The 57,671-nt window shown below is 40.6% G+C and carries 55 protein-coding genes (2 of these 55 running past the window's edge); 18 read left to right on the top strand and 37 right to left on the bottom strand.

The window, feature by feature from the left end; genetic code table 11:
* The 5 genes in view from GFH30_RS02640 to ppx are tightly spaced (at most 19 nt apart) and all read right to left on the bottom strand, a layout consistent with a single transcriptional unit that may run on beyond the window.
* Positions 1-49, bottom strand: partial view of a YggT family protein gene (locus GFH30_RS02640; RefSeq protein WP_153370773.1) — the beginning only. 521 nt of this gene lie to the left of the window's left edge; only the first 49 of its 570 coding nucleotides appear in the window; it begins with the start codon at positions 47-49; its stop codon lies beyond the left edge, outside the window.
* A gap of 19 nt (positions 50-68) precedes the next feature.
* The gene (gene proC / locus GFH30_RS02635; RefSeq protein ID WP_153370772.1) at positions 69-908 is read right to left on the bottom strand and encodes a pyrroline-5-carboxylate reductase; all 840 of its coding nucleotides are present in this window, start codon (positions 906-908) and stop codon (positions 69-71) included.
* The gene (gene tilS, locus GFH30_RS02630) at positions 886-2,283 is read right to left on the bottom strand and encodes a tRNA lysidine(34) synthetase TilS (RefSeq protein ID WP_153370771.1); all 1,398 of its coding nucleotides are present in this window, start codon (positions 2,281-2,283) and stop codon (positions 886-888) included. Before tilS ends, proC begins: the two co-directional genes overlap by 23 nt.
* Complete coding sequence (locus GFH30_RS02625; protein WP_153370770.1) at positions 2,220-3,044, bottom strand: acetyl-CoA carboxylase carboxyltransferase subunit alpha; 825 nt, start codon at positions 3,042-3,044, stop codon at positions 2,220-2,222. The genes tilS and GFH30_RS02625 overlap by 64 nt, the downstream gene beginning before the upstream one ends.
* Positions 3,045-3,047: 3 nt before the next feature.
* The gene (gene ppx, locus GFH30_RS02620) at positions 3,048-4,595 is read right to left on the bottom strand and encodes an exopolyphosphatase (RefSeq protein ID WP_153370769.1); all 1,548 of its coding nucleotides are present in this window, start codon (positions 4,593-4,595) and stop codon (positions 3,048-3,050) included.
* A gap of 265 nt (positions 4,596-4,860) precedes the next feature.
* Here ppx and trxA point away from each other — a divergent pair, with 265 nt between their 5' ends.
* The 3 genes from trxA (at position 4,861) to GFH30_RS02605 (ending at position 7,446) form a co-directional block, all read left to right on the top strand.
* Entirely contained in the window at positions 4,861-5,187 is a 327-nt protein-coding gene (trxA, locus tag GFH30_RS02615; protein ID WP_153370768.1) for a thioredoxin, read from the top strand.
* Between the two features lie 323 nt (positions 5,188-5,510).
* Entirely contained in the window at positions 5,511-6,779 is a 1,269-nt protein-coding gene (rho, locus tag GFH30_RS02610) for a transcription termination factor Rho (RefSeq protein WP_005095808.1), read from the top strand.
* A 418-nt stretch (positions 6,780-7,197) separates the two neighbouring features.
* On the top strand, positions 7,198-7,446 hold the full coding sequence (locus GFH30_RS02605; protein ID WP_153370767.1) for a hypothetical protein: 249 nt from the start codon (positions 7,198-7,200) through the stop codon (positions 7,444-7,446).
* A 108-nt stretch (positions 7,447-7,554) separates the two neighbouring features.
* Here GFH30_RS02605 and GFH30_RS02600 read toward each other — a convergent pair whose 3' ends face one another.
* From GFH30_RS02600 to pheS, 3 genes are all read right to left on the bottom strand, one after another.
* Positions 7,555-7,851, bottom strand: coding sequence for an integration host factor subunit alpha (locus tag GFH30_RS02600; RefSeq protein ID WP_067731076.1), 297 nt, complete (start codon positions 7,849-7,851; stop codon positions 7,555-7,557).
* On the bottom strand, positions 7,848-10,229 hold the full coding sequence (gene pheT, locus GFH30_RS02595; protein WP_153370766.1) for a phenylalanine--tRNA ligase subunit beta: 2,382 nt from the start codon (positions 10,227-10,229) through the stop codon (positions 7,848-7,850). The genes GFH30_RS02600 and pheT overlap by 4 nt, the downstream gene beginning before the upstream one ends.
* A 177-nt stretch (positions 10,230-10,406) precedes the next feature.
* Positions 10,407-11,387 carry a phenylalanine--tRNA ligase subunit alpha gene (gene pheS, locus GFH30_RS02590; protein WP_153370765.1) on the bottom strand — a complete coding sequence of 327 codons (981 nt, stop codon included), beginning with the start codon at positions 11,385-11,387 and terminating at the stop codon, positions 10,407-10,409.
* A gap of 159 nt (positions 11,388-11,546) precedes the next feature.
* Here pheS and GFH30_RS02585 point away from each other — a divergent pair, with 159 nt between their 5' ends.
* Entirely contained in the window at positions 11,547-12,563 is a 1,017-nt protein-coding gene (locus GFH30_RS02585) for a hypothetical protein (protein ID WP_153370764.1), read from the top strand.
* Here GFH30_RS02585 and GFH30_RS02580 read toward each other — a convergent pair.
* The 3 genes from GFH30_RS02580 to rpmI form a co-directional block, all read right to left on the bottom strand.
* Positions 12,560-13,090, bottom strand: coding sequence for a P-loop NTPase family protein (locus GFH30_RS02580; protein WP_153370763.1), 531 nt, complete (start codon positions 13,088-13,090; stop codon positions 12,560-12,562). The two genes, GFH30_RS02585 and GFH30_RS02580, sit on opposite strands and share 4 nt — an antisense overlap.
* Before the next feature lie 343 nt (positions 13,091-13,433).
* Positions 13,434-13,793, bottom strand: coding sequence for a 50S ribosomal protein L20 (rplT, locus tag GFH30_RS02575; protein WP_153370762.1), 360 nt, complete (start codon positions 13,791-13,793; stop codon positions 13,434-13,436).
* A gap of 11 nt (positions 13,794-13,804) precedes the next feature.
* Positions 13,805-13,999, bottom strand: coding sequence for a 50S ribosomal protein L35 (gene rpmI / locus GFH30_RS02570; RefSeq protein WP_004278281.1), 195 nt, complete (start codon positions 13,997-13,999; stop codon positions 13,805-13,807).
* Positions 14,000-14,229: 230 nt separating this feature from the next.
* Between rpmI and GFH30_RS02565 the strand changes: the two genes are divergently transcribed.
* Both GFH30_RS02565 and GFH30_RS02560 read left to right on the top strand, forming a co-directional pair.
* Positions 14,230-15,486 (top strand): MFS transporter, encoded by a 1,257-nt coding sequence (locus tag GFH30_RS02565; protein ID WP_153370761.1) that lies wholly within the window; start codon positions 14,230-14,232, stop codon positions 15,484-15,486.
* Positions 15,487-15,575: 89 nt separating this feature from the next.
* A complete protein-coding gene (locus GFH30_RS02560) occupies positions 15,576-16,316 on the top strand; it encodes an energy transducer TonB family protein (protein WP_153370760.1) in 741 nt (246 codons plus the stop codon).
* Between the two features lie 72 nt (positions 16,317-16,388).
* Here GFH30_RS02560 and GFH30_RS02555 read toward each other — a convergent pair whose 3' ends face one another.
* The 3 genes from GFH30_RS02555 to GFH30_RS02545 form a co-directional block, all read right to left on the bottom strand.
* Positions 16,389-16,814, bottom strand: a complete 426-nt coding sequence (locus tag GFH30_RS02555) for a YqaA family protein (protein WP_153370759.1) — start codon at positions 16,812-16,814, stop codon at positions 16,389-16,391.
* Positions 16,815-16,824: 10 nt separating this feature from the next.
* Entirely contained in the window at positions 16,825-17,112 is a 288-nt protein-coding gene (locus GFH30_RS02550; RefSeq protein WP_153370758.1) for a hypothetical protein, read from the bottom strand.
* 69 nt (positions 17,113-17,181) lie between these two features.
* Positions 17,182-17,805 carry a glutathione S-transferase family protein gene (locus tag GFH30_RS02545; RefSeq protein ID WP_153370757.1) on the bottom strand — a complete coding sequence of 208 codons (624 nt, stop codon included), beginning with the start codon at positions 17,803-17,805 and terminating at the stop codon, positions 17,182-17,184.
* Between the two features lie 284 nt (positions 17,806-18,089).
* On the opposite strand from GFH30_RS02545, the gene GFH30_RS02540 reads away from it, so the two are divergent.
* Positions 18,090-18,560: an Hsp20 family protein gene (locus GFH30_RS02540; RefSeq protein ID WP_153370756.1), complete on the top strand. Its 471-nt coding sequence runs from the start codon at positions 18,090-18,092 to the stop codon at positions 18,558-18,560.
* A gap of 122 nt (positions 18,561-18,682) precedes the next feature.
* Here GFH30_RS02540 and infC read toward each other — a convergent pair whose 3' ends face one another.
* The gene (infC, locus tag GFH30_RS02535) at positions 18,683-19,234 is read right to left on the bottom strand and encodes a translation initiation factor IF-3 (RefSeq protein ID WP_153370755.1); all 552 of its coding nucleotides are present in this window, start codon (positions 19,232-19,234) and stop codon (positions 18,683-18,685) included.
* A 5-nt stretch (positions 19,235-19,239) separates the two neighbouring features.
* Entirely contained in the window at positions 19,240-21,162 is a 1,923-nt protein-coding gene (gene thrS, locus GFH30_RS02530; RefSeq protein WP_153370754.1) for a threonine--tRNA ligase, read from the bottom strand.
* Positions 21,163-21,470: 308 nt separating this feature from the next.
* Here thrS and GFH30_RS02525 point away from each other — a divergent pair, with 308 nt between their 5' ends.
* Both GFH30_RS02525 and GFH30_RS02520 read left to right on the top strand, forming a co-directional pair.
* Positions 21,471-23,090 carry a glutamate synthase-related protein gene (locus GFH30_RS02525; protein ID WP_153370753.1) on the top strand — a complete coding sequence of 540 codons (1,620 nt, stop codon included), beginning with the start codon at positions 21,471-21,473 and terminating at the stop codon, positions 23,088-23,090.
* A gap of 238 nt (positions 23,091-23,328) precedes the next feature.
* On the top strand, positions 23,329-24,969 hold the full coding sequence (locus tag GFH30_RS02520; RefSeq protein ID WP_153370752.1) for an acyl-CoA synthetase: 1,641 nt from the start codon (positions 23,329-23,331) through the stop codon (positions 24,967-24,969).
* 104 nt (positions 24,970-25,073) lie between these two features.
* Here GFH30_RS02520 and GFH30_RS02515 read toward each other — a convergent pair whose 3' ends face one another.
* Together GFH30_RS02515 and baeS are read right to left on the bottom strand one after the other, a co-directional pair.
* Positions 25,074-25,760, bottom strand: a complete 687-nt coding sequence (locus GFH30_RS02515; protein ID WP_153370751.1) for a response regulator — start codon at positions 25,758-25,760, stop codon at positions 25,074-25,076.
* Positions 25,761-25,772: 12 nt separating this feature from the next.
* On the bottom strand, positions 25,773-27,440 hold the full coding sequence (gene baeS, locus GFH30_RS02510; RefSeq protein WP_153370750.1) for a sensor histidine kinase efflux regulator BaeS: 1,668 nt from the start codon (positions 27,438-27,440) through the stop codon (positions 25,773-25,775).
* Positions 27,441-27,572: 132 nt separating this feature from the next.
* Here baeS and GFH30_RS02505 point away from each other — a divergent pair, with 132 nt between their 5' ends.
* The 3 genes from GFH30_RS02505 (at position 27,573) to GFH30_RS02495 (ending at position 32,280) form a co-directional block, all read left to right on the top strand.
* Positions 27,573-28,214 (top strand): hypothetical protein, encoded by a 642-nt coding sequence (locus GFH30_RS02505; RefSeq protein ID WP_153370749.1) that lies wholly within the window; start codon positions 27,573-27,575, stop codon positions 28,212-28,214.
* Between the two features lie 301 nt (positions 28,215-28,515).
* Positions 28,516-30,318: an acyl-CoA dehydrogenase C-terminal domain-containing protein gene (locus GFH30_RS02500; protein ID WP_153370748.1), complete on the top strand. Its 1,803-nt coding sequence runs from the start codon at positions 28,516-28,518 to the stop codon at positions 30,316-30,318.
* A gap of 180 nt (positions 30,319-30,498) precedes the next feature.
* Positions 30,499-32,280 carry an acyl-CoA dehydrogenase C-terminal domain-containing protein gene (locus GFH30_RS02495; protein ID WP_153370747.1) on the top strand — a complete coding sequence of 594 codons (1,782 nt, stop codon included), beginning with the start codon at positions 30,499-30,501 and terminating at the stop codon, positions 32,278-32,280.
* A gap of 64 nt (positions 32,281-32,344) precedes the next feature.
* Here GFH30_RS02495 and GFH30_RS02490 read toward each other — a convergent pair whose 3' ends face one another.
* On the bottom strand, positions 32,345-32,551 hold the full coding sequence (locus tag GFH30_RS02490; protein WP_153370746.1) for a hypothetical protein: 207 nt from the start codon (positions 32,549-32,551) through the stop codon (positions 32,345-32,347).
* Positions 32,552-32,722: 171 nt separating this feature from the next.
* Between GFH30_RS02490 and GFH30_RS02485 the strand changes: the two genes are divergently transcribed.
* Positions 32,723-33,220 carry a phosphate-starvation-inducible protein PsiE gene (locus GFH30_RS02485; RefSeq protein WP_153370745.1) on the top strand — a complete coding sequence of 166 codons (498 nt, stop codon included), beginning with the start codon at positions 32,723-32,725 and terminating at the stop codon, positions 33,218-33,220.
* 124 nt (positions 33,221-33,344) lie between these two features.
* Here the strand turns inward: GFH30_RS02485 and GFH30_RS02480 are convergent, their stop codons facing one another.
* On the bottom strand, positions 33,345-33,785 hold the full coding sequence (locus tag GFH30_RS02480) for an RcnB family protein (protein WP_153370744.1): 441 nt from the start codon (positions 33,783-33,785) through the stop codon (positions 33,345-33,347).
* 177 nt (positions 33,786-33,962) lie between these two features.
* On the opposite strand from GFH30_RS02480, the gene GFH30_RS02475 reads away from it, so the two are divergent.
* The gene (locus tag GFH30_RS02475; RefSeq protein WP_153370743.1) at positions 33,963-34,427 is read left to right on the top strand and encodes a hypothetical protein; all 465 of its coding nucleotides are present in this window, start codon (positions 33,963-33,965) and stop codon (positions 34,425-34,427) included.
* 94 nt (positions 34,428-34,521) lie between these two features.
* Here the strand turns inward: GFH30_RS02475 and GFH30_RS02470 are convergent, their stop codons facing one another.
* Complete coding sequence (locus GFH30_RS02470) at positions 34,522-35,982, bottom strand: phospholipase D-like domain-containing protein (RefSeq protein WP_153370742.1); 1,461 nt, start codon at positions 35,980-35,982, stop codon at positions 34,522-34,524.
* A 114-nt stretch (positions 35,983-36,096) separates the two neighbouring features.
* Entirely contained in the window at positions 36,097-38,154 is a 2,058-nt protein-coding gene (gene znuD, locus GFH30_RS02465; RefSeq protein WP_153370741.1) for a zinc piracy TonB-dependent receptor ZnuD, read from the bottom strand.
* Positions 38,155-38,297: 143 nt separating this feature from the next.
* Here znuD and GFH30_RS02460 point away from each other — a divergent pair, with 143 nt between their 5' ends.
* The 4 genes from GFH30_RS02460 (at position 38,298) to GFH30_RS02445 (ending at position 42,265) form a co-directional block, all read left to right on the top strand.
* Positions 38,298-39,077, top strand: coding sequence for a DUF4184 family protein (locus tag GFH30_RS02460; protein ID WP_153370740.1), 780 nt, complete (start codon positions 38,298-38,300; stop codon positions 39,075-39,077).
* A 159-nt stretch (positions 39,078-39,236) separates the two neighbouring features.
* Positions 39,237-41,021: an aspartate--tRNA ligase gene (gene aspS, locus GFH30_RS02455; protein WP_153370739.1), complete on the top strand. Its 1,785-nt coding sequence runs from the start codon at positions 39,237-39,239 to the stop codon at positions 41,019-41,021.
* Between the two features lie 149 nt (positions 41,022-41,170).
* A complete protein-coding gene (locus tag GFH30_RS02450) occupies positions 41,171-41,389 on the top strand; it encodes a hypothetical protein (RefSeq protein ID WP_153370738.1) in 219 nt (72 codons plus the stop codon).
* Positions 41,390-41,404: 15 nt separating this feature from the next.
* Positions 41,405-42,265 (top strand): lysophospholipid acyltransferase family protein, encoded by an 861-nt coding sequence (locus GFH30_RS02445; RefSeq protein WP_153370737.1) that lies wholly within the window; start codon positions 41,405-41,407, stop codon positions 42,263-42,265.
* 14 nt (positions 42,266-42,279) lie between these two features.
* Here GFH30_RS02445 and GFH30_RS02440 read toward each other — a convergent pair whose 3' ends face one another.
* The 15 genes from GFH30_RS02440 to folK all read right to left on the bottom strand — a co-directional run.
* A complete protein-coding gene (locus tag GFH30_RS02440) occupies positions 42,280-43,722 on the bottom strand; it encodes a phosphoethanolamine transferase (protein ID WP_171500978.1) in 1,443 nt (480 codons plus the stop codon).
* A gap of 206 nt (positions 43,723-43,928) precedes the next feature.
* A complete protein-coding gene (locus GFH30_RS02435) occupies positions 43,929-44,897 on the bottom strand; it encodes a polysaccharide pyruvyl transferase family protein (protein ID WP_153370735.1) in 969 nt (322 codons plus the stop codon).
* Positions 44,894-45,955, bottom strand: coding sequence for a glycosyltransferase (locus GFH30_RS02430; protein ID WP_153370734.1), 1,062 nt, complete (start codon positions 45,953-45,955; stop codon positions 44,894-44,896). The genes GFH30_RS02435 and GFH30_RS02430 overlap by 4 nt, the downstream gene beginning before the upstream one ends.
* 12 nt (positions 45,956-45,967) lie before the next feature.
* Entirely contained in the window at positions 45,968-46,774 is an 807-nt protein-coding gene (locus GFH30_RS02425) for a glycosyltransferase family 25 protein (protein WP_153370733.1), read from the bottom strand.
* 3 nt (positions 46,775-46,777) lie between these two features.
* Positions 46,778-47,521, bottom strand: coding sequence for a hypothetical protein (locus tag GFH30_RS02420; protein WP_153370732.1), 744 nt, complete (start codon positions 47,519-47,521; stop codon positions 46,778-46,780).
* 25 nt (positions 47,522-47,546) lie between these two features.
* A complete protein-coding gene (locus GFH30_RS02415; RefSeq protein WP_153370731.1) occupies positions 47,547-48,269 on the bottom strand; it encodes a glycosyltransferase in 723 nt (240 codons plus the stop codon).
* A gap of 138 nt (positions 48,270-48,407) precedes the next feature.
* Entirely contained in the window at positions 48,408-49,334 is a 927-nt protein-coding gene (locus GFH30_RS02410) for a branched-chain amino acid transaminase (protein WP_153370730.1), read from the bottom strand.
* A gap of 24 nt (positions 49,335-49,358) precedes the next feature.
* Entirely contained in the window at positions 49,359-52,112 is a 2,754-nt protein-coding gene (gene glnE, locus GFH30_RS02405) for a bifunctional [glutamate--ammonia ligase]-adenylyl-L-tyrosine phosphorylase/[glutamate--ammonia-ligase] adenylyltransferase (RefSeq protein WP_153370729.1), read from the bottom strand.
* A gap of 82 nt (positions 52,113-52,194) precedes the next feature.
* On the bottom strand, positions 52,195-53,460 hold the full coding sequence (locus tag GFH30_RS02400) for a sensor histidine kinase (protein WP_153370728.1): 1,266 nt from the start codon (positions 53,458-53,460) through the stop codon (positions 52,195-52,197).
* 550 nt (positions 53,461-54,010) lie between these two features.
* Positions 54,011-54,547, bottom strand: coding sequence for a ribosome biogenesis factor YjgA (yjgA, locus tag GFH30_RS02395; protein WP_153370727.1), 537 nt, complete (start codon positions 54,545-54,547; stop codon positions 54,011-54,013).
* A gap of 2 nt (positions 54,548-54,549) precedes the next feature.
* On the bottom strand, positions 54,550-54,819 hold the full coding sequence (locus tag GFH30_RS02390) for an HPr family phosphocarrier protein (protein WP_153370726.1): 270 nt from the start codon (positions 54,817-54,819) through the stop codon (positions 54,550-54,552).
* Positions 54,816-55,667, bottom strand: a complete 852-nt coding sequence (rapZ, locus tag GFH30_RS02385) for an RNase adapter RapZ (protein ID WP_153370725.1) — start codon at positions 55,665-55,667, stop codon at positions 54,816-54,818. The genes GFH30_RS02390 and rapZ overlap by 4 nt, the downstream gene beginning before the upstream one ends.
* 24 nt (positions 55,668-55,691) lie before the next feature.
* Complete coding sequence (gene panC / locus GFH30_RS02380; protein ID WP_153370724.1) at positions 55,692-56,537, bottom strand: pantoate--beta-alanine ligase; 846 nt, start codon at positions 56,535-56,537, stop codon at positions 55,692-55,694.
* Position 56,538: 1 nt separating this feature from the next.
* Positions 56,539-57,348: a 3-methyl-2-oxobutanoate hydroxymethyltransferase gene (gene panB, locus GFH30_RS02375; RefSeq protein ID WP_153370723.1), complete on the bottom strand. Its 810-nt coding sequence runs from the start codon at positions 57,346-57,348 to the stop codon at positions 56,539-56,541.
* Between the two features lie 54 nt (positions 57,349-57,402).
* Positions 57,403-57,671: the 3' portion of a 2-amino-4-hydroxy-6-hydroxymethyldihydropteridine diphosphokinase gene (gene folK, locus GFH30_RS02370; RefSeq protein ID WP_153370722.1), read on the bottom strand. Its footprint extends 217 nt past the window's final position; 269 of the gene's 486 nt are visible here — the last part of the coding sequence; its start codon lies beyond the right edge, outside the window; it ends in the stop codon at positions 57,403-57,405.

Raw genomic sequence — 57,671 nt, 5'->3', positions numbered from 1 at the left:
TCGCAACGTTAATGATAATGCCAAAAATTAGCGCAGAATTTGCACCCATAATGGAACGTTCCTAAAAATTAAACTGATGATTTGCTACTGTCGCTAAGCTCTTGAGCAAGTTCTTGACTGCGTTTTTGTGCTGCGGCCAATGCGGCTTGAATATTTTGTGAAATCTGTGCGCGATCAAAGACTTCAAGTGCAGCTTGAGTCGTGCCATTTGGCGAGGTAACATTTTTACGTAATTCTGCAGGCGAATTTGAACTGGTAATCGCCATTTGTGCAGCACCTAAAGCTGTTTGTAAAGTCAGCTCTGTTGCCGTTTTTTCATCTAAACCTAAGTTTTTACCTGCACGAATCATGCTTTCCATCATATAGAAGAAATAAGCAGGTCCTGAACCCGATACCGCGGTCACCGCGTCGATTTGTGCCTCATTATTCACCCAAATGGTTAAGCCTGTAGAGGCAAGCACTTGGCTAGCTAAATCACGGTCAGCTGTATCAACATTCGAATGAGCATATAAACCATGTGCACCTGTTTGAACCAAAGCCGGTGTATTTGGCATCACACGTACAATGCGATCTGTACCTAACAACGCAGCGAGCGTCGAAATTTCTGCGCCTGCCACAATTGAAATTACCAATTTGTCATGAAGCAAGCCTTTCAACGGCTCAAGGACTTTTGCCAAAACTTGAGGTTTTACGGCAAATAAAACGATGTCCGCATCTTTGACTGCAGCAATATTATCATCTGTGACTTGTACATCTTTTTCTTGAAGAAGTTGACGTACTTTTTCAACAGGATCTGAAACTGTAATACGTGTCGAGGGTAAACCACGGGAAATCAAGCCACCAATTAAGGCTTGAGCCATGTTACCACCACCAATAAAACTAATATTACAATTTAAAGCTGCACTCATGTTTAATGCTCGTCGTTGAGTTCTCAGGTTGAAAAGACCGAAGGGGTAGCCAACCATCTGCCACGCAATAGGCGGATGCGGCTAACCAAAATCCATTGGGCGTAAACACCCCTAGGATAACATTATCTTTGCTCAATATTTGAATTGTATGACGTTGCCATGGAAATATTTGCGCTTCTTGAATAGCTTTTTTCAGCGGCCATGTCCCGACACGCCCCTGTAAATGAATCTTCTCTCCACCTTCACGGGGGGTCAGTTTTAAATCGGTATTGAGCAATTCTGCTGAGAGCCCCATCGCTGAGCTTGCAATCAAAAATGTGCCTGAAGGTAAAGTGAGTCTAGCGTTGAGGTGTAATTTAATGCTTTGAGCAATATTTTTTTGCTGCTGTTCAGCTAAGTAATCCGCAGCTTTAAGACGATATAATTGCTGTTGATAACGCACATAATAATACCCTTGGCAATGCAACGCAGCTTGTGCATCAGCTTTGGCATGAATCACTTCGCGCTGAATCCGCTCCACCATGTCAAAGGAAGGACGATATTGACTGTCACCTTTCATCCAATAGGAAAGCAATTGACGTTGGCGTGCTACAGATAAAGACATCAGCTGAGCAAGTGACAAAACATCTGCTGTGCCACACGCTGCTAAATCTTGATGCAATACGTCTTGCAAAATACTTTGCGCATCTTGCATTAAATCCGAGGTACGTACCAAGGCGGATTGCATTTTTGGAAATCGTTCCGTCAATAATGGCCATACGCTTTGACGCGCCCAAGCACGATCATAATGTGTGTCGAGATTGGTTGGATCTTCAATATGTGAAATATTTAAATCATGTGCCCATTGGCAAATCTGCTCACGGGAAATATCTAATAAAGGTCGCCAAATGCTGAATTCTTCACGTACATCGACACGTTTCATTGCAGATAAGCCATCGACCCCTGCGCCTGAAAGTAAACGCAGCATCAGGGTTTCTGCTTGATCTTGCTGATGATGCGCAAGTACAAGAATTTCATTATCTTGAAGATGCTGCTGATAAGCTTGGTAACGAGATTGGCGCGCTTGCTGTTCTAAATTACCTTCAGCCACATGCACCGCTTGAACGATACACGGAATATTTAATGTCGCACATTCTGCTCTTACAAATTCACCCCAACTTGAACTGAGGCTTTGCAATTGATGATCAACATAAATAGCGCGAATTTTTTCAGGGCACAAAAAAAACATCAGATGCAACAGCAGCATAGAATCTATGCCGCCACTACATCCAATGAGAAATTTTGTCTCTGCAGGAAAGTCCTGCAGTTGTTTTAAGACACGAGACCTGAGTTGTCGCTGCCAAACTTCATTAAACGTTGGTAACGTGCTTCGCATCGTTGTTGTGCTTCCATCGGTTGCAATTCGCTTAATGCTTCTTTAAGCACAGCTTTAAGACTGTCCATCACCTGTTGTGTATTTAGGTGAGCACCTTCACCTTCATCGACAACATATTCCACAATACCCATATGCTTGAGTTTATCGGCAGTCAATGCCAAAGCTTCACTGGCTTGCTCTGCTTTATCTGCTGTTTTCCATAAAATAGACGCACAGCCTTCAGGTGAAATCACCGAATAAATACTATGTGACAGCATAATCACACGGTCAGCCACACCAATACCGAGTGCACCACCTGAACCACCTTCACCAAGTACTGTCGCAATCACAGGGACTTTTAAGTTTGAAAGTTGCGCAAGAGAGGTTGCAATGGCTTCTGCCTGACCGCGTTCTTCTGCACCGACACCCGGATATGCACCCATGGTGTCAATAAAGGTAAATACAGGCAGATTAAAGCGTTCTGCCATATCTAAAAGACGCTGCGCTTTACGATAACCTTCAGGATTACTCATCCCAAAGTTATGTTGTAATTTTTCACGTGTGCTACGACCACGATGCTGACCCACAATCATGACAGGTTGACCATCTAAGCGAGCCAAACCACCAATCATTGCGCCATCATCGCCATACAGACGGTCACCATGTAAAGCATCAAATTCAGTGAATATTTCACCCACATAGTCCAAAAATTGTGGACGTTCAGGATGACGTGCTATTTGCACTGTCGCCCATGCTTTTGATGGAGTCGCTTTATTCTTCATAGCTCAACCGTTTTCATCCTTACCGAGGTATTCATCAACAAATTGTTCAGATTGAATGGAGAGCTCAATCTCCCAATTCTTAAATTGCACTTGTTCGTCGTGCAATTCAGCAACCAGCAATGGCCATTGTTTGGCATCACCAACCACACTGAGCTGCCATTGTTGCGCATTCTTGACCTTAAGTTCAATGGCAGGAAGCATCTCATCGCTACGACTGTGATTGACCAAAATCGCCAGACGAAGCAGTAAACAGAGCTGTAAAAGTTTCGTTCCACCCACTTTCATCACATCATGCTTGGCATCTGAGCGCAATTTGCGACGATGATGCGCGACCAAATGTGACAAATAGTTTTGATCGACTTGCGAGAAACCCGCAATATCTGAATGCTGTAACAAATAAGCGCCATGACGATGATAGCCACTGTGACTGATCGCTAAACCAATCTCATGCAAATAAGCTGAACGACGTAATAAATCACCATCATCACTGTTTAAATGTAAATCTTTAGCGACGTTATCAAATAAATGCTGTGCGGTTTGTACCACACGCTCTGCTTGCTTAGCATCGGCATTATAACGCCCCATGAGCGCATGTACCGAACGATCACGGATATCTTCATGTTGGAAACGACCTAATAGGTCATACATGACGCCTTCACGTAGCGCACCATCTGAATACACCAAGGATTTAATATTTAGAACTTCAAATACTGCATATAAAATGGCAATGCCCGCAGGTAGAACTGCGCGGCGGTCTTCTTTAAGACCTTCAAATTCCATTTCTGATACATGCTTATATTTCAGTAATTTATCTTTGAGTTTATCTAAGCCTTCACGGGTGAGCTGTTCTTTGTCATTGCTCCACCCCATATGAATACAGATTTGACGACAAGCTTTAATCGTACCGCTTGAACCCACCACTGCATCCCAACCCGCAGCTTTATAGGTGTTCACAATGCCTGAGATTTCTTTACGTGCCGCAGTCATGGCTTTTTCAAAGGCTTTGTGGCTAATTTCACCTTCTGGGAAATATGCTTTGGTAAATGCCACACAGCCCATTTGCACCGATTCAGTATGAATGGGCTCAAATTCTTCACCAATAATCAGCTCGGTTGAACCACCGCCAATATCGACCACCAAACGACGACCCGAATTTGCCATAGTATGCGAAACACCCAAATAAATCAGGCGGGCTTCTTCACGACCGGCAATAATTTCAATATGTTTAGGTAGAATTTCTGCGGCTTTTTGAATAAATTCATGCCCATTTTTGGCTTGGCGCAAGGCATTGGTTGCCACAATACGTAAGCGCTTGGGTTGCACTGCCCCTAAACGTCCAACAAAACGTGCCAAACATGCCAAACCACGTTGCTGTGCGGCTTCTGTTAAATTTTTATTTTCATCCAAGCCTGCCGCAAGCTGAACTTTTTCGGACATCGATGCCACTTTTTTCACTTCGCCATGATCTACCCGTGCGATCGCTAAGTGGAAACTATTTGACCCCATATCGATGGCTGCAAGTAATTCTTCATCAATTAAAAAATCAGACATTACGGAAATAAACCTTGAACGCATTGTGCTTAGAGTAATTCACCTACAAGCAATTGAAAAGTCATTTGTATCGACATTTGAATACGTTATTATTTTGCCTATAGATCTGAGCATTGTGTAACACGATTGTATCTATCGTGAGCATCAATTAGACAAAATATGCGATTCGGTTGAAAATTTGCATATACCTCTACATTGTTAAAGTTGGCTATGTAATACTTATATCCATATAGCTATCTTTTTATAAAATATTTTGGAGCATTCCATGTCTGCTAACATCGTAAATACAACTGACGCTAACTTCGAAGCGGACGTACTTCAATCTGACGTGCCTGTACTGGTAGATTTTTGGGCTGGTTGGTGTGCGCCTTGTAAAGCCATTGCACCTGTACTTGAAGTGCTTTCTGAAGAATACCAAGGTAAAGTGAAAATCGTTAAAGTAGACGTGACCTCTTGCGAACAAACAGCTGTGAACTACAACATCCGTAACATCCCTGCATTATTGATGTTCAAAAACGGTGAAGTTGTCGGTACTCAAGTGGGCGCTGCACCTAAATCTAAATTAACAGCGTTCATCGAAGAAAATATCTAAGATACGCTTTTCATTTAAAAATACGCGACCAACGGTTGCGTATTTTTTTCGCCTATAAATTGACAAACTTAGTGCGATCTCTTATATTGCATGTTCAAGAGATCAAGGATGTCAAATCCTGTCAATTTCTTACAAGACACAATACATAAGATGCCGCTCGGCAATAGAAATTGTTTTTCACATTTTTCATTGAAACAATCAATCAGACCTCTGAATTGTTCTTGTGCAAATTCAATTGCTTTCGTTTGAATGCTTGTATGCGGCCGAATGTTACTCCCTAATCTAACCTGCACCTTCAGAATATTGATTCTATCTGACCACCTATGAATTTAACCGAACTTAAGAAAAAACCGATTGGCGAACTCATCAAAATTGCTGAGTTTATGGGCCTTGAAGGTATGGCTCGTAACCGTAAGCAAGATATCATTTTTGCCATCCTAAAACGTCATGCAATGAATGGCGAAGAAATCTTTGGTGATGGCGTTCTAGAAATCTTGTCAGATGGTTTTGGCTTTTTACGCTCTGCGGCAGGTTCATATTTAGCAGGTCCTGACGACATTTATGTCAGCCCTTCTCAAATTCGTCGTTTTAACCTACGCACTGGCGACACCATTACCGGTACGATTCGTCCACCAAAAGAAGGCGAACGTTATTTTGCTTTACTAAAAGTAAATCAAATTAACTACGACACGCCTGAAAACTCACGTAACAAAATTCTTTTTGAAAACTTAACTCCGCTTTTCCCAACCGAGCAATTGGTGATGGAATTGGGTAACGGTACAACTGAAGATTTAACCACACGTGTGATTGACTTGGTTGCACCGATTGGTAAAGGTCAGCGTTCAATTATTGTTGCACCGCCAAAAGCGGGTAAAACAATGTTGCTACAAAGCATTGCGCAATCAATTGTGCGTAACAACCCTGAAGCAATTCTGATCGTTCTTCTGATTGATGAACGTCCAGAGGAAGTGACAGAGATGGAACGTACCGTTCGCGGTGAAGTTGTTGCATCGACCTTTGATGAATCACCTGCTCGTCACGTACAAGTGGCTGAAATGGTGATTGAAAAAGCAAAACGTTTGGTTGAACACAAAAAAGATGTTGTGATTCTACTTGACTCAATTACCCGTCTTGCACGTGCTTACAACACTGTCATTCCTTCATCTGGTAAGGTACTTACCGGTGGTGTGGATGCACATGCCCTAGAACGTCCAAAACGTTTCTTCGGTGCTGCACGTAATATCGAAGAAGGTGGTTCATTGACGATCATTTCTACTGCCTTGATTGAAACAGGTAGTAAAATGGATGAAGTGATTTACGAAGAATTCAAAGGTACAGGTAACCAAGAGATTACGCTTGATCGCCGTATCGCTGAAAAACGCGTATTCCCTGCCATGAACATCAAAAAATCAGGCACACGTCGTGAAGAACGTCTCATGTCTGAAGATAATCTACGCAAAGTATGGATTCTTCGTAAGCTCCTGCATACTCAAGATGAACTTGCAGCAATGGAATTCTTACTAGATCGCATGAAAGAAACCAAAACCAATGATGATTTCTTCGATCAAATGAAACGTAAAGCATCAAACTAAGCTAAGACTTCAGTTTATATTCAAATGAAAGGTCATCTAAACGATGGCCTTTTTTTTGGTTGACACAACTTACATAAAGACACAAAGCCATCTATTTAATGTAAGTTTATTTGCAAGTAAATGATAAATAAAATATTTGAACAAAAAATTGTTTTGTTTTTATATGCTTAACGCGCCTTTCTCCAATATAAAGCCACCTATTAATTGTTATTTTCTGTTAAGAAGTTCGCAATATTTCGTGTTTTTTATCGTTTTTTTGATGTTAGGCAGTAGCATTTAAAAAGGCGCAGTGATAGCATATTTGCAGACCAGTTAGACTGCTCCTGCGTTGTTAGTACCTAACACAATTAGGAATAATAAAAGCACACAACAGGCTAACGTCGGTTATTTTTAATCTCATATTTTAGAGAGTGATGCCATGTTATTCAAAAAAATCGCTATTGCTGCTGCAGTTGCTACTACTTTAGCTTTCGTTGGTTGTGCTAAAAAAACTGAAGAAGCTGCTGCTGACGCTAACGTTGCTGCATCTGAAGCTGTAGAAGCTGCTTCTGAAGCTGAAGCTGCTGCTGACGCTGCTGCTGTTGAAGCTTCTGCTGCTGTTGAAGCTGCTTCTGAAGTTGCTGCTTCTGAAGTTGTTGTAGAAGCTGCTGCTTCTGAAGCTCAATAATCTGTTATAGATTATTAAGTCAAAAAAAGAGAGCCATTGGCTCTCTTTTTTTATGCCTAGAAATCGAGATTTCTAGGCAAAGTACACGAATCAAAATAAAAAAGCAGATCAATCGACCTGCTCTGTCCCCACACGTTGACGGAACTTCTGTCCCGCACGGAAAGTGACGACACGGCGTGCAGAAATTGGAATCTCTTCACCCGTTTTCGGGTTACGGCCTGGGCGTTGACGTTTATCACGCAACTCGAAGTTACCGAAACCAGATAGTTTGACTTGCTCGCCAGAGATTAGCGCTTGGCTAATCTCATCAAAAAACAACTCGACCATTTGTTTTGCTTCACGACGATTCAAACTCGTGAGCTCACTTAAATGATCAGCCATCTCTGCTTTAGTTAGTGCTGTCATGAAGCCCTCAATGTCGCTTGGTATGTGTTTTCCAACACTTGAAGGATATTATCCATACCGGATTTAATTTCAGCATCTTCCAATGTACGGGTCGGATGCTGCCAAAGAAGTGCAAATGCAAGTGAGCGTTTACCTTCTTCTACCCCTTGCCCAGTGTACACATCGAATAACCAAGTAGAACCTAAAAGCGCTCCGCCTGTTTTTTCGATAAGTCCCTGAATTTCGCTAACATTAATCTTATCACTAATTAAAAGCGCAATATCACGTCGAACCGATGGAAAACGTGATAATTCTGTAAAATTAGATACATAAGTTTGCAAAACAGCCTTTTGATCCAATTCAGCCACCCAAGTGGTCGCTAAATCAAGTTCAGACTCTAATGAAGGATGCAAACGCCCCAAGTAACCAATTGATTTTCCATCGACTAAAATTTCTGCAGACTGTCCAGGATGCAACCAACTACGCTTTGAACGAACGTATTCAACATTTAAACGTCCAGCAGCTAAGATCTCTTCAATATCACCTTTGAAGTCAAAGAAGTCCATTGGCTGTGCTTTACCATGCCAAGATTCAGTCGTGCGTGAACCTGTTGCCACCAGTGCAAAGGTTGGAATCTGTTTTAAGTCATGAATGCTTGCTGCATCTTGATAATCAAAACGTAAACCCAGCTCAAAGAAACGCACACGGCTTTGCTGACGATTGACGTTATGTTGTACACATGGAATTAAGCTTGAAAGTAAAGTCGAACGCATCACCGCTAAATCGCTTGAAATTGGGTTTGCCAATGCCAATGGATTGATGCTTGGGTTCAATTGTTTTTCAAGTTTTAAATCTGCAAAGCTAAAGCTGATCGCTTCTTGATAACCCAAAGTGACCGCAGTTTGACGCAATTGACCGAGCTCAAACTGATCTTGGTATTTTGCCAATTTCACATCAATCACAGGCAAGCTGATTTGAATGTTGTCATAGCCGTGAATACGTGCCACTTCTTCAATCAAGTCTTGGTAAATGGTCATATCAAAACGATGCGATGGTGGAACAACACGCCATTCACCTTGCGCCTTAACTGTTACATCACAACCTAAACGTGTTAAAGCATCGCTGATAAAGTCTGATTCAACTTTATAACCAAGCAGTTGATCCACTTGTGCTTGATTCAGCTCAATTGCTTCACGTTTCGGAAGCAACTCTGCTTTCTCAGCGACAGTAATTGGACCAAACTCACCACCAGCAAGTTCAGAGATTAACTGTGATGCACGGTGCATGGCCATCAATGGCAATTCAAAGTCCACACCACGTTCATAACGCTGAGAGGCATCCGTGTGTAGACCGAAACTACGCGCACGACCTGCAATATACAATTGATCGAAGAATGCAGATTCTAGGAAAATTTCAGTGGTGCTATCAGACACAGCTGAAGACAAACCACCCATAATGCCTGCAATTGCCAATGCTTTAGTATCATCCGCAATCACCATCACTTTTTCACTCAGCTCGACTTCTTGTTCGTTCAGAAGTGTAAGTTTCTCAGCGGCTGTTGCTTGACGCACATAAACAGCACCTTCAACCTTACCACCGTCAAAAGCATGCAGTGGTTGACCAAGTTCCATCAAGACATAGTTGGTAATATCGACCAAAATGCTGTGCTGACGAATACCTGCACGTGCAAGCGCACGTTCCATCCAAACAGGCGTAGCTGCTTTGGTATTCACATTTTTGATGACACGACCTAAATAACGTGGGCAACCATCCGTCTCAACCACAACTTTCTTTTCATCAGAAATCGTTGCAGCCACTTCTTTAATTTCAGGCGCAGTCACAGGCAATTGGTTAATCACCCCAATTTCACGTGCGATCCCGCGAATACTGAAACAGTCACCACGGTTTGGCGTGATACTGATATCAATGACATTGTCATCAAGTTCTAAGTATTCACGTACGTTGACACCAACAGGTGCATCCGCAGGTAATTCTAAAAGACCATCAATTTTGTCTTCTAAATCAATTTCAGATGCACCGCAAAGCATGCCTTGTGATTCAACACCACGGAGTTTGCCTTTTTTGATTTTGAAATCACCCGGCAATACCGCACCAATGGTCGCAACCGGTGCTTTCATACCTGCACGTACGTTTGGCGCACCACATACAATTTGTAATGGCTCACCTGAACCAATATTGACAGTCGTTACACGTAAACGGTCTGCATCGGGATGTTGCTCTACAGTCAGCACCTCACCAACAACAACACCGGTAAATGGTTTTGCAGCAGGCGATAAATCATCGACTTCTAGACCCAACATGGTTAATTGGTCAGACAAAGTGTCGCTATCGATGGCTGGGTTGACCCATGTGCGTAGCCAATTTTCGCTAATTTTCATATATTCATTTCCTGAATCTCCCCTAACCCCTCTTTAACAAAGAGGGGAAGCACCCACACTTCTACTTATTGCGTGTAAGTCCCCCTTTTACAAAGGGGGATTTAGGGGGATTTTTAAAATCTAAAAATATCAATTTTCCTCTCACCCAATCTTAGGGAGAGGATTTAATAAAAAGTTTTAAGCAAACTGGCGTAAGAAACGCACATCATTTTGGAAGAACATACGTAAGTCGTTCACACCGTAACGAAGCATCGCAAAACGTTCTACACCTAGACCAAATGCAAAGCCTTTATATTTATCAGGATCGATGCCCGCAGCACGAAGTACATTCGGATGCACCATACCGCAACCGAGAACCTCAAGCCATTTACCGCGTTCATCCATAATATCCACTTCTGCACTTGGCTCAGTGAATGGGAAATAAGATGGACGGAAACGTACTTTTAAATCTTTTTCAAAGAATTCATTCAGTAAGTTAATCAACAAACCTTTGAGTTCTGCGAAGCTGGTATTTTCAGCCACGTATAAACCTTCGATTTGATGGAACATCGGTGAATGGGTTTGATCTGAGTCACAACGATAAACACGACCTGGGCACACAATGCTGATAGGCGGTTGTTGTGTTTCCATGGTACGGATTTGCACACCAGACGTATGCGTACGTAGCAAATGATTCACGTCAAAGTAGAAAGTATCGTGCATGGCACGTGCAGGGTGATGACCCGGAATATTCAACGCTTCAAAGTTGTGATAGTCATCTTCAACTTCAGGACCGGTGGCAACCGTAAAACCTGCTTTGGTAAAGAACTGACAAATACGCTCTTGTACTTGGGTCACTGGGTGGATACTGCCCACCTGTTGGCCACGACCGGGCAAAGTAATATCAATTGTTTCGCTCGCAAGTTTTTGTTCTAGCGCAGCTTTATGCAGCTCAGCTTGACGCGCAGTTAAAGCCGCCGTAATTGCTTCACGAACCGCGTGAATTTGTGCACCAAATTCTTTACGTTGTTCAGGATCCATTTTACCAAGCGACTTAGATTGTTCCGCGAGCTGGCTTTTTTTCCCCGTAAATTGCACTCGTACTTGGTCAAGTGCAGCAAGGTCTTCCGCTGCTGCAATCGCAGCGAGCGCTTCAGTGGTCAGGGCTTCCAGTGACATAGTAACTCTCAAAGCAACAGGTTAAAAATATTTTTAAAAACCAGATATTCTAACAGTTTTTAGACACGAGGATGAAGTATCGTTTTAATGAAAATTAGAATAGCGTGGGCAAATATAAAAAGTATAAGATAAACACATTATCAATCAGATCAAATCACTATGGCAATCGATCAAATTTGGAAGCAGCAACTCACGCTAGTGACGTATGGAAATGAATATCTCAACCAAGATTTAAGTTTCAGCCGTTGGGTGCAGCATTCTATTTTTAATCAACATCACTTTGCTTTTCGTGATTTACTTTCGCAGCATTTATTGGCGCAACATTTTCAAATTTGGCTCGAAGGCTTAAAAAAACAAGGGGTTAAACGCTTAAGCTTACATCGTTCTACCTTATTAATCGATGAACAAAACCCCAATGCCAATGTTGAACTTTTGGCTTTAGAACACTTCATTGTAAGCCATGAAGTACATAAAAAACACGCATGGATTATTGGTAAAGAATTACCCGAATGGTATAGCGCAGATAATGATTATGAAGCGCCTCAAGCACAGCAGTCCCCGCTACGTCATGAAGTCTTTTGGCGTTATGAACTGACGCCTAAATTTGCTAAACGCATTGATCATGATCTTGAGCAACCGAATTGGAAAGATATCCAAGTCTTTACACAACATGAGTTATTTGATGCACCATTTGCACGTGATTTTGTAGATCCTACGCAAATAGGTCAGCCTTACTACGGTTTAAAGTCCGCTTTAGATGTAGGTAGCAGCAATAAATTGGCACTCATGCCAACCGACTACAACGCGGATTATGCGCATGAAAGCCTGTATCGTTTTGATGCACTGCACGATTTTATTCAAGCCCAAATCCAACATCCCTATAATGATGAAGGAGAAGTGCTTAATCCTCAACAACAATTAGATTTAAGACATTTCGCTGAGAAAATTGAAGATCTACACTCAAAATTTATTGTGAAGGTCGCAAATCATTATCAAACTGCACAGATTCAAGCGCAGGCAGCAGCAGATCCCCTCGCAGGTGTGAGTACTGAAAATCGCCATACATCAGCCAAAATTGAACGCCCCAATACGTCACATACAGGAGCATCAAGTGTCATTAAACTCATTTTAATTACCATTGTGATTTGTGTGATTGGTTATTATTTTGGGCTTTAAATCTTTGCCAGAAAGGTATTCATCTCTCGGACAGATTGCAATCTAATCCATCGGATATGTTGATATTCAGGTGATTGCATTAGCTGAAGATAATGTTTTTGATTCTTGCGATGTGTCTTAATCATCCACCATACAATGGAATCTTGACTAAAAAGCTGTTTTAAACTTTCTGTATTATTTGAATTTGACCAGAGTTGCTTTTGCATCAAGCTGCGCTGTATTGCTCGTTTCACTGAACGATAGAAATTCACAGAAAAAGGTAAATCGAGCCAAATGACAGTGTCTAATTCTGCCCATTTAATGGGAATACTACGAGTATAGTTGCCATCAATCACATAACCATGTGTAGCTGAATCAATTGCCTGTTGAATCTTGGCAAAAAACGCCGCATCGGGACTTTGTTGCCAATCATCAAGCCAAAATAAATTATCCAATTCAATATAGGCAAGATTTAAGTGCCCTGCGAGCTGACGAGAAAAAGTGGATTTACCTGATGCAGATGTTCCAACCACATTGATGCGCTGCATATTCGGAGCTGATCATTATTGATGGAAGATCAATTACTGTAATAGATTTATACGGGTTGTAAGTATAAAGAACGTAAAGCTTTGCTGTGATTTTAGTCACCCTTGAATGCGCCATCTCCCTTTTATATTTTGGCGCTTTTAAATTGTATAGCAGCGTATTTTCGCCCCCTCTAAAAACTGCAATCTTGTATGAACGCTAGCTTATTGTGTCACGCTATATTTTTCTTTTGAACGTTTTTTAACAGCCATATCAGTAGTGCATATCATCTGTTTTTATGACATTAAAAAATCATAGATATAAAAAAAGACCGCTAAAAGCGGCCTTTTTTTAAGTCATAAAGACTTATGCAGCCAATGCGTCTTTCGCTTTTTGAGCGATAGCAGCAAATGCAACTGCGTCATGCATAGCGATGTCTGCAAGTACACGACGGTCGATGATTACTTGAGCTTTTTTCAAGCCAGAAATCATACGGCTGTACGATAAACCATTTAGACGCGCACCAGCATTGATACGTGCAATCCACAAAGCGCGGAATTGACGTTTCTTTTGACGACGGTCACGGTAAGCATATTGACCAGCTTTGATTACTGCTTGGAACGCTACGCGATAAACACGTGAACGAGCACCGTAGTAACCTTTAGCGCGAGCAAGAATTTTTTTGTGACGGCGATGAGCCTGTACACCACGTTTTACACGAGCCATTTATAATCTCCTTAGATGTACGGGCACATACGGCGAACTGAAGCAACGTCACTTACGTGAACCATTACACAGCCGCGTAATTGACGAATACGCTTAGCAGATTTTTTGGTCAAAATGTGGCGTTTGAACGCTTGTTTACGCTTAAAACCGTTAGCAGTCGCTTTAAAGCGTTTAGCTGCACCACGGCGAGTTTTCATCTTAGGCATAACAACCTCTTTTGAACACCTGTTCGGAACGTCTGCACCATTGCAAAAACGACCTGCAGGTAAGGGAGCGAGTATTCTAAAGCATCTTTGAGTAAAACAAAAGCACTCGGCTTTTTTATTATGGATATTCCGACTAAGTATTATTTTCGATAAAGATTGCATGATGAAATCGCAGCAGCACATAAATAACGTTCTATAATTTGCTTACTTTTTGTTTCATGCCCTGACACATGCCTATCCAATCTGATGCTTTTGCAGCGCTTCGTTATCGCGACTTTTCTATTGTCACGATTAATCAATTTTGCCTGACGTTGGCTATTTTGATTCAAGAAATTATTGTTGCCTATTCACTGTATAAAATCACGAAAGATCCACTGACCTTAGGTTTGATTGGTCTAGCCGAAGCGATTCCTTTTATTGCCCTGTCCTTGTGGGGTGGCTATTTCGCAGATCGCTTTAATAAACAGACCATTATGAAAATCTGTTTATTTTTCTGTATTCCGATGCCGCTGATTTTATGGATGCTGTTTCACCAATACGGGTTAGAGAAAATTTCTGTTACACAGCTGTCACTGGGCATTTATGCGGTGATATTCTGCTTAGGTACGATTCGTGGCTTTTATGGTCCTTCCGCAACATCACTTAAACCGTTTTTGATTCCGCGTGAGTTGTATACCAATGGCGCGACATGGACGACCATTGGTTGGCAAAGTGGTGTGATTATTGGTCCAATGCTAGGCGGCTTTATGCTGGCTTTTTTAGGGCGTGAAACCAGTCTATTTAGTGTGGTTGGCTTACTCACCGTCTGTTTTATTTTGCTGAACTTCTTAGAGAAACGTACTTTTCCAAAAATTGGAACCGACAATGTACTACGTAGTTTAGGTGATGGTTTTCGCTTTATTTGGAAAACCAAAATCGTGCTGTGGTCCATTTCACTCGATTTAGTTTCAGTCTTATTTGGTGGTGTGATTGCCTTGCTACCGATCTTTGCCGAAGATATCTTAAAGGTGGGTCCTGAAGGTTTAGGCTACTTACGTGCTGCGCCTTCGATTGGAGCTTTGCTCACCATGATTGCTTTAACGCGTTTTCCACCGACCCATCATGCATGGCGCAATATGTTATTGGCGGTAGCAGGCTTTGGTGTCTTTACCCTACTGTTCGCATTTTCAAATTCGATGTGGCTGTCCTTATTTGCCCTGACCATGACGGGTGCTTGCGACAGTATTTCGGTGGTGATTCGCCAAACCATTTTACAAATTTATCCACCTGAAAATATGCGAGGTCGTGTTGCTGCGGTCAATGGCATGTTTGTCTCAAGCAGTAATGAACTCGGTGCATTTGAATCTGGGCTGGCTGCCAAATATATGGGCACAATTATGGCGACTGTCTTTGGTGGATGTGTGACGCTCTGTGTGGTTGGCTTAAGTTGGGTTAAAACCAAAGATTTATTTAAGGTCGATATCAATAAAGCCTCCAAGCCAGAATAAGCATTTTCTACTTGCCAGTATTTCTAATTCAAGAAATACTGCGCAGGGCTTGCTCCTTCCCATTTGCATCATTTAAAAAAGATTGATTTATGAAATATGCTCTCAGCTTTGCACTCTTGACCTGTTTACCTTGCATTGCAGTCACCACCTATGCTGAACCATCACAAAAACTCCCAGCACATCAAATTCAAGTGGCAGCAGCACATCTAACCACCCGCATTGAATGGCAAAAATTCCCGCAATTAAACTATAACAACCACGATTTAAAAGATTCGCCACGTTCTGCCGTCGTCAAAGTTCAATCAGACGAACAAGGACAGATTCGCTCAGCACATATTCAAGACAGCACAGGTCTGCAAGCACTCGATACGATGTTACTCAATGCGGTAAAAGCGTCTCGGGTAAAACCACACATAAGTAATGGCATGACTGTGCCGATTATTGGTTATCAAGTATTTAACTTTAAATTGACGACAGATGCGGAAGACCTTTGCCAATATCCATTTGCTTCTAAACAATGGCAGTCACAGCAAAAAGAGAAGCAAACAGATTTCAAATATCTGAGCCAACCTATTTTAACGATTGATCCAGATGACTTAACTACACGTGCCCGTACTGTAAAATTTAAAATTCACACAGATAAACAACACCGTATTGATGAAGTTAAAATCCTCAAAAGTTCAGGCATTAGTACGATTGATCAAGCCCTTATCCATGAGCTAAAGGGAACCAAAATTGCCACCAAACGCTTAGCAAAAACGCTATGGCTATATAAACCAAGCAGTTTTAAAGATGAAATGCAATTCAAGACAGATTTTTGTACGTCTTAATACCGCACGATTGAATCAAAAAAGCAGCGCTAAAAATAGCGCTGCTTTTTAATTTATTTTTAAAAGCCGACATCAAAATACATTGATAAAAATAAGATAGACACAGAGATAACGCCCCGTCTTAGCAAGCGTCACCATCAGCAAAAATTTAAAAAATTTTTCTTTCATCAAACCTGCGATAAAAGTGATTGGATCACCAATAATCGGCACCCAACTGAGTAACAATGACCAAAAACCATATTTTTGATAGGTTTTTTGCGCTTGTACAAGCTTATGCTCGGACACTGGAAACCATTTTTTACTTTTGAAAACTTCAATCTTCAGCCCGAGATACCAATTGATACACGAACCCAAAATATTTCCCAAACTGGCAATAAAAATCAGCAACCACGCAGCATGAACGTCTTGTGCCAATAATGCTAAAAGTACTGCTTCAGATTGCAACGGCAATAATGTCGCTGCACCGAGTGCTGAGATAAATAATAGCAATACGCTCATGTGAAGCGCATTATTTTAAGCCGAGCTTATTCTTGGTTTTTGTATATTCAACACTTGACCAAACGAGCATGATGATAATGATTGCAATACGTGCCCAATGATAAAGCTGTGCAACCGGCTCAATAGCAGCGCCTAACACACCTTGATCGCGGGTATTTAAGGCATCGACGATCTGTTGAATATGCACAATTTCGGCAATAAACAACACCAAACATGCGACCACACCTGCAATAATGCTCCAATACACTTTAGGATTGGCTTCAACAATACGGGTTGAATTGAGAAAAAATGATTTCATAACCTGTTCCAATAAAAAACCACCCGAAGGCGGTTTATTCAATTTCGAATATCTTAGCACAAAGTCGTGTTAAGGCTTGACCATGATCTCCAGTGCTTTTTGTACCGCAGGACGCGCATTGATACGTTGCATATATTTTTCTACTTCTGGATAGTCGGCTAAATCAATGCCTTGCCATTCATAGCGTAATACCCAAGGGAAAATTGCCATATCTGCAATCGAATATTCACCCGCGACATAATCTTGCCCAACCAATTGCTTATTCAGCACGCCATACAAGCGCTTGGTTTCTTCCACATAGCGGTTGGTTGCGTAAGGAATTCGCTCAGGTGCAAAACGACTAAAATGATGATTTTGTCCTAACATTGGACCGAAACCACCCATTTGCCACATCAGCCATTGTTCCACTTGAATGCAGTCAATCTCATCATTTGGATAAAACTGCCCTGTTTTACGACCCAAATATTGTAAAATTGCACCCGATTCAAAAATCGAAATTGCCTCATGATTGGGCCCATCTTGGTCCACAATCGCAGGAATCTTATTGTTCGGTGAAATGGCTAAAAAATCAGGCTGAAATTGATCATTGGCTAAAATATTAATGGGAATAATCTGATAATCAAGCCCCATTTCTTCAAGAGCAATACTGATTTTAAGACCGTTTGGTGTTCCCCAATAATAAAGATCAATCATTGTTTTTTATACTCAATAAAGCCATTTTGGCGATGCACTGACACCTTAGTTTATTTTACTTAAAACAACAAGCGAAAAAAATCCAACTAAAATAAACTTATTTTTATCAAAACCTTATAACAAAATATCAAAAATATTTTTACTTTTTTCTTGAAAAATAGTCAACTCAACATATATCTATTTTGCATAAGGATTGACACAATCTTATACACTGTCGATGTTTAACATGACAGATCTGATTTTCTTGTTTTTATAACTTTGCTTAATTTGAGAGAGTTCTAATCATGAGTAACTTAAATCTTCATCCATTATTCCGTCGTAGTATCGGTTTCGATCGCTTAAATGATTTTATTGATTATGCAATGCAAAGCGACGCACCCAATTATCCACCGTATAACATCGAAAAGACAGCTGAGAATAGCTATCGTATTGTTGTTGCAACCGCAGGTTTCTTGCAAAATGAATTATTGATTCATTTAGAAAACCAGCTGCTCACAATTGAAGGTAAACCTGAATCTATTAGTGAAGAAACAGTTGAATATTTGCATAAAGGCATTGCACGTCGTTCATTTAAGCTGTCTTTACGTTTAGATGAACATATTGAAGTGCAGCATGCAAATTATGAAAATGGTTTATTGACCATTGAATTGCAACGTATCGTGCCAGAAGAAAAATTGCCGCGTCAGATTCCAATTGGTCAAAAAGCCATGTTGGAAAATCAGCAAACGTCTGAAAAAACCATCAATGCAGAATAAGCCTTAAAAGTAAAAGAAAGACCCATTCGGGTCTTTCTTTTTTCATCTAAACATCGTTATCACTTAATGTTTAGCGCTAAAAAAAGCCCTGCAATTGCAGGGCTTTTTTGATCAATGGATGCTTACTTTTTACGTTTAGGTCCAAGTAGCATACCCATTTGACGACCTTCCATTTTTGGTGTTTGTTCAACAACACCAAATTCAACTACGTCAGCTTCAATTTTTTGCAATTGAGCAAGACCCAGTTGTTGGTGAGCCATCTCACGACCACGGAAACGAAGGGTGATTTTGACTTTGTTGCCTTCTTCAAGGAACTTGACAATTGAACGTAGTTTTACGTTGTAATCACCAACATCAGTACCAGGGCGTAGCTTGATTTCTTTCACCTGTACTTGATGTTGTTTTTTCTTCGCTTCTTTCTGCTTTTGCTTAAGATCAAACAAATGCTTATTGAAGTCCATGATTTTACACACAGGTGGCTCAGCATTAGCAACGATCTCTACAAGATCAAGCTCAACGCTTTCTGCAGCGCGTAATGCATCTGCAAGAGCTACAATACCTTTTTGCTCACCATTTTCGTCTACAAGACGGACTTCTTTCGCACGAATTTCATCATTCAAGGCAGGACGGTTTGATTTGTTACCGCCCTGTTGATTACGGTCAGGCTGTTTAATCGCTGTTACTCCACAATGTACCGGCCGCGTTCGGCTACGGCTGCTTTTACTAAGTCAACGAAAGCATCGATTGACATAGTACCCAAATTTTTGCCAGAGCGGGTACGTACGTTGACAGTACCTTCCTCTACTTCGCGGTCCCCAAGTACCAATAAGTAAGGAATACGCTCTAATGTACGTTCACGAATCTTAAAGCCGATTTTCTCATTTCTCAAGTCAGAAATTGCACGAATACCGCTTTCTTTAAGTTTTGCGACGACTGACTCACACGCTTCTGCTTGTGAATCTGTAATATTCATTACACACGCTTGTGTTGGTGCAAGCCAAGGTGGCATGAAACCAGCGTAGTGTTCGATTAGTATACCAATAAATCGCTCGAAACTACCAAGAATTGCACGATGTAACATAACGGGTTGATCACGATCGTTATCTTCGGTTACATATGAGGCATCTAGGCGTTCAGGCAAGTTAAAATCACACTGAATTGTACCGCATTGCCATACACGACCTAAGCAATCTTTCAATGAGAATTCAATCTTAGGACCGTAGAATGCGCCCTCACCCGGTTGAAGTTCCCATTCAAGACCTGCAGCATCTAAAGCATCCGCTAAAGATTTTTCTGCCATGTCCCAAAGTTTGTCATCACCCACACGTTTTTCAGGGCGAGTCGACAATTTCATTTGTACTTCTTCGAAGCCAAAGTCTTTGTATACGTCTAGTGTCAATTTGATAAAGTCTGCAACTTCAGAACCAATTTGTTCTTTGGTACAGAAAATATGCGCATCATCTTGGGTAAAGCCACGCACACGCATAATACCGTGTAAAGAACCTGATGGTTCGTTACGGTGACATGAACCAAACTCTGCCAGACGTACAGGAAGATCGCGGTACGATTTTAAACCTTGGTTGAACACTTGTACGTGACAAGGACAGTTCATTGGTTTAACGGCATAGTTACGGTTTTCAGAATGCGTGGTGAACATGTTATCTGCATAGTTTGCAGCATGTCCTGATTTTTCCCAAAGCGAGAAATCAACCACTTGCGGCGTACGGATTTCTTCGTAGCCATTCGCTTGCTGAACTTTACGCATGTATTGTTCTAATACTTGGTAAATTGTCCAACCGTTCGGATGCCAGAACACCATCCCCGGTGCTTCTTCTTGCATGTGGAACAAGTCTAACGCTTTACCAATTTTACGGTGATCGCGTTTTTCAGCTTCTTCAATACGTTTTACATACGCTGCAAGCTGTTTCTTGTCTGCCCACGCTGTACCGTAAATACGTTGTAATTGTTCATTTTTTGCATCACCACGCCAGTAAGCGCCTGACATTTTAGTCAGTTTGAATGCTTTTAAGAATTTTGTGTTGGGTACGTGCGGACCACGGCACATATCCAAATAGTCTTGATGGTAGTACAAGCCCATTTCTGTTTCTTCAGGCATGTCTGCGATCAAGCGTAATTTATAGTCTTCGCCACGTTTCGTGAACTCAGCAATCACTTCATCACGCGGTGTCATTTTTTTGATGACATCGTAGTCTTGATCGATAAGCTTTTTCATGCGCGCTTCAATCGCAGCCATATCTTCAGGTGTGAATGGCTTTTCACTGAAGATATCGTAATAGAAACCATCTTCAATGACAGGACCAATTACCATTTTTGCTTCAGGGAACAATTGCTTCACCGCGTGACCTACAAGGTGCGCGCACGAGTGACGGATGATATGTACACCATCTTCATCTTTAGGCGTGATAATTTGTAGGGTTGCGTCTTCAGTGATTAAGTCAGATGCATCAACGAGTTGACCGTTAACACGACCTGCAACTGTATTTTTTGCAAGACCAGGACCGATGCTAAGCGCAACGTCCATCACAGATACGGCTTGATCAAATTGTTTTTGATCGCCATTTGGCAAAGTGATAATTGGCATAAGAAATCCTTAAGGAGTGATGCCCCGTACAATAGAGCATGTCACCGCGAGATTATGATCGAGGCACAGCCTCAAAAATATAAAAACGGCGGATAAATAAAATCGATACGAATTTTACACGTCTTAAGCCTTTTAATAAACCGTTAATCCTATTTCCTTCATCTATAGCGCAATTCGCTGAAAATATAAGCCGTTACATTTTTCGGCAGAAAATCCCTGCATTTCATATTATGTTGATGAATACGCTTTATACAAATAAAAAAATGTCCATTAATTTTCGCCCACCCACATGATGACAGGCAGGCATTATGACAACACAAGCCCTTCTTTCTTTCTCATCTCTTGAACCTTTAAAACCGACTTACGCCTTAGCAGCCAATGTTGACCTGATTGTCCTTCGCCTACCCGATGACGACCCCGAACAAGTCATCGTGATGTATGGTCGCTGTCAGCACCGTGGTGCATTGATGTCAGATGCGCATATTCAAGGCGATAAAATTGTCTGCGGTTTACATGGCTCGCATTACATTTATAAAACTGGCATTAACCCCCGTTATCTGAATAAAAACTTACAAAAGTTTAAAGCGTGGATTGAGCATGACCAAGTCATGGTCGATGTCGAAGAAATTACCGCATGGGAACAACGTAATCCGCAGCAATATAACCGCGAACGCTACCAAGGTTTATATGCTGACTCGCAGCCCGCGCCTGAAGAACCGCATAATCGTTTCATTTTAGATTTAGCACGTCATGGATTGAAAAATGTCGGTCACCATGGTCCAACTGCGGCAATGGGCGTGCCTTTCGACAAACTACCAAAATGGGAAGATATCCAACTGGTCACAGCACAGCTCTGGAAAGTACCGCTACTTGATGATGCTGCTGTAGCAACCAAAGTGGTGATTGGACCAAATGCCAAAAAACCATTAGTACTCGATATTCCCCTATTTGTTTCAGATATGAGTTTTGGTGCATTGTCACAAGAAGCGAAAACTGCTCTTGCTATGGGTGCTGAAATGGTGGGCACAGGCATTTGTTCAGGTGAAGGTGGCATGTTAGATGATGAACAAGCCTCCAACTCACGTTACTTCTATGAACTCGCTTCAGGTCGTTTCGGTTTTGATATCGAGAAAGTCAAAAAATGCCAAGCATTTCATTTCAAAGGGGGACAAGCTGCCAAAACCGGTACAGGTGGACATTTACCCGGGCATAAAGTGGTGGGGAAAATTGCTGAAGTGCGTAACTTGCCTGAAGGTGAAGCAGCCATTTCCCCTGCCACATTCCCTGATTGGACGGAACTGTCGCAGTACAAAGAATTTGCAAATTATATCCGTGAACAAACAGGCGGCATCCCCATTGGTTTTAAGCTTTCCGCGCAACATATCGAAAAAGATATTGATGCCGCGCTTGCCATTGGAGTCGACTACATTATTTTAGATGGTCGTGGTGGCGGTACAGGTGCTGCACCGACCTTGTTCCGTGACAATATCTCTGTACCTACGATTCCTGCTTTAGCGCGTGCACGTCGCCATTTAGATCGTCTCGGACGGCGTGACGTAAGTCTTGTGATTACCGGTGGTTTACGCGTGCCTGCTGACTTTATTAAAGCATTGGCATTAGGTGCAGATGCGATTGCCGTGTCCAATTCAGCCATGCAAGCGATTGGTTGCTTAGGCATGCGTGCTTGCCAAACCAATGACTGCCCTGTTGGGGTTGCTACACAGCAAGATCATTTACGCCGACGTTTAGAAATTGAAAAATCAGCACAACAACTTGCCAATTTCTTCAATGCTTCGGTTGAACTCATGCAAGTCATGGCGCGTGCATGCGGGCATGATCATTTGAGTAAATTCAGTATTAATGATTTGACCACGTGGAAACGTGAGATGAGTGAACTCACAGGCATTCAACACGGTGGGGTTGAATAAATTGAGTCAGGCAGCTTTTATCTAAGACTGCCTATTTACAAATTTTCATTGGCAGGAGATGACAAATATAGATGTAAAACCCAAGGGTTCAGTTTTATTGAGCATACAAATAAAAATATGAATAATTTTAAATACTTGGTGATTACTACAAAGAATGTACTCGACCAAAGGATAAATGCAGTTTTTCACAGATCTGCTATTTCTTATTCAATTTATAACAAATAAAGACGAGGATGCTATGGTTAGCCCTTATGATGAATTGCCACGGACACCGGCGAATTTTGTTGCGCTTTCACCTTTACGCTATTTAGAACGTGCGGCTTATATTTACCCTGACCAAGCTGCCATTATTCACGGTCAGCGTAAAATCACGTGGCGTGAGACCTATCAGCGTTGCCGCCAATTTGCCTCTCAATTACAAAACTTAGGCATTCGCAAAAACGATACGGTTTCTGTCCTTTTGCCTAATATTCCGGCCATGATCGAAGCACACTTTGCCATCCCTATGGCGGGTGCCGTGCTAAACACGTTAAACACACGCCTTGATGCAAAAACCATTGCATTTATGCTCGAGCATGCTGAAAGTAAAGTCCTATTGGTCGATCCTGAATTTGCCGATTTAGCCAAAGAAGCGCTTGCATTGATTGATCAAGAAATTTATGTGATTGATGTTGCAGATGCCGAATTTGATGGCGTGAGCAACACCATTGGTCAAGTCGAATATGAAGCTTGGTTACAAGGTGGCGATGGCTCTTTTGACTGGCAACTCCCACAAGATGAATGGGATGCCATTAGCTTAAGTTACACCTCAGGCACAACAGGCAGTCCAAAAGGCGTGGTTTATCATCATCGTGGTGCTTATATTAACGCTGCTAGTAATATCATTGCTTGTGGTATGCGTCCGCGTGCGACTTACTTATGGACATTACCGCTATTCCATTGCAATGGGTGGTGTTTTGCGTGGACGATGGCAGCCAATGGCGGCACGAACGTTTGCTTAAGAAAAGTTGACCCTGAACTGATCTTTGCTTTAATTGCAGAGCATAAAGTGGATTATTTCTGCGGTGCACCGATTGTCTTGTCTATGCTGATCAATCTCCCTCAAGATAAAAAAGCCCAGTTTGATCATCCTGTCGAAGTAATGGTGGCGGGTGCTGCACCTCCTGCTGCAATTATTGAAGGCATGCGTAATACCGGTATTAATGTGACCCATGTGTATGGATTGACAGAAACCTATGGTCCATCTGCTCTCTGTGCTTCGCAAGCAGGCTGGTCTGATTTGTCTATTCAGGAACAAGCGCAACTGCATTCGCGTCAAGGTGTCCCTTATCCACTACAAGATGGCATGAAAGTGCTTGACCCAGACAGCATGCAAGAAGTTCCACACGATGGTCAAACCATGGGCGAGATTATGTTCCGTGGCAATATTGTCATGAAAGGTTATCTTAAAAACCCTGAAGCGACTGCTGAGGCCTTTGCGGGTGGATGGTTCCACACCGGTGACTTGGCGGTTTGCCAACCTGATGGTTATGCCAAAATTACCGATCGCTCTAAAGATGTGATTATTTCTGGTGGTGAAAATATTTCATCGCTTGAAGTGGAAGAAGTGCTGTATCAACACCCTGCTATTTTAACGGCTGCGGTGGTGGCAAAACCTGATCCTCGTTGGCAAGAAGTTCCTTGTGCTTTTATTGAGTTAAAAGCAGGACAACACGCGACTGAAGATGAAATTATTGCATTTTGCCGTCAACATCTTGCGCGCTTTAAAGTACCGAAAGATGTTGTGATTACCGAAATTCCAAAAACGTCGACTGGCAAATTACAGAAATTTGTTTTGCGTGAATGGGCAAAAGAACGTGCTGAATGCGAATTCAGTTAAAAAGTTGAAATCTTAAACAGAAAAAAGCATCCATAACGGATGCTTTTTTTAATGCTTGAAATGAGTGATCAAGTTAGATTTTTTAACTTATGACTGCAACACAATTAGTCTTCAGGATACTCAAAACGATATCCTACGCCATACACTGCTTGAATCCATTCATGACGATTCCCTGTTTCCGCAGCGTCAGAAATCTTACGGCGTAAGTTTTTAATATGGCTGTCAATGACGCGGTCAGCGACATCAAAACTGTCAGGGTTAATATGATCAAGCAATTGCGCACGTGAATAGACCTGACCGACATGTTCTAAGAACAATTCCAATAAACGGAATTCAGTTGGGGTCAAATTTAAAGCTTTTTGTTGATACCAAATGCGTTGCTGTGATTTATCCATACGGAATAAATCATTATTTTCTGGTTCAGCTTTTCGATCTAAACGGCGCAACACCGCTTGTACACGTGCCACCAATTCTCTCGGGCTAAATGGTTTACAGATATAATCATCTGCGCCCATATTGAGACCTAAAACACGGTCGATTTCTTCAGTACGTGCAGTGACCATGATGATGGGTAAATCTGACTGCTCACGGACTTTACGGCAAATGGTTAAGCCATCCATACGCGGCACCATTAAGTCTAAAATCATCAGACTTGGCTTACGCTGGGTAAAGCTATTGTAAGCTTCTTGACCATCATGAAACATACTGACTTCAAAACCAGCCGCTTCTAAATAATCTCGTACTAATTGTGCAAGTTCAACTTCATCTTCAACCAGCATGATATGTTTCATGAATCTATTTCCTTATGCTTTCATTTGTTTTGGAAAGGTCAATTTGCAACGTAAGCCACCCAGTGGTGAATGTGCAAATGTCAGTTGACCACCCAAGCTTTCAGTAATTTTACACGATAATGCCAAACCAAGTCCTGTACCACCTGTGGCACGGGTACGTGAATCATCAACACGGTAGAAGCGCTCACCAATACGTGCAAGCTGTTCATCCGTTAAGCCAAATGGACTGTCATCCACATACAGTGTCCAAGACTGTTCATCTTGTTCAGTATGAATATTCACCTGACCACCAGCTTCGGTATAACGAATACTATTGCTGAGCAAATTCGCCACAATTTGCTTAAAGCGATCTAAGTCTAAACTTAAGCTTGTTCCCTCACCCGATGCAGTGACCGTTAAATCAGCTTGTGCAAAATTGGCTTGGAAGTTCATCAATTCATATTGCACGATATCCCAAGGATTGACCGTGGTGTAATACATTTGCAATTGCTGTGCATCGACTTGTGCTAACGCTGCTAAATCTTGAGTAAGCTTTTTAAGACTAGTCACTTGACCAAGCATTGAAGCAAAATGTTCAGGCGTTGGTTTACGGATCCCATCTTGCATCGCTTCAATCTGCGCCTGTAAGACCGCAAGTGGCGTTTTCAGCTCATGCGATGTATCGGCAACCCATTGACGACGTGACGTTTCATGTTGATCCAAAATGGTAGCTAAGGCATTCACTTCATTGGACAAATCACCCAATTCATCATTTCGGTTTACTTTAACCTGATACTGATAATTACCTTGAGTCAGTTCACGTGTGCCTTTTAACAAACGTTGAATGGGCTTTTTAAAATAAGTCGCCAATAATAATGCCGCAATTAAACTTGAGAAGAAACTTAAGCTATACACCAAAAACAAATAACGTTTTTGATTACTAAAGAAATTAATACTGAGCGCATCATCTTGATCTATGACGGGTTTTAAACCCAAATAACCGACAATTTTTTGATCCACCATAATCGGACGATACGATACTTGGTCTTTAATTGGCTCACCGACAATAAAGCGACGTTCAACATCATATAAAGACAAACGTGAGCTGAGACCTAAACGATCTGGCATTTGAATAAACTGTTTTTTCCCGGCAGCAGGCATATCGTTGACGTTCACATTGCCATTTTCATTCTTATTACGATCTGTTCGAAATAAGTTTTGATTTGAACTGAGTGGGAATTTCAAACCATCAAAGGGCTGAAATTGGGAAGGCAGATTGAGCGCTAAAATACGTAATTCTTCTTCATTCACTTCGCGCTGTACAGGATCTGATTCCACCAATGCCGGTGCAACGCTTGCTAAAGTATGTTCCTGAAAATAACGTTGCTGTAAGGCAATATCATACTGACGACGTAACCACCAACGTGATAAACGGTCATAGTCATCTGGTGCAGCTTCGCCTTCAATTTGCAGAATCTGCGCCTGAATAGCATTGCCCCAATCGTCATAAACCTGATACACCTCGGCTAAATTTTCAATTACATGATCAAGCTTTTGCATTTCAACATCGGCAACATACTTGGTAAAGTTACGTTGCATATTCAAATGCAAAACACCAACGCTGACTGTCGTAATCACAAGCGTGGTAAACAGCACGGTCAGAAAGAGTCGTAATGCAATCGGAATGCGGCGAATGTTCAAATGCAGGATCTCAATTTTTCTTGTCTATAGCTTATTGTAGCGAACAAGGAATCAAAAAACTCTTCATTGTTTCTACATCATTATTATTTATTCTTTATTCATCGAAAAATGTATACCCACAGGATATTAAAAATGAAAGCAATGCTAAAAATTGCCTTAGTCGGTACAAGTGTGTTGAGTATCGGTGCCTTGACTGCATGTCAATCGACCAATAACGTTCAAAGCCCTGATCAAGCGCATATGATGAAACATCATGCTGATAAACAACATCACAAAGATCATCGCCTAACACCTGAACAACGTGAAAAATTTGCGGCTGCACGTCAACAACGTGCAGAACTCAATAAACAAATTCGCCAAGCGTGTGACAACAAAGCGGTAGGTTCAAGCGTTGAAATTAAGTCGGGTGATAAAACCCTTGCTGGCACATGTGCAATTCATTTTAAAGCTGACCCAAAAGCATTAAAAGCAAAACATGATGAAGCACGTGCCAAAGGCGAACATCGCCCAATGGCAAAAGAAGGTCGCACATTTACAGCGGTAAACCGTGGTGAACCTTTGACAGACGCTCAGCGTGCTGAACTCACCAAGAAATATGACGAACGTCTAGCAAAACGCCAAGCACAGCAAAAAGCGATGCTTCAAGCGTGCCAAGGTAAAACAGATGGCGCAGTCGCGCAACTTAAAGTCGGTGAGCAAAGCATTGATGGCAAATGCCATGTCCGCTTCCAACCGAAACCTGCTGTTGTTGCAACATCAACTGCTAGCAAATAATTTTAAGTTTATATAAAAAAGGCACTCATTTGAGTGCCTTTTTTATTGGACATCACTGGTTACGTTTTTTGACCATTCGTGTCATTTATTTCTCCATAAAACCGTTTACACTCAAGACATTTGACGGTTTCACTGTATTTATCTTTGACTTTACAGTCACCAACAATTTACCCTTAAATGCTTGTGCCTTCAGGGAAGATGTAGCACGATTAGACCCATTCCAATACGTGTCAATGAAGATACGTTTTATTGTTTATTTAGGATTATAACGCTGGTAGAAACCAGTATTGAGGAAACAGCTATGCCACAATACAAAGCGCCTTTACGTGATATGCAGTTTGTTCTTCATGAACTTTTAAATGCTGAACAACATTATGCAAATCTCCCTGCATTTGCTGAAACAGTCAGTCGTGAATTGGTCGATCAGTATTTAGAAGCTGCGGCTGACTTCTGTGAAAATGAACTTTCTCCTTTAAACCAAGTGGGCGACCGTGAAGGTTGTACTTGGAATGATGGCGTTGTAACCACACCAACAGGCTTTAAAGAAGCGTACCAAAAATACATTGAGCTTGGCTTCCCTTCTTTGTCTGCTGAAGAGCAATACGGCGGTCAAGGCTTACCAAACTCTTTAGGTATTACCATTTCTGAAATGGTTGGTACTGCAAACTGGGCGTGGGGTATGTACCCTGGTCTTTCTCATGGCGCAGTCCGTACTTTAGAACACCACGGTTCTCAAGAACAAAAAGATGCTTACTTGCCTAAATTGGTTTCAGGTGAGTGGACAGGTACCATGTGTTTAACAGAATCTCATGCAGGTTCTGACCTTGGCATTATCCGTACTAAAGCTGAACCACAAGCAGACGGTAGTTATGCAATCTCTGGCGAGAAAATCTTTATCTCTGCTGGTGAACACGATATGGCTGAGAACATTATCCATATTGTTCTTGCACGTCTTCCGGGTGCGCCAAAAGGCACCAAAGGTATTTCACTATTCATCGTACCGAAATTCAACCTGACTGCAGATGGTTCTGTAGGCGAACGCAATGGCGTACGTTGTGGTTCAATCGAACACAAAATGGGAATTCACGGGAACGCGACTTGTGTGATCAACTTTGATAATGCAAAAGGTTTCTTGATTGGCCCTGAAAACCGTGGTCTAAACTGCATGTTCACTTTCATGAACACGGCACGTATTGGTACAGCGGTGCAAGGTTTATCAGCAGCTGAGTCATCATTCCAAGGTGCGTTGGCATATGCTAAAGACCGTTTAGCAATGCGTTCATTGTCTGGTCCTAAAGCACCAGAAAAAGAAGCAGATCCAATTATTGTGCATCCAGCCGTTCGTAATATGCTTTTAACTCAAAAAGCATATGCAGAAGGTGGTCGTGCATTGGTTTACTTGCTTGCGCAATACGCCGACGTAGTTGAACAAGGTGCGTCTGAAGAAGAACGTAAATTTGCTGACAATATCTTGTCATTGCTTACTCCAATTGGTAAAGCATTCTTAACTGAAACAGGTTCGGAAGCTGCAAAACACGGTGTTCAAGTGTTCGGCGGTCATGGCTTTATTTCTGAGCATGGCATGGAACAAATTGTACGTGATACACGTATCGCTTGCTTGTACGAAGGCACAACTGAAATTCAAGCACTTGATTTACTCGGTCGTAAAGTATTGGGCACACAAGGTGCAATGCTGAAAGACTTCACTAAAATCATTCATAAATTTAATGAAGCCAATAAAGACAATGCTGCAATGAAAGAATTCGTTGAGCCATTGGCGGCATTAAACAAAGAATGGGGTGACCTCACCATGCAAATTGGTATGCGTGCAATGCAAAACCCTGAAGAAGTAGGTGCGGCTGCAGTCGATTACCTATACTTCTCTGGTTATGTGACACTTGCTTACCTATGGGCGCGTATGGCGTTAGTGGCTCAAGAGAAACTTGCAGAAGGCACAACCGATGTTGACTTCTACAACGCGAAAGTGACCACTGCTCGCTTCTACTTCAAAAAAATCTTGCCACGTGTTCGCTCACATGTTGATGTGATCGCAACTGGTTTAGAACCATTAATGACATTAGATGCTGAACATTTCGCATTCTAAGTTGATGTTGTTTTAAATGAATCAAGAGAAAAAGGACGGTCATGTTATAGACAGTCCTTTTTCTTTATAAAAGTATCAAAGAATAAACTTTAGTCTTCTAACAATATGATTTTAGTTAGATTAAACTAAGTAAAACGATATATGAATTGCCCCTAATTAAACAATAAACAGGTGAACACTATGCCAATTTATAACGCGCCGCTTGCCGATATGAAATTCATCTTAAATGATGTTTTTAATGCAGAGCAATTTTGGCAAGCCAATGAAAATTTAGCGCACATCGATGCAGCAACAGCTGAAGCCATTCTTGAAGAAATGGCGAAATTTTCTCAAAATGTTACCCTTCCTTTAAACCGCACGGGTGATGAAGAAGGCGCAACTTATAATAATGGCAGTGTGACGACGCCTGCTGGCTTTAAAGAAGCATTCAAACAATATGCCGAAGGTGGTTGGATCGGTTTAGGTGCTGACGCTGAATGGGGCGGTCAGGAAATGCCAAAAATGCTGACCGTACTTTCTGACGAAATGCTATTTGCGACCAATCCATCCTTTATGCTCTACCCGCTTCTTTCCGTAGGTGCAGGTATGGCGCTGAACAGCTATGCATCACAAGAACAAAAAGAAACCTATTTACCTAAAATCTATTCAGGTGAATGGTCAGGTACCATGTGCTTAACCGAACCTCATGCTGGTACAGACTTAGGCATTATTAAAACCAAAGCTGAACGCAACGAAGATGGTAGATATAGCATTACAGGTACCAAAATCTTTATTACCGGTGGTGACCATGACCTTGCTGAAAATATCATTCACTTAGTCCTTGCAAAAACACCAGATGCACCTGCAGGTTCTCGTGGTATTTCACTGTTTATCGTACCGAAATTTATGGTAAATGCAGATGGTTCTTTAGGTGAACGTAACCTAGTGGCTCCTGGCTCAATCGAACACAAAATGGGCATTAAGGCTTCTGCGACATGCGTCATGAACTTTGATGGTGCAAAAGGTTACTTGGTCGGTAAAGAAAATGAAGGCTTAGCGGCAATGTTCGTGATGATGAACTACGAACGTTTATCGATGGGCATCCAAGGTTTAGGCGCATCTGAATATGCGTATCAAAATGCAGCGCAATATGCGACAGATCGCCTACAAGGTCGTAGTGCATCAGGTGTTCAATCACCAAGCAAACCTGCCGACAGCATTTTAGTGCATGGTGATGTACGTCGTATGCTACTTAATGCCCGTGCTAACAATGAAGCGTCTCGTGCCTTTGCTGTATACGTGGGTCAACAGTTAGATATCACCAAATTCTCAACAGATCCTGAAGCGGTGAAAAAAGCCAATGACCGTGTCGCGCTATTAACGCCAATTGCAAAAGCCTATTTAACCGATACCGCATTTCAAGCAACGCTTGATGCACAAATGGTGTTTGGTGGTCATGGCTATATCCGTGAATGGGGTATGGAACAATGCATCCGTGACCTCCGTATTGCACAAATTTACGAAGGCACCAACGGTGTTCAGTCACAAGATTTAATTGGTCGTAAAACCATTAAATGTGGCGGTGAGTTCATTGCAGAATACATCCAAGAAATCCGTGATTTCGCGAATGATTTAGATGCAGACCTCAACTTCATTAAAGATGCAACCTTAGATGCAGCAACTGAAGTCGAAGCCGTGACGCAATACATTATTGAAGCTGCACAAGAAAATATCAACTTCCCGAATGCTGCAGCAGTCGATTATCTACATGCAGTTGGTCTTCTTAGCTTCTCGTACATGTTTGCACGTATTGCGAAAGCCGCTAAAGCAAAAGATGGCGAGTTCTATCAAAACAAAGTCGCGCTTGCACTTTACTTCGTACAACGTATCTTGCCTGAATTGGCACTACGCATTACCAAAGTAAAAGCAGGTGCGGAAGTGATTATGAACTTCTCTGAAGATTACTTCACCCACCAATCTTAAAGATCAGTCGTAAAAAAACGCCTGCAATTGCAGGCGTTTTTTTATACATATTAAGCTCAAAAAATTAGACTTTTTCAATCAAAATGGTATCTGGCTGATTGTTGGTTTTCGGATTCAAATGTTTGTTCACAATTTTAATTTCGCCAACAGATGCTAAGGATTCACACAGTTCAACCACCTTTTGCATATCATCAGATTTAATCCCTGAGCCAAGAATCAATTTTTTACCGGCTTCAAGTTGGCTAATTTTTGTTTGAATTTTATCTAACATTTTGTTCTCCCTTTTATTAATGTCTAACTCATACAATATAGCAATTTGTTATGAAAAAACTATAAAACTTTTAATTATTTAGTCATTATTTTTTATGAAAATATTCTGTGCATAAAAATTGCTAGTCATTCTTTGGTTACACTGTTCGCTCTATCAAATAAGGAGGATAAAATGTCAAAACCTGATCCCAAGTTACATAAACTAGAATCCATCCTTGACCGTTTCGGTAATTTTGCGGTTGAAAGTTTCCATTACATTGCCCTGTTTATTATTGGTTGTATGGTCATTTGGTCTGCAGGTCATACAGTGGTTGAAATTTTAACCATCAAAAAATTTGCCACCATTGATGATATTTTGCTGTTGTTCATCTATTTAGAACTGGGTGCAATGGTCGGTATTTACTTTAAAACCAATCACATGCCTGTTCGTTTTCTGATTTATATTGCAATTACTGCACTCACCCGTTTACTCATCGCAGATATCCAACACACACATAAAGCCAGTATTGATCAAGTGATTATTACCGGTTCTATCTTAATTTTAGCGTTTTCAATTTTAGTCGTTCGTTACGCTTCATGGACGTATCCTTCGGTCATGCGTGATAAAAATAGCGATAAACCACTTCCACCAGGTAAAACTCCACGCCCTGAAGATGATGAACTTGCATAATCAACTGTGCTGTTTTAAAAGATAAACTGACCTAAAACCCTCTCCTTAAAGCAGAGGGTTTTCATGTTCTAATTCGAATGTGTGATAAACAACTTCATACTTCAGCAATTTTAGAGCAATGACATCAATCATGAGGCACTAAAACATAGCGACCATTGTCTAAAATCCAATACATGCCTGTCGGTGGTGCAGGCAAACCTAAACGTTTCCAATCGGTAATGAGAACATAGTTCGAACTTTCAATACTGGCCACATTGGGATCCCCGTTGACCCAACTATAACTATTCGATGTTTGATAGACCGTTGTTGGGGCACGATACTGAATATTGATGCCATTTTGAATAGAAGGATGATGTGGATATTGCGGTGGATACGGATGATGTCCAAAGGGTGGCATCGGACGCTGTGGTCTTACAGGATAAAGTGTCTGCTGCCTTTGCGGCAAAACCTGATTGCGATACGCATTCGGATTATTGACGATCGTGCCTTGATTTGCGGCAAAACTTTGCATCGGTACAACTAAAAATAGACTACTCAGCAATCCACCCGATATTACAGCTTTCATATCAGTCACCTCTTATCATTGGGTATATTTTAAACAAAATTTAAGGAGGAAATATGGGCAAAACCGAATGGCATGCAATTTTTTGTAATAAAGCCATTTAATCAGCAGAATCATCTAAATCTTAAGCGCGAAGCTTTATGATAAAATCTAATTTTTACATAAAATGGATCATTGCCCGTGTCAGATTTAAGTTTTGATCGTTTATATGCATTTTTCTCTAAAGTTCCGAGTATCCAAAAGAACTTGATTGATTCATATGGATCTGATGGTAAACAAGCATGGTGGTTTAAATTTCAAATTGATGTGGATCATCCGCTTGCTTGGCAAACCGTACAGGAACTGGGTCACGTTCTTAATTATATTTCTAAAAATGAGCGTTTACCGACGCAGTTTTTACCTGTTTCACCACCACCGTATATGAATGGTGAAGCGAAGCAGTTCTTGTCTTGGGTGATCCAATGTAATCATGCAGACTTCCCACCCGATGTGGTATGTGATTGGTTAGAGGCACGTTTACCGAATCCAGTCGATAACGTCGATCAATGGAAAATTAAAACCGATTTAAAAGAATTGGATCAAATGTCGGATAAAGATTTGGATACGATTATTCCGCCAAATCCTGAGCCATTACAGCAGGTTTAAAAATTCCATAACCAATTAATCTCCCTAAATCCCTCTTTATAAAAGAGGGACTTCCTCCCTTTTCGAAAGGGAGGTGAGGTGGGATTCAGGTCAATTAAAACGTCGACATCCCGCTCCACTCTAAGAAACGATATTTAAGATATTTCCATGTCGATTCATCTGCATACTTCGCATAATCAACACTCATCTGCTGAGCATTTTGATTCGACCACGCCTGATTAAAGTAGCTTTTCGCATCCATAAAGACTTTCGCTTGAGCAGTACCAATCACGCGTAAATCAGTTTCTAAATTATAATTCTTTAAGTTACGCGCAGTAAAATTGGCAGAACCCAAAATCAGCTCAGCAGCATTTGCTGAATGCTTGATAATCATTTTACTGTGGCATTGCTCACCTTGCGTATTACACCAACGTACATCAATCCCCGCATTATGTAATTCCGCTGCCACAGGGCGGTTCGGTATGCCATTTTTAGTACGACCAAAGGCATCTTTATTCGGGTCAAGTAAAACTCTGACCGCCACACCGCGCTGTTTTGCTTCAATCAATGCCTTGATAATACGACGCTCGGATAAGTAGAACATCGCTAAATCAATCTGCTCTTTGGCTTTAGCCTGTTTAATCAGATTTAAAGTTGCTTCATAAATCGCAGCTTCAGTTAAAACTTGCACTTGAGGCAAAGATTTTTCAGCTTCGAACTCACCAATCACAATGCCTGACACATCTGCTTGCGACATGGCTGCAACAGTTTGTTCTGATTTAAGCACATCAATTGCGGTATTGCCATTTACTAGCAAAGCCACATTCGAATGGCGCGAACTGCCATCATGTAGGTTCATTGATGTTACTAATGTTTTCCAACCTTCATTGGTATCGACCACGATGGTTTTGCGATGATTGGCTTTAAAGTTAATGAGATTGCTATAACTACGTAAAGTCACTTTACCTTTGCCAACTGGATTCGGTAGCCATCCCCCTTCTGGATTATTGCCTAAACCTTGACAGCATAAATACCAAATACCTGACCACGTTGGATTGGAAGCACGTAGAGGTAAAAGATTAGTTTCAATCACATCAATGCCGCCTTGACGCAAAGCACGATAATGCTCAGGCAGCAATCCACCATAAACCGAATTAATCGGATCCGTAATAACTTTAATTTCAATTTGATGTGCTGATTGGCGCTTATTCAGTAAAGCATCAGTCAGCTGTTGGGTGAGCTTTTCATGGACTTGTTTCGATTCACCTATTTCTTGATTAAATAGGAACATATCAATCACAATCAAACTATTGGCTTCATCAATCAGTTTCAGCATTTGTTTAAAAATAACATGCTGCTGTTGCTGACCTTTTGCATCGATATAAGTTCGATCCGCCAAAAATTCGACATCTGCATGGCGTAATTTACCCGTGACATTTAAGCCATCGGGTAAAGGTTTATAGACATGATAGATGGCAGACGATAGATAACCGATTGCCAACATCCCCACAATCAGTCCGACATACCCACGAGTTGACCAATTCAATTTCTGATGAATTCGTTGAAAAATACGCATAACAAAAAACCTAGTCCAATACGCTCAGACTAGGTTTTATGATGCAATATATCAAGAGCATTTCTGTGATTACTGTTTTATTTCAATCACATCATCGGTTTTGTTTAGCATATTTTAGAAACGATATTCTAAGCCCATGCTGAAATTACGTCCCACTTGTGGAATAGTCGATAAGAATGATGTGTGTGAATAAACTTGATCATCCAATAAGTTATTCGCTTTTAAATACATGCGATAACTGTTTTTATCAGCAATACGATTCGTATAACTTAAGCCCACATTGACCATGTTATAGCCTTGCGTTTCAGTCTCATAATCAGCAAATTCATCTTGATTAAAGACATGGTAGTACTCTGCCACCGCTGACCAACCATCCGCAAAATCAGATTCAATTTTAGCCCCTAAACGACCTGCAGGTATACGTGGTGCATTTTCACCTTCAATTTTGCCACGCACATAGTCACCAAATAATCCAACTGTGTAAGTGTCATTGATGTGATAAGAGACTTCCGCTTCAGTTCCATAAAATTTCGCACTGTCTTGACGATAGTTAACTTCGCGGTAGCCGTGATCTTCTTCGCCTGTATCAGCTGCATAAATATAGTTATCAAACCAGTTATGGTACAGATGCACATGATAGTCGAGCTTATCGCCTTCATAATGTAAACCAAGCTCAATGTTATTGGATTTTTCTAGATCAAGTTGGTCATTACCATGTTCAATGGTTTGCGTCGCATGATGTTTGCCTTGAGCATACAGCTCTTGCGCAATCGGTAAACGTTGTTGATGTGAGCCAACCATCGATAATTTATAACTTGGAGCAAATTCCCAGTTTACCGCTGCAGAACCTGAAAAAGCCGTATCTGAATGATTTTTCTGATTCGAATCAATTTTAATTTCTTGATGATCAGCACGTACACCCAATTCAATGTGCACATCACCCATTTGCTTATGCTCTAAGGCAAATAAACTATATTTTTGAGTCTTGTTATCTGCCATTAAAAGATCATGCTCGTGATCCTCTTCTTCAGCTTCATGCTCATGACCTGTACCAGAAATTTTAACTTTTTGCTGACTTAACTGTAGACCAATCACACCTTCCCAATCCAAGACTGGAACATGAACCAACTCTAAGCGAGCATCATAAGCTTCACTTTTAAAGTAGCTTAATGCCTCTGCCCCTTCTAATTCAGCATGTTTATAATCTGTAAAACTAGCATGTGCACGGAGTTTTTCAAAACCAGCCATTGGGTTATATAACTCTGTTCGAACATCGTAGCGTTCAGACTTCAGATCAATCCAAGCACCTGCTTCTTCATGTTCATCATGTCCATGTTCTTCATCGCCATGACTATGCCCTGGTAAACCATATTGATCTTGACGGTTGCTATAAGACGCACCTACAAAGCCACGATCGTGAATCCATGAACCACCAACATTAATGGTTTCACCTTCTGCAAAGGTATTATCAACTCGACGTTCTTTATTAAAATGTGAGTGATCGCCATGTGGCTCTTCAACAACATAACCAGCATGAGCAATATAGTCATTTGCTTTACGTTTTGAGCCTTCAACACGTAAGGCAAAATTCTCACCAATTCCTGCAGTTACACCTGCACTTGCAAGTTTTTCGTCACTGCCTGAGTTATAACGCACGCCAACTGAACCTTCCAAACCATCTTCAGGCATTTGGTTTGGAATTTTTTGATCAGTGACGTTTACCAAACCACCCACCGTGCCTGCAGCATAAAGCAGGGTTGACGGACCACGAATGACTTCGATTTGTTTCGCTAAAATAGGGTCAACCGTGACAGTATGATCAGGTGATAAACTTGATACATCTGCAGTTTCTGAGGCATGTTGCAGCACTTTGACACGTGGACCATCTTGACCACGAATCACAGGACGGCTTGAACCTGAACCAAATTGATTTGAATACACCCCAAGCTCATTGGCTAGTGCATCGCCAATTGTCGTTGCGCCTGTTGATAATTTTGTTTGATCAATCACTTGGTCTGCAACCGCAAAATCCGCAGCAGTTTGCGCAAGCGGATGTGCAATCACCTGAATGGTCTCTAAAGTTTGTACACTATTATTGTTTTGTTCTGCCCATACCTGTGGCGTGGCTGCAGCAAGAATCGAAACTGCTAAGAAATTTTTATGAAAAGCCATGATGCAAACCCAAAAGCACAATAAATCAATAATGTTATAATATAACATTTCAATCGTTTTGCAATAAAAAACATCTCGTTTTTAGAAGTTCCGCTATACTCAAGCATCATTGATAGGTTTTATTTAAAAAATTTTAGCAACGTATGCCTTTTACTTTATCTCATGCTGCACTCGCCCCACCCATTTCTAAGCTTACAGGCGGACGTCTACCGATTGCAGCACTGGCGATTGGTTGTATGGTGCCAGATTTATTTCGTTTATTTACCAATGCCAATTATGGCGGTTCGCATCAATGGTCGGGACTCATTATCCCCAACCTACTCCTTGGACTCGTTTTCTGTCTGATTTGGTACACTCTATACCGCCCAATGATTTTTGCTTTTTTCGGTTTAGAGAAGCCCTTAAACATTACTAGTCTGAATCGTTTTTGTGGTTTTGTGCTGGGTATGATGATTGCCATTCTTGTGGGCACAACAACCCATATTATTTGGGATGGTCTGACCCATGTGGACTTTCGAACCTTCGCATTTAAAGAAATTTTAATGCAGCCTATTCAGATTTTGACGCATAGCTATCCCTTACATCGTGTCTTACAAATTGGTTTATCGGCATTCGCACTGCCTGTTTTAGCTTGGATGATTTATCGTCATAACGGACATTATCGCAGTACGGTCTGTGTCCATCACAATATTAAAATATATCTATATGTCTTGTTTGCGCTGTCGTTCCTAGCAGGGATTGCAAGCTATCTCTATTTTGCTGAAGGCAGTTATTCAGATGCATTTTCAAATGATTTATATGCCTACGTGGGTAAATCGATTAATTATTTCTTTAGAGCATTTTTAGCTGTGTTTACAGTGGGTAGTATCGTTTTCCATATCTTGAAAGTGTTTACCGGTTTTTTCTCAAAATCGGTGAAATAAAGCCTCTTCTTGAGTTAAATGTAAGGTCTTTTTTCTTGCTTTAACAATAAGTCTTTGTGACAAAATAGCCAAAAAGAGGCATAATCCTAGCTTTACTCAAAGCGGTACGCTGTTTACGTATTCGCTGACCTTAACCCATATAGTTGGATTTCTAACGCTATGATGCGAACTCATTACTGCGGTTCTTTAACCGAAGCTCAAATTGACCAAACCGTAACATTATGCGGTTGGGTTCACCGTCGCCGTGACCACGGTGGTGTAATCTTCCTTGACATGCGTGACCGTGATGGTCTTGTGCAAGTGGTAATCGATCCAGATACCCCTGAAGCATTCGCAACTGCGGACAAAGCACGTTCAGAATTCGTATTAAAAATTACAGGCCGCGTACGTCGTCGTTACGAAGGTACTGAAAACGCGAATATCACCAGCGGTCAAATCGAAGTGCTTGGTAAAGAAATCGAAGTGCTTGCTGCATCAGAAACTCCGCCATTCCCATTGAATGACGAAAATACCAATATTTCTGAAGAAGTACGTTTGAAATATCGCTTCCTTGATATTCGTCGTCCTGAAATGATCGATCGTTTACGTTTCCGTTCTAAATTGACCAACTTGATTCGTAACTATTTCGAAGAAAATGGCTTCTTAGACGTTGAAACACCGATTTTGACCCGTGCAACACCAGAAGGTGCGCGTGACTATTTAGTCCCTAGTCGTGTATCAAACGGTAGCTTTTATGCACTTCCACAATCACCACAATTGTTTAAACAGTTGTTGATGGTGGGTGGTATCGATCGTTACTACCAAATCGCGAAATGTTTCCGTGATGAAGACTTACGTGCTGACCGTCAGCCTGAATTCACCCAAATCGACGTTGAAACATCGTTCATGAGTGACGATGACATCATGGATTTGATGGAAACATTAACAGTGAAGATGTTCAAAGAACTTCTTAATGTTGAATTCGACAAATTCCCACGTATGACCTATGCAGATGCAATGCGTGACTATGCATCTGACAAACCAGATATGCGTATTCCTTTGAAACTTGTTGACGTTGCAGATATGATGCAAGACGTTGAGTTCAAAGTATTCGCAGGTCCTGCAAAAGATCCTAAAGGTCGTATTGTGGCACTTCGCGTACCGGGTGCAGGTTCACTTCCACGTAGCCAAATTGATGAATACACTAAATTTGTAGGCATCTATGGCGCGAAAGGTTTGGCTTACATTAAAGTCAACGAACTTGAAAAAGGCATTGAAGGTCTTCAATCTCCAATCGTGAAATTCATCGAGCCAATCGTGCTTGATTTGTTGAAACGTGTTGGCGCTGAAAATGGCGATATCGTGTTCTTTGGTGCGGATAAAGCGAAAGTTGTAAATGATGCAATGGGTGCTTTACGTATCAAAGTCGGTCATGACATGAAACTTGCAACGTGTGAGTGGGCGCCTCTTTGGGTTGTAGACTTCCCAATGTTCGAAGAAACTGATGATGGTAAATGGACCTCTGTGCATCACCCATTCACGCTACCAAAATCTAGCGTTGAAGAAGTGAAAAACAATCCAGGCGCTGCGTTGTCAGTTGCTTACGATATGGTATTGAACGGTACTGAAATCGGTGGTGGCTCACTGCGTATCTTCAACCTAGAAATGCAAAAAGCGATCTTTGAAGCTTTAGGTATTGGTGAAGAAGAAGCAGAAGAGAAATTCAGTTTCTTACTTAATGCATTAAAATTCGGTGCGCCTCCTCATGGTGGTTTGGCATTCGGTCTTGACCGTTTAGTGATGTTGATGACTGGTGCATCTTCTATTCGTGACGTGATTGCATTCCCGAAAACAAAAACTGCTGAGTGTCCGTTGACTCAAGCACCTGCACCAGTTGAATCAAATCAATTGCGTGATTTGGGTATTCGTTTACGCGAAAAACCAAAAGCTGAAGAAACTAAATAATCTTTTATCTCCTTCTTTTTCTCCCTTAGGAAGAAATATAAAGAAGAGATAAAAAAAGCCCTGCTCTTGCAGGGCTTTTTTTGTTGCATTGAGTAGCGAGTTCAACAGTGGCATAATAGCTTTTGATTTTTATTCTAGGTAAATCGCTCATGGCAATGCGTCCAGCAGTTCGTAATCGTGGCATTATGCTGATTGTATTCTCTGTGGTGCAGTGGATGTTTATGCGCTATATCCTTGCGAATAACCTGTTCCAACTTGATACCAATGACCGTATTGTTTACTTTTGCTTGAGTAGTATTTTAGGCGCGCTCGTTATTTTTGTCGGTTTGATTTATATGGTACTCAAAGGCAATCCTGATAAAGATTAAGATTTAATCGCATTTATGTACGCCCTACTCAAAAATTTCTCTAAGCTTCCGCTTCGACTGATTCAAAATCTTGCACAAATGGCAGGATCATTTTTATATCTCACGCATTCGTCTATGCGTCGTGTGACTGAGATTAATCTTCAATCTGCTTATCCTGAACTTTCTGATTTAGAAAGAAATCAACTGGTTGAAGCCAGCATAAAAAGTCAGTGCATGACGTATGCTGAGTCGATTAAAATTTGGGGTTCAAGCCCAGAATATGCGCTGTCTTTAATTAAAGATGTTCAAGGCGAAGATTTATTTTTAAAAGCCATACAAAATCCGAATGGCTGTTTAGCTGTTGTCCCGCATTTTGGCACATGGGAGATTTTAAATGCATGGTTAAATCAGCATACTTCTCCTGTGATTCTGTATAAACCGAGCAAAAATAAAGATGTTGATCGCTTCATGCTCGAAGCTCGTCAGCGCTTAAATGCGACATTAGTACCGACGGATGAAACGGGTGTACGTGCTTTATTTAAGCATTTGAAGCAAGGTGGTTTTTCTGTCATTTTACCCGACCATGTACCTAAAGAAAGTGGTGGAATCTACTCGCCTTTTTATAACCAAAATGCGCTTTCATCCACTCTACTGTCCAAACTTGCCGCAAAAACGCAATGTTCTGTTGTCGGTTTAAGTTGTTTAAGACGGGAAGATTTGTCAGGTTATGATGTTGTCGTAACTGAGCTGTCGCATGATATTTCGTCAAAAGATTTACAGCTTTCTGTTGATACCTTAAATAAAGAAATGGAGCGCATGATTAATGTCGCTCCAGAACAGTATTTGTGGGGGTATAAGAGGTTTAGGAGGTTAAAAAATAAAGAAAAAATTTATTGATTAAGGATTTATAACTAAGCCGCTCTTTTCCTCTGATTAATCTGTTGGGGCAAATCTTTATAGTCATATACAATATAATCTGAATGTAGAATTTCATCAGAACACGTATAGTCAAAAATAAATTTTTCATCTAGTTTATAGCCCATTGCTTCAGCAATTAATAGAGAGCTTATATCATTTGCATAGTTACCTGAGTTCTTTCTGTACTTTTCTATATTAAAGTTAAAATTACTATTATTTAAAATAACAAATGGCACCTTATACTGTTGGTATCCCCCAAAAGTAAGACCATGTTCCAAACCACCACCTTCATCCTCAACAACCTCACCATGATCAGATGTATAAATCAGCATATAATCTTCTAGCTGCCTATCTGCTAATTTCTTAATTTCATCTAATAATCTATCTGTATGGTGTATAGATAAATCATACTCATCTGCCCCTTTTAGGGCAATTTTATCAATTTCATCGCTTCTAATTGAATATGGAGCATGACTACCAACGGTATGAATAACGAATAAATTGTTTGATCCGTTATTCGCCATGCCATACTGCTTAAATTCATTTTCGATTGCATGTAATAAATCTAGGTCATCTTTTGGAGTAAAGGGAAATCCTGTGGAAGTATGATCGCGTGACAAAACTAAATCCGCACATTTTGCAATGGGACCATAGCTCGAAGTAAAAAGACTATCAATCGCCTGATTACCTATCCAAGAAGTATGTATATTCTTATTTTTAGCGAGATCAAAAATATTTTTACAGGTATAAGCTTTTGAGAAATCATGTACTTCTGGATATGAAATCAAGAAAGGTAAAGCTGTTCTTGTCATATTGGATAGAGAATGTACCCCTTCCAAGATGGTTAAATTATTCCACTGCTTAATTCTTGGTGTGGTTAGGAAATCGGAATAACCATATAGACTAAATCTATCAGGCATTGCAGATTCCCCAATGATCAGAATAATATTTTTAACCTTTGTGCTTTTATCATCTTTTAAAAAATCAGGACACTGACGATTTTCATGAAAATTTATCTCTCCACTGCCACGATAATTTAGCAAATAAAATAAATTTCCAAAAAAAATAGGATACTTTGTTCTAATACTTGATATTACATTTTTATCTAATTTATCTAGAGAATTAAGCACATTGAAAGCACTGCTATTTTGTGCGTATTTCTTCAACTTTCTATCTACACGTATCAGGCGAACTTGTGATGAAAAAAAAGCGATAAAAAAAGGAACTAATAGTAATAGGCCAATTCTAAGATTGGATTGTATCTGAGAAACTATAAGAAAATTAATAAGTAAAATTAAAAAAGCTGCAGGAATAAGTAAAATTAAGTTTTTACTTAGAACCTCAAGAAATTCATTTTTATTGGTATTTAATATTGATTCTAAGATACCTTCATTAAAGTCCTTATATTTTAAAACAACATAGATTTCGACGGCCATAAAACAAACAGCAAAGCTAAGGAAAAACAAAGCTAAGGGTTTATATAAAAAGAAAAATGAACATAACATAGATGAAACAACTAGTATGTTGCTTAATCTATATCTATCATTCTTAAAACTAAATAAGAAGCTTTGCAATAAAACCGAAATAAAGACAATCAAATAAATCATTAAATAGATCTTAATAATAAAGAGTATAAATACGATCAATTAATAAATTGATTTTTCCAACGAACAATCATATCAAAAGGCAATTGAATATTTGGCTGCCAATCGGCTTGAATACGCTGTTTGAGCAAGACAAAATCATGTCTTTCAACCACTGGCAAATTAAAATCTTTATGCATTTCTAATGCTCGATTATCAATACCAATAATGATAACGCGCTTCTTTAATTGTAAAGCACGAATACCTGCATGTAGGCGTGTTCCTATAAAATCAATATCTTGATCTTTTAATAAAGTATTATAAGCACTCAAACTTGTCGGTATACGAACAATCTTACTGAAAAGCTGTGGATACTGTTGCGCAAGTTGATCGAAATATTGATTATCATCAGAGCCCTGTGCCCAAAAGTACAAGGTTGAATAGTGATCGTTAAGACACTGGATTAATTTAACATCTGCCTCAAGATCACGGCTATAATCCGTTAAAGTAAACACTACCGACTGCGCCTTGTGATTGGGCACTTGTTTTAAATGTTCAGGTGTCAATTGCCACAAAGTTGGACAGCCTGTATTGATCACATTATCAATACCACAGGCTTTGAGTTTCTCCAAAGTATATTGATCGCGCACTGAATGCAGATGCTCTTTAGACAATGCATTGTTATAGAAAATCTTTGCCTTCCATTCAGGTTTTTCTGCATAACTATTCCAACCAGCCCCCATCAAAATAGCAGGTTGCATTTTGAACCCATCAAAAAAACCAATCGACCATTGATTTTTACGAGCACGATAACGCCAGTAATTACGTAATAAATTGGTTCCCCCCACAAAGGCTAACTGATTTTTCCACGCTTTTTTTAGCGTTTTGGCTGCCAATGCATAATGTGTTGGGTAGCGACAGAATTGATCATGACTAAACATGGACTCTAGCTGCATCATCACAGCATCCATGATGATTTCATCCCCCATATTTAGAGAACCACATGCTGTATCGTAAACCGTTATCATTTTGACTCGCTTATTAAATTTAAATACAAATTAACAGCCTTATGTAACAAAAATTTATCATCTATTCTTTGATAAAAATCTTTTTCATTTTTTACAGCCATTCCCATTTTCTCAGCCATAGCACTGAAATCTTGTAGTGGTACTAAATTTGATGGAAGTAATATCTCATTTGGCCCAGATGGACAATCCGTACTTATAACAGGCTTCCCAAGCGCCAATGATTCCAAAATCGCTATACTAAACCCTTCAAAATCTGAGGATACAACCATCAATTTTGCATGTTTTATATACGGATATGGATTCTTTTTAAACCCTGCAAAAATCACTTTATCTTCGATATTCAAAGATTTTACTAAGGCTTTAGATTGCTCCATCAATTCACCAGTACCCACAAGTACTAATTTTTCTTGGATGTTTGCTTTGGCATAGGCTTGAATAAGAATATCATGCCTCTTTTGTGCCTTAAATTTACCCACATTTACAATATAAGGACCATTGATTTCAGGAACATATTCATTTGCAGCAGCATGAATACTATCTAAATCTATTGGATTATAAATGGTTGTAATATTTTCAGAGCCAAATAGTTTCTTGAAATCATCTGTAACCCCTTGGCTTACACCCACGCAAGGCTTAGATAAATAAATATTTTTTAATTGTGCAAGTGTCTTATTATCTAAACGACCCGCATATTCTTGGCTTGTCGTATTATGGATAACCATATGTACATTCGGTAATTGGCTGCGGCATAAAATAAAATCGACTGGAAATAAATTGGATAGTACTAAGTCTGGTGTTCCAATCTGTTTTAATACAAACTTATCGAATGCTTTTGATGCAATACCCGCACGCATAAATTTAGGGATCGCTCGAAATTTCTGATAATCAAAAAAATGTGTTTGTACGCCTTCAGGAATAGGTAAATCAATTATATCTTTAAAATATACAATATGTGCTTCATGACCAGCATCATTAATCCCTTTTGCCAAAGTTAAGGCAAAACGTTCAGCACCATTACCCTGCAAAGTAAAAATCGCCAATACGACTTTCTTTTTCATTAAGATTTAACCTTATTTAAATTGGTCTCTATCTAAAAATATAAACCGCTTTTGTGCTTTAAACATTACTTGCAAATAACGACAAGCCATGTGCCATTGCCCTAAAATCCTACGCTGTTTAAATGCTTTCTTCTCAGCGACAGATCGATAAATGGGGTTATGATGTTCAGAACGCCCAATTGTAGAGTCAAACTGATTTTCTGCTATTAGACCATATGCTTGTAATTGATCTTCTTGAATAATCAGTGCTGGCTCAGCTTGTAATGCACTTAATTCATATGTACTGAAAATAAATCCATCTGCAATTGCAGGTGCAGTTTTTTCAAGCCGTTTTAATAACTTTTCGGCACCCGATGGATAAAGTAAATATCCTGCTGCCCCAGTTCGGTCTTGATATAAATCAAACAGCTTTATTTGACAATCCTTCAACACTTGCATTGGCTGCTTAGAAATAATTTTTTTACGGCTTCTTACTTCAAAATTAATTAGATCAATATCTAAAAAATTTGCAGCATCAATTTTGCCTAATACTGCTGCCATCGTTTGAGCAACGACGGCATCATCTTCTAAAATCAGAGCAGGCTGTTGAGATAATATAACTTTCTCCCAAGCCTTTTTATGACTCAGAAAACATGCAACTTCAACTTTTCGTAATGGACGCTGCCAACCAAAACCTAATCGTTCGTAATCTTGGTCACTGATATCATTGGTGGAAACTGCAGCAATACGCTCAAAGTTTAAATTTAATGTTTCGAATTGATCTTTTTGAAACTCTAAACGTTGCTTCGATGATTCTAGATTAATAATGAATATTTGCATGTTTTACCACCAACGTGTTTTTTCACGTATATGGCGCTGCTTAAAACGTGAATAGACATTATTGTTTTCTTCGCGCTGTAAACGATCAAAGATTTCAATCACCAGCTGCCCTAGTGGATGAACAGCACAAATTTGGTCAAGTCGCCAACGCATGTTTCGTAACGTATCATCCGTTCCAACAGCAAAAGCTGAAGTACCATCAAACAACGCATAACGTTCTGTTTGTAATTTTGTTTGGTGTTCTAAGTTGACTTGCAAGGATTGATCACACAAATAACGTTCAGTTTCTTGGAGCTTCAAAGTATTAATCAATACTACAGCATTCATTAATATTGCTTTGAGTGTCATATCATCATGTAAATCTAAAAACGTATCACACGCTGAAATTAACCATCGAATATTTAAAGACCTTAGGAGAAAATCTCGTTCAGCAGTCCAAAGCGCTTTAAACTTTTCAAAATTTTCTTGAACGTCCACTTCACGACGGATCAAGACAATCAAGCTTGCATGATAATGGTTTAGAGCAGGCTGCCCCACAAATTCATGTTTAAGTTGCTCGATATGCTCATTGAGATCTTTTGCTGAGCCATGAGTATATTTAAGCTCGTTACCCTCAATCACTTGAGATTTTAACGACTCAATGTCAACACCCTGAAGTTCAGCATATAGTTTATCTGCACCAAAACGACGTTGATGTCGACTAAATGAAAACCACTGTTCAAATTTACTTTTTTTTCTTACAGGCATGTTCAAAAAACCAATTTATGACAGCTTACTGCCAAGCATCCTTAATCCATTTTGATGGCAACACATAACGATACCATTTCCCACCACCACCATTGACTGCATCAGGTGGGTTAATTTCACCATGGAAAATAATAATTTTCGCGCCTTCAGGCTTGACGGGTGGCTTAAAGAACGCCATCGGAATTTTTTGTAGGCAATGATATTTATAGCTCTTACACCAACTCTCAGGCCAGTAAGTTTGCTTGGCATGTTTATCGACATACCAAGACAAATATGCCTGTTCATTGCGGAACTTTTGACGAATTTCATCAAAGTTTTCACGGAAATATGGCAATAGACCTGGGAAAGCACCCAATTTAAAGCGATAGACCGAGCTATTACCGGTAATACGCCAAGGACGTTTCCAGTCATGAATAATCAGAAAATCACCCGGATAGGTAAAGAATTCATCGATATTATCGACAATCACGACATCTAGATCGAGAAAAAGTGCATTGCCTTCTAGACCATATAAATCTGGTTCAAAAGTTGAAAGTTTATTCCAACCACGTTCAGGTGCACCTTCAGGCAGCGCTAATGGTGGAATAGGAAAACATTGTACGTCAGGATGAATACCCTCTGTAAGATCCGTCAAACATACCATTTTAAAGTCAACTGTAGTGTGTCGTTTCACCATATTGTATAAACGATTGACATACTCGGAACCATATTTGGTTCCCCATTTCATACATATAACAATGTTACTCATTGCGTATGCTTACCTACAGCTGCTTTCTATATGAATATGATGACACAAATTCAAAAAAAATGATGCGTCATCCATAAAAAAACCTCTCTACTGAGAGGTTTTCTAAACACAAAGTCTAAGACAATTTCGTTTAAGAAATTATTTTACATACGTTAACCAGTGTGCGTATTTCGGGTCTTTACCTTGAACCGCATCAAAGTATGCTTTTTGGATTTGTGTTGTGATTGGACCACGAACGCCTTCACCAATTTGACGGTCATCGTATTCACGAATTGGGGTTACTTCTGCTGCTGTACCTGTGAAGAATGCTTCATCGGCAATATAGAACTCATCACGGGTAATACGACGCTCAACAACGTCATAACCTAGATCTTTCGCAATAGTAATGATGGTTTGACGGGTAATCCCATCAAGCGCACCACCTGCGATATCAGGGGTATGGATCACGCCATCACGTACCAAGAATACGTTTTCGCCTGAACCTTGGCAAACATAACCTTGTGGATCAAGTAACATTGCTTCGTCATAACCAGAATGCGCAACTTCTTGATGGGCAAGAATCGATAACGTGTAGTTACCAGACGCTTTTGCTTTGCACATCGTTACGTTTGGATGATGATGCGTAAACGATGATGTTTTCACGCGAATCCCCTTCGCCATTGCTTCATCACCAAGGTAAGCCCCCCAGCTCCATGCAGCAACAACTGCATGAATCGTATTATCAGTCGCTGCAATACCCAATTTTTCAGAACCGATAAAGATAATTGGACGTAAATAGCAAGATGCTAATTTATTTTCACGAACCACATCAATTTGCGCTTGTTCTAAAGTTGCATGATCAAATGGAACTTTCATTTGATAAATTTTTGCAGAGTTGAGCAAACGCTTGGTGTGTTCTTTTAGACGGAAAATAGCCGTTCCATTCGGAGTTTCATAGGCACGGACGCCTTCAAACACACCCATGCTGTAATGCAATGTATGTGTTAATACGTGAGTTTTCGCCTCACGCCAGTCTACTAGTTGTCCATCTTGCCAAATGAAACCATCACGATCAGCCAAATTCATGCCACAAACTCCAATTTTTCACAATTATTCACTATCCAATGCAAATACTGCATTTGGATCAATTAGTCTTTGCCATAACTTGTAAACGGTCATTCGGGTATCGTGCCAGTCGCTTGCAGACACTTGCATGGATTGATTTGCAAGGGCTAAGCGGTGGCTCTCGGCGCGTTCACGGAGATAAGCTTGAATCAGAGCAGTCGCATCGTCGCTGGGTAAGCAACCTGATTTTGCGGCATCCTCAAGAATTCTTACATTGTCGGAGAAATGGGCGAGATCTTTATTCGTCCCACTCCAAGCCAACACCGCATACTGTGCCATAAATTCAATATCTACGATACCACCTGCGTCTTGTTTTAAATGAAAAATTCCATCTTTTTTCTGATCAGGCGATGATCCAAGATGGTCTTTCATCTTCTGACGCATTTTTAAAACTTCCGTACGCACGGCAGATGCATCTCGTTTCTGAGTCAAAATATCACAGCGTAATACTTCAAATTTTTCCCGAAGATACAGATCTCCTGCAATCGGTCTTGCACGTACCAAAGCCTGATGTTCCCACAGCCAAGCACTTTTTTGCTGATACTGTGCAAATGCTTTTAAGCTCGTCACCAACAAACCGGCTTCGCCTGATGGACGCAAACGTGTATCGACTTCATAGACACGCCCATCGAGGGTTTGTGTAGTCATGAGCGACATAAACTTCTGTGCGACCCGCATGGCAAATTCAAAGCCACTAATCGGCTTTAAACCATCAGTATCTGCTTGTTCATCCATAAAGTGAATAAACACTAAGTCTAAGTCCGAGCCATAACCCAGCTCTATACCGCCGACTTTGCCATAACCGATGACAGTAAATGCCATATGATCAATCGCACAGCGTTGCCCTTCAGCATTAAGTGGATAACCATGACGTTTTGCCACCATTTGATAAGCCAAATGCAAAGTGGCATTGACCGATACTTCGGCAATATCAGTTAAGGCATCAGAGACTTTCATCAAAGGGCTTTCAGCCAAGACATCACTTGCTGCAACCGCCAAAACATTGGATTTTTTAAATAAACGCAATACCCGCATTTGATCTTCGATTTGATCAATTTCGATGCGCAAGAGTTGCTGACGCAAGGAATCCTCTAAATCTTGGCGTTTAGGCAGTTCAAAGTCCATCGACAAGAATTCATCAAGCAGCACTGGATATTGTGATAATTCTTCACAGATCCAAGGACTGACCGTTGCCATTTTGACTAAACGTTGTAGCGCACCTTTGCTTTCAATCAACATGACCAAATACACAGTACGACGCATCACAGATTCGATCAACGGCATAAGGCGAACCAAAGCGACTTGCGGATTTTCGGAATCTAAAACGGCTTCGACTAAATGTGGCCAGAATGTTTTGAGACGTTCGACTGCTTTGGCGGGTAATTTTTTTAAGGCATGGCTATGCCAAAACTCATAAACTAAATTTCGCGCAGGATCATCGAGTACTTCATTCAATTTTTTTTCTAAATGCGAAAAACTTTCGACCAAGGTATCTGGTCCATTTTCTTGAATCAGATGTTCAAATTGATAAATGACTTTCGCACGCTTGGCATTCAGCGTTGCCATAAAATCATCCCAATCTTTAAATCCAAGCGTATCTACCAAACGTTGCCGTGGCTCATCTTCTGTCGGTAAGGATTGAGTTTGTTGATCATTCAACGCTTGAATGGCATGTTCTAAACGGCGTAAAAAGAGATAAGCATCATCAAGGTCTTTGACTGCTTTTGAATCTAACATTTCTGTAGTTTCAAGATGATGCAAACTGGTCAGACATTGTCGATCTTGCAGTTCGAGTTTCGAACCACCGTAAATCAGCTGGAAGACCTGAACAATAAACTCAATTTCTCGAATACCACCTGCACCAAGCTTAATATCATCTTCAATATTACGACGTGCAACTTCACGTTCGATCATGGCTTTCATTTCACGCATCGCCTCAAATGCGCTGTAATCGACGTATTTACGAAAGACAAAAGGACGTGTCATTGCAAGCAACTGATCGCCTGCTGGGCTAGGATTGACAATACGCGCTTTAATCCATGCATAACGCTCCCACTCACGACCATGTTGGCTTAAATACTTCTCCATTGCCACATGACTGATCGCGAGTGGTGAACCATCACCCCATGGACGCAATCGCATATCGACTCGAAATACAAAACCATCTGCAGTAATGTGATCGAGCAAATAAATCAGTTTCTGCCCCCAAAGAATACAAAACTGCTGCACGTCTATGGATTTGCGACCGCCCTCGGTTTCGCCTTGTTCATCAAAGGCAAAAATCAGGTCGATGTCACTGGATAAATTTAGTTCTTGTGCCCCGAGCTTACCCATCGCAATCACAATCAGCTCTTGGACTTTACCGCTATAGCTGATCGGTTCACCATATTTAGCAAGCAACGGCGTCAGCGCGAATGCTTTGGCAGCCGTGATACAAGCATCGGCAAAATCGGAAAGTTCTCGGGTTAAGGTCACAACGTTGGTGAGTTGATTAGCATCTTGCCAAATCCAGCGAAACATAAGACGAGCACGCAAAATTCGTAGTGCACTCATCCATGCCGCTTCATCTTGAAGATGTTCAACCGTTTGTTGAACAGTCGCGTAAATTTGTTCAGTACTTAAGCCAAGCGCAAATTGGTCAATTGCATAATCTTGTTCTAATACACTTTGATGATTACTCAGTACCTGTTCTGCGTATTGACTAGCTCTTAGTGTTTTCTGCAATTGTTCCGCATTCATGATTGACCCTTAACTCTAACTTTTTTCATAGTTATAGCAGGTGTAACACAACACTAGGAACATTTATCTTAAAAAAATAGGACTAACTTTCCGCATGATGCGCTTCTAAATTCAAGACCTGATGATCACTGGTCACTTTTGGCAAATGGACATAAAACTTCGTGCCTTTACCCTCTTTCGATTCAACATGAATTGTGCCTAAATTGAGATCGACAAAGCGCTTACATAAAACCAGCCCTAAACCTGCGCCTTTTTCTTCAGCTGTACCTCGAACACTCACTTTCAGGGTTGGTTTAAACAGATTTTCCATCTGTTCTTCAGTCATGCCCAAGCCTGTGTCTTGAATCACAATCTTCACTTGATCAGCTTCCATTTCTGCACCCAAAATCACTTTTCCACCTTGATCAATCGGGGTAAATTTAAGCGCATTGGAAACCAAGTTTTGCAAGACTGAGGTAATCATATTGATATCCGCATGCACTTTGATGTCATTCGGAATATCATCAATTAATTCAATTTTTTTATTTAATGCAAGGCTTTGCAATACACTACAAACAATCTTGCTCGATTGTTTCAGCTCATAATTAATCGGATGGTAAATAAAGCGACCACCTTCTGCCATTGCCCACGTTAACAGGCTTTCAAGCAAATTATAGGTCGATTGCGCATTGTCATATAAATAATCGGCAATATTCTGAATACTCGACTCATCCAAAGTCTCACGTTCTTGTGCCAATACTTCTGAAAAGCCGAGCAGTCCATGAAATGGCGCTCGTAAATCATGGGCGATAATTTGGAAAAATTTGGTTTTACTAAAGTTCAGTGCACATTGCTGCTCGTACAATTCTTTGAGCTCATTATAATTTTCATGCAAACGAATGAGACCGACCAAGCCTTCAGTAAATTCTTTAACCAGCGTTAAATCTTCAGGATCAAATGCTGTAGTGTCATCATCATAGAAAATCACTTGACCAACTGAATGCGTGTCACTGACTTTTAAGTTAAATGCGACCATACGCTCATGCGTCACACCCAAACTTTTCAGGTAACTCGATAAGCCTAAATATTCAGCATGTGTCGGATCAATAAAATCATGATTTTGTAAATAGGTCCATACGCCTAAATTTGCAGGGGTTTGAATGGCATAAAAACCTTCAGACGAGCTATGCCAAAGATAAGCTTCGTTATAAAAACCCAAAATACTGCTTCTCACGCGTAAAAGTTTACGCACCATTTTTGAGAAAGTATCGACCAAATTATTAGAAGAAAGCACCCCTAAAATGAGCGAAATGCGGCATGAGCCCAGTAACTCAGTTTTATCACCAAGCTCTAGAAGATTTAATTTCATGCTTGCCTCTCTAATTATTTTTAATAGGTCAATGAAACATTTACAATCAATAACAAACTCACCCCACTCTCTCAATGACCAAAAATATCAAAGCGACCAAAGGGGGATTTCATCTGTAAAGCGCCTAACATATCATTACAAAATGATAATATCCCTGAAAAAATAACACATTTACTGCATTTAATTAATGATGCAATGTGACAGTTTACTAACTTTTTGTATAAATATTCATAAATATGCAATGGGGTGTATCCAAATATACAGCTTATTTACACTGCACCTTTGATTTGTAATGAAGTTATTTTTCTTATGATAAAGTCTCAGCAAGAATAAAGATCTTTCTCTGCGCTATTCTCATTAATCACTTCATCTATTCTTATTTTTATTAGATGCTTTTTCACTTTAATATCAATATATTTCTCAAATATGGCATATAGAAAAACCATGATGACAAAAAAAGAAAATCATGGCGAAAGATGACAATCAATGGGTGTATAGATGAAACTGTTTACATAAAAAAAGAGCGATTCTTCAATCACTCTTTTCTTTATTAATTATCTGAAATTAAAGCCACTTGCTGAATGTAGTTAAATAATTTCAACTTCGATGCAGCAATGTCCTCTTCAGGTAATTTTTTGTTGATATCACGATGAATACGCAAAATATGCTGACGAATTGGGTGATGTTCCGCCGCATTATGCGATTTCATAAATTCTTTAATCGCAGGATCGCCTTGAGCAATCATACGATCGACCCAACGATGCAACTGTGCAGTTTTCTTCAAACCTTGCTGCGGTGTTAAGTAAGATAAAATGACACTTTCATCTTCGTTACGTAAAAGTTTACCAATACGTAAAAATTGGCGACGGCGTGCTTCACCTGAGGTGATATTGCGTACATCTTCCAATGCTTCAATAAGACGCTCTTCCACCGGAAGCTTTTGAATTTGCTTTAGACTTAATTCAGAAAGTTGTTCACCTAAAGCAGCCATACGCTGAACTGCTTTCTTTTGTTCGGTTTTGCTTGCACGCCCCTCTAAAGATTCAAAGTCATCTTCAGTAAAACGCTGTTGCGGTCGACGTGCCACGATTAATCTGCCTCGTAAAATTTTGCTGCAAAGAGTGCTTGAATTTCAGATAAGGCTTTCTCCTCATCACTCCCTTCAATCACCAAGCGTAAAGTTGTTCCTTTGCCTGCACCGAGCATCAGCAAAGACATGATATTTTTTGCATCGACCAATTTGTCCGCCTTACCAATCTGGATATTGGCGCGAAACTTGGTAGTGACCTCAATGAGCTTACCAGATGCACGCGCATGTAAACCCAGTTTGTTAATTACGTCAACAGTCGTATCTATCATGACCAGTGCTTCATTTCTCTATGTAGGACTTGGATAGACCATTTTGCCTCAAGTGCTTTTTTTAGTCTATCTACAATATAAACGGAACGGTGTTGACCACCCGTACATCCAATTGAAACCGTCATATAATGACGATGCCCTTCAGAAAATGCAGGCAACCACTTATTTAAAAAACCATAGATGTCATTAAACATCTCATTGACCTGCTCACTTTCTTCTAAGAAGGTTTGCACAGGTTGATCTAAGCCTGAAAATTCACGTAATTCTAAATTCCAATGTGGATTAGGCAAATGACGTACATCAAATACATAATCCGCATCGAGGGGAATGCCATGCTTATAACCAAAAGATTGTAAAATCAAAATCAGGTTATCGTTTTGACCCAACTTATGTAATAAGGTGTGTTTTAAATCATGCACACTTTTATCAGTGGTATCGATATGTACCGTAGAGCGAAACTTGATTGGAATGAGAAGATTCTTCTCTTCTTCAATACATTCCACCAAACTCTTAAAACGTGATGCCAATGGATGCGGACGACGCGAAGCACTAAAGCGTCGAATCAGTTCCTGATCCTGCGTGGTCAGATAAATAATATCCACTGAACCATGCTTTTGAAGTTGTTCAAAGACATCATCAAAAGCTTGCAAGTCGGCACGCGTACTGCGTACATCGACACCAAGTGCTAGCAATTCAAGATTATTTTCAAGATCAAGTTTTGCCACAATTTCAGGGAGCAATGCTAACGGCAAATTATCGATACAGTAATAACCCAAATCTTCAAGCACTTGTAATGCTGATGATTTACCTGAGCCAGATTGACCGGTCACGATTAAAATGCGTTTCATCTGTGTCACACTCCCTGCAGCAACTTATGGATTAAACTTAACCTGCAAATTATCAATGAGACGTGTTTGACCAATTTTTGCTGCAATGAACAACACGACATCTTGATTGAACGTTTCAATCTTTTGCAATTCAGGCGTGCGTGCTTCAACGTAATCAATTTCAAAACCAGCAGCACTTAAAGTCTGACGAATATTTGCCAACACAGTATCTAAGCCAATCCCTTGTTGTAACTCAAGTTCTGCCGCTTTTAAGCTTTTATAAATGGTCGGTGCAATTTGACGATGTTCAGCACTTAAATAACCATTACGTGAACTCAATGCCAAACCATCTTCCGCACGTGCAATTGGCACACCAATTACTTCGAGCGGAATATTTAAATCTTGCACAAACTGACGAATGACCGCCAATTGTTGATAGTCTTTTTGCCCAAAGAATGCATAGTTTGGTTGTACGATGTTAAATAGTTTTGTCACAACGACAGCCACGCCATCAAAATGCCCCGGACGTTGTAAGCCACATAGGTCATCGGTAATGTCTGAAACACTAATATTGGTCAACCGTGGTTTTTTCGCATACATTTGCTCAACACTTGGGGCAAAGACAATATCACAGCCCACGTCTGCAAGTAGCTGCTGATCTTGATCTAAAGTACGCGGATAGCTATCGAAGTCTTCATTGGGTCCAAATTGAATTGGATTCACAAAAATACTCACCACCACCACATCACAAATTTTGCGTGCTTCACGAACTAGGTTTAAATGACCTTGGTGCAAATTACCCATTGTAGGCACAAAACCAATGATTTTACGCGCTGTACGAGCAGGATTAAGCGATGCAGATAATCCTTGGATGGTTGTTTCTGTTTTCATGTTACAACTCAACTTGGAAGGTATGTTCAGGTGCTGGGAAAGTGCTGTCTAAAACGGCTGCATGATAGGCTTTAATGGCATCCACAATGGCGGTCGCACCTGATTGTTCTGTCATAAAGTTGCGGACGAATTTTGCGGTATGTCCAAAGTTCAATCCAAGCATATCTTGCACCACAAGGACTTGACCATCGGTGTCTACGCCCGCACCAATTCCAATCACTGGGATATGTGGGAATAATTCAGTAATTTCTTGACCTAATTGTGCAGGTACACACTCTAATAACAGGATTGCAGCACCCGCTGCAACCACTGCCTGACAGTCGGCAATCAACTGATCTGCGGCAGCACGACTGCGTGCTTGTAGTTTATAACCACCCAACACATGTACCGATTGTGGTGTAAGCCCCAAGTGTACACAGATAGGAATACCATTACGCGTCAAAACTTCAACCGTTTCAGCAAGCCATGCCCCACCTTCCATTTTGACCATTTGCGCGCCTGCTTGCATCACTTTCTTAGCGCTTTGCAAGGCATCGTTTAAAGTTGCATAGGTCATAAATGGCAAATCAGTCATGATAAATGCATGTTGATTGCTACGGCGTACAGCAGCGGTATGATAAGCCATATCCTCTAATGTCACAGGTAAGGTCGAATCATGACCTTGAATGGTCATTCCAAGTGAATCGCCGATCAAAATACTATCAATTTCCGCGATTTCAAACGCTTTTGCCATACTTGCATCGTAACAAGTCAGACAGGAAAATTTACGGCCTTCGGCTTTAAATCGTCTTAAATCACTCAGACTGATCATAAAGATGTTCCTCTATTATTGCAGTTCCCTTGAACATACCAACAATTCAAAAATTTAAATGTGTGCCCAATCTAAGCCATCGAGTACGCTGAGCGTCGATTGCTTGACGATATCGAGGTCTTTTAATAACTGTCCATTTAGCGTTAATTCTGCATCAATATCCAACAAGGGAATCAGCACAAAATCACGCTCTAATACACCCACATGCGGCACGGTCAAACGTTCATTTTGAATCGTTTCATCGCCATAAAGGAGCAAATCTAAATCCAAAGTACGTTCGCCCCAATGACGTAACCGTACTCGACCCGCTTCCTGCTCAAAAC

Origin of the sequence: Acinetobacter wanghuae, assembly GCF_009557235.1 — a bacterium.
GTDB lineage: Bacteria > Pseudomonadota > Gammaproteobacteria > Pseudomonadales > Moraxellaceae > Acinetobacter > Acinetobacter wanghuae.
This window is presented reverse-complemented; position numbering and strand designations above follow the sequence as displayed.

Bases quoted from the DNA above. Each gene is read 5' to 3' on its own strand.
- proC (WP_153370772.1), bottom strand. From the start codon at position 908: ATGAGTGCAGCTTTAAATTGTAATATTAGTTTTATTGGTGGTGGTAAC.
- tilS (WP_153370771.1), bottom strand. From the start codon at position 2,283: ATGCGAAGCACGTTACCAACGTTTAATGAAGTTTGGCAGCGACAACTC.
- GFH30_RS02625 (WP_153370770.1), bottom strand. From the start codon at position 3,044: ATGAAGAATAAAGCGACTCCATCAAAAGCATGGGCGACAGTGCAAATA.
- ppx (WP_153370769.1), bottom strand. From the start codon at position 4,595: ATGTCTGATTTTTTAATTGATGAAGAATTACTTGCAGCCATCGATATG.
- trxA (WP_153370768.1), top strand. From the start codon at position 4,861: ATGTCTGCTAACATCGTAAATACAACTGACGCTAACTTCGAAGCGGAC.
- rho (WP_005095808.1), top strand. From the start codon at position 5,511: ATGAATTTAACCGAACTTAAGAAAAAACCGATTGGCGAACTCATCAAA.
- GFH30_RS02605 (WP_153370767.1), top strand. From the start codon at position 7,198: ATGTTATTCAAAAAAATCGCTATTGCTGCTGCAGTTGCTACTACTTTA.
- GFH30_RS02600 (WP_067731076.1), bottom strand. From the start codon at position 7,851: ATGACAGCACTAACTAAAGCAGAGATGGCTGATCATTTAAGTGAGCTC.
- pheT (WP_153370766.1), bottom strand. From the start codon at position 10,229: ATGAAAATTAGCGAAAATTGGCTACGCACATGGGTCAACCCAGCCATC.
- pheS (WP_153370765.1), bottom strand. From the start codon at position 11,387: ATGTCACTGGAAGCCCTGACCACTGAAGCGCTCGCTGCGATTGCAGCA.
- GFH30_RS02585 (WP_153370764.1), top strand. From the start codon at position 11,547: ATGGCAATCGATCAAATTTGGAAGCAGCAACTCACGCTAGTGACGTAT.
- GFH30_RS02580 (WP_153370763.1), bottom strand. From the start codon at position 13,090: ATGCAGCGCATCAATGTGGTTGGAACATCTGCATCAGGTAAATCCACT.
- rplT (WP_153370762.1), bottom strand. From the start codon at position 13,793: ATGGCTCGTGTAAAACGTGGTGTACAGGCTCATCGCCGTCACAAAAAA.
- rpmI (WP_004278281.1), bottom strand. From the start codon at position 13,999: ATGCCTAAGATGAAAACTCGCCGTGGTGCAGCTAAACGCTTTAAAGCG.
- GFH30_RS02565 (WP_153370761.1), top strand. From the start codon at position 14,230: ATGCCTATCCAATCTGATGCTTTTGCAGCGCTTCGTTATCGCGACTTT.
- GFH30_RS02560 (WP_153370760.1), top strand. From the start codon at position 15,576: ATGAAATATGCTCTCAGCTTTGCACTCTTGACCTGTTTACCTTGCATT.
- GFH30_RS02555 (WP_153370759.1), bottom strand. From the start codon at position 16,814: ATGAGCGTATTGCTATTATTTATCTCAGCACTCGGTGCAGCGACATTA.
- GFH30_RS02550 (WP_153370758.1), bottom strand. From the start codon at position 17,112: ATGAAATCATTTTTTCTCAATTCAACCCGTATTGTTGAAGCCAATCCT.
- GFH30_RS02545 (WP_153370757.1), bottom strand. From the start codon at position 17,805: ATGATTGATCTTTATTATTGGGGAACACCAAACGGTCTTAAAATCAGT.
- GFH30_RS02540 (WP_153370756.1), top strand. From the start codon at position 18,090: ATGAGTAACTTAAATCTTCATCCATTATTCCGTCGTAGTATCGGTTTC.
- thrS (WP_153370754.1), bottom strand. From the start codon at position 21,162: ATGCCAATTATCACTTTGCCAAATGGCGATCAAAAACAATTTGATCAA.
- GFH30_RS02525 (WP_153370753.1), top strand. From the start codon at position 21,471: ATGACAACACAAGCCCTTCTTTCTTTCTCATCTCTTGAACCTTTAAAA.
- GFH30_RS02520 (WP_153370752.1), top strand. From the start codon at position 23,329: ATGGTTAGCCCTTATGATGAATTGCCACGGACACCGGCGAATTTTGTT.
- GFH30_RS02515 (WP_153370751.1), bottom strand. From the start codon at position 25,760: ATGAAACATATCATGCTGGTTGAAGATGAAGTTGAACTTGCACAATTA.
- GFH30_RS02505 (WP_153370749.1), top strand. From the start codon at position 27,573: ATGAAAGCAATGCTAAAAATTGCCTTAGTCGGTACAAGTGTGTTGAGT.
- GFH30_RS02500 (WP_153370748.1), top strand. From the start codon at position 28,516: ATGCCACAATACAAAGCGCCTTTACGTGATATGCAGTTTGTTCTTCAT.
- GFH30_RS02495 (WP_153370747.1), top strand. From the start codon at position 30,499: ATGCCAATTTATAACGCGCCGCTTGCCGATATGAAATTCATCTTAAAT.
- GFH30_RS02490 (WP_153370746.1), bottom strand. From the start codon at position 32,551: ATGTTAGATAAAATTCAAACAAAAATTAGCCAACTTGAAGCCGGTAAA.
- GFH30_RS02485 (WP_153370745.1), top strand. From the start codon at position 32,723: ATGTCAAAACCTGATCCCAAGTTACATAAACTAGAATCCATCCTTGAC.
- GFH30_RS02480 (WP_153370744.1), bottom strand. From the start codon at position 33,785: ATGAAAGCTGTAATATCGGGTGGATTGCTGAGTAGTCTATTTTTAGTT.
- GFH30_RS02470 (WP_153370742.1), bottom strand. From the start codon at position 35,982: ATGCGTATTTTTCAACGAATTCATCAGAAATTGAATTGGTCAACTCGT.
- znuD (WP_153370741.1), bottom strand. From the start codon at position 38,154: ATGGCTTTTCATAAAAATTTCTTAGCAGTTTCGATTCTTGCTGCAGCC.
- GFH30_RS02460 (WP_153370740.1), top strand. From the start codon at position 38,298: ATGCCTTTTACTTTATCTCATGCTGCACTCGCCCCACCCATTTCTAAG.
- aspS (WP_153370739.1), top strand. From the start codon at position 39,237: ATGATGCGAACTCATTACTGCGGTTCTTTAACCGAAGCTCAAATTGAC.
- GFH30_RS02450 (WP_153370738.1), top strand. From the start codon at position 41,171: ATGGCAATGCGTCCAGCAGTTCGTAATCGTGGCATTATGCTGATTGTA.
- GFH30_RS02445 (WP_153370737.1), top strand. From the start codon at position 41,405: ATGTACGCCCTACTCAAAAATTTCTCTAAGCTTCCGCTTCGACTGATT.
- GFH30_RS02440 (WP_171500978.1), bottom strand. From the start codon at position 43,722: ATGGCCGTCGAAATCTATGTTGTTTTAAAATATAAGGACTTTAATGAA.
- GFH30_RS02435 (WP_153370735.1), bottom strand. From the start codon at position 44,897: ATGATAACGGTTTACGATACAGCATGTGGTTCTCTAAATATGGGGGAT.
- GFH30_RS02430 (WP_153370734.1), bottom strand. From the start codon at position 45,955: ATGAAAAAGAAAGTCGTATTGGCGATTTTTACTTTGCAGGGTAATGGT.
- GFH30_RS02425 (WP_153370733.1), bottom strand. From the start codon at position 46,774: ATGCAAATATTCATTATTAATCTAGAATCATCGAAGCAACGTTTAGAG.
- GFH30_RS02420 (WP_153370732.1), bottom strand. From the start codon at position 47,521: ATGCCTGTAAGAAAAAAAAGTAAATTTGAACAGTGGTTTTCATTTAGT.
- GFH30_RS02415 (WP_153370731.1), bottom strand. From the start codon at position 48,269: ATGAGTAACATTGTTATATGTATGAAATGGGGAACCAAATATGGTTCC.
- GFH30_RS02410 (WP_153370730.1), bottom strand. From the start codon at position 49,334: ATGAATTTGGCTGATCGTGATGGTTTCATTTGGCAAGATGGACAACTA.
- glnE (WP_153370729.1), bottom strand. From the start codon at position 52,112: ATGAATGCGGAACAATTGCAGAAAACACTAAGAGCTAGTCAATACGCA.
- GFH30_RS02400 (WP_153370728.1), bottom strand. From the start codon at position 53,460: ATGAAATTAAATCTTCTAGAGCTTGGTGATAAAACTGAGTTACTGGGC.
- GFH30_RS02390 (WP_153370726.1), bottom strand. From the start codon at position 54,819: ATGATAGATACGACTGTTGACGTAATTAACAAACTGGGTTTACATGCG.
- rapZ (WP_153370725.1), bottom strand. From the start codon at position 55,667: ATGAAACGCATTTTAATCGTGACCGGTCAATCTGGCTCAGGTAAATCA.
- panC (WP_153370724.1), bottom strand. From the start codon at position 56,537: ATGAAAACAGAAACAACCATCCAAGGATTATCTGCATCGCTTAATCCT.
- panB (WP_153370723.1), bottom strand. From the start codon at position 57,348: ATGATCAGTCTGAGTGATTTAAGACGATTTAAAGCCGAAGGCCGTAAA.